Genomic DNA, 46,187 nt, shown 5'->3' with positions numbered 1-46,187 from the left:
CGCCCTGTCCTGCCAGACAAGGCACCCCCCTTTCCCCCACCCCCCGACAGTCCGGAAGGCGGCGACATGACCGACCCCGTAGCCAAGCTTCCGAGCGAGCTCGACCAGCTCCCGGATCGTGACGCCGAGGAGACCGCCGAGTGGGCGGCCTCCCTCGATGCCGTCGCTCAGCACGCGGGCCCGCACCGCGCCGCGTATCTGATGCGCCGCACCCTCCAGCACGCCGAAGCCGCCGGAGTCCCCGTGCCCCGGCTGCTGGAGACGGACTACGTCAACACCATCCCCACCCCCGCCGAGCCCGCCTTCGACGGCGACGAGGCGATGGAGTCCCGGATCACCGCCTGGAACCGCTGGAACGCCGCCGCCATGGTGACGCGCGGCTCCAAGCTCGGCGTCGGCGGCCACATCGCCACCTTCGCCTCCGCGGCCTGGCTGTACGAGACCGGCTTCAACCACTTCTTCCGCGGGAAGGAGGGCGACGGCAGCGGCGACCAGCTCTACATCCAGGGCCACGCCTCCCCCGGCATCTACGCCCGCGCCTTCCTCGACGGCCGCCTCACCGAGGCCCACCTCGACAACTTCCGCCAGGAGGCGGGCGGCGCCGGACTGCCCTCGTACCCGCATCCGCGCCGGCTGCCCTGGCTGTGGGAGTTCCCCACGGTCTCCATGGGCCTCGGCCCGCTCTCGGCGATCTACCAGGCGCGGTTCAACCGCTATCTGCACAACCGCGGGATCAAGGACACCGCCAACTCGCACGTCTGGGCCTTCCTCGGCGACGGCGAGATGGACGAGCCCGAGTCGACGGCAGCCCTCGCCCTCGCGGCCCGTGAGCGCCTCGACAATCTGACCTTCGTCATCAACTGCAACCTCCAGCGCCTCGACGGCCCGGTCCGCGCGAACTTCAAGATCGTGCAGGAGCTGGAGGCCCAGTTCCGCGGCGCTGGCTGGAACGTGGTGAAGTCCCTGTGGGGCTCCGCCTGGGACGAGCTGTTCCAGCTCGACACCACGGGCGCGCTGATCCGCCGGCTGCGCGAGGTCCCGGACGCCCAGTTCCAGACGTACGCCACCCGTGACATCGGCTACATCCGCGAGCACTTCTTCGGTGCCGAGCCCGCCCTCGCCGAGCTGGCGAAGCTGCTGACCGACGCGAAGATCGCCGAGTGCTTCTACACCTCCCGCGGCGGCCACGAGGCCCGTAAGGTCTACGCGGCCTACCGGGCGGCGCTCGCCCACAAGGGCACGCCGACCGTGGTCCTGGCGCAGACGGTCAAGGGCTACACCCTCGGCAAGGGCTTCGAGTCGAAGAACGCCAACCACCAGATGAAGAAGCTGTCGGTCGACGAGTTCAAGGGCATGCGCGACCTGCTCGGGCTCCCGATCCCCGACAGCGCCTTCGACGGCGGAGTGGTGCCCTACGGCCACCCCGGCGCCGACTCCCCCGAAGTCCGCTACCTCCAGGAGCGCCGCGCGGCCCTCGGCGGCCCCGCCCCGGCCCGCCGGGTGCACGCGGTCGCGCTGCCCGACCCCGAGACCAACACCGCGCGTGCCTTCCAGGCCCTGGAGAAGGGCTCCGGCAAGCAGGAGATGGCCACCACCATGGCCTTCGTCCGGCTGGTCAAGGATCTGATGCGGGACAAGGAGACCGGCAAGCGCTGTGGCCCGATCGTCCCCGACGAGGCCCGTACCTTCGGTATGGAGTCCCTCTTCCCCTCGGCCGGGATCTACTCCCCGCTGGGCCAGACCTATGACCCGGTCGACCGCGACCAGCTCATGTACTACAAGGAAGCCAAGGACGGCCAGATCCTCAACGAGGGGATCACCGAGGCCGGAGCCATGGCGGACTTCATCGCCGCGTCCACGTCGTACGCGACGCACGGCGAGACGATGATCCCCTTCTACATCTTCTACTCGATGTTCGGCTGGCAGCGCACCGGCGACCAGATGTGGCAGCTCGCCGACCAGCTCGGCAAGGGCTTCATCGTCGGCGCGACCGCGGGCCGCACCACGCTGACGGGCGAGGGCCTCCAGCACGCGGACGGCCACTCGCATCTGATCGCGTCCACCAACCCGGCGTCGCTCAACTACGACCCGGCGTTCGCGTACGAGATCGCGGTGATCGTCAAGGACGGTCTGCGCCGGATGTACGGGCCCGACGCCGAGGACGTCTTCTACTACCTCACCGTCTACAACGAGCCCAAGCCCCAGCCCGCGATGCCCGAGGGCGTCGAGGAGGGCATCGTCAAGGGTCTGTACCGCTTCAAGGAGGGCGTGCCCGCCTCCGCCGCAGCCCCGCGGATCCAGCTGCTCGCCTCCGGCACGGCGATCCACTGGGCGCTCGCCGCCCAGGAGCTGCTGGCCGCCGAGTGGGGTGTCACGGCCGATGTCTGGTCCGCCACCTCCTGGGGAGAGCTCCGCCGGGACGCGCTGGAGTCCGACGCCGCGCTGCTGCGCGGGGAGGAGCGCATCCCGTACGTCCGCAAGGCGCTGGAGGGCGCTCCGGGCCCGGTGCTCGCGGTCAGCGACTGGATGCGCCAGGTGCCGGACCAGATCAGCCAGTGGGTCGAGCAGGACTGGTCCTCGCTGGGCACGGACGGCTTCGGTCTCTCGGACACCCGGGAGGCGGCCCGCCGCCACTTCGGCGTGGACGCGCAGTCGATCACGGTCGCGGCGCTGGCGCAGCTGGCGCGGCGCGGTGAGGTACCGGCCTCCTCGGTGAAGGAGGCGCGGGAGCGCTACGGCCTCTGAGGTCTTAATCCGAGGTCTTAAAGGTCCTCAGGGGTCTCAAGGGATCGCCCCGGTGATCGCCCCGGTCCGCCGTGTCACGGCGGACCGGGGCGATCGCCGTTTCACCGGCCGCTTGACCCTGACCCCGTGTGAACCCGTGAAGTAGGGAACGTCATGTTCACCATCGGAGAATTCGCCAGGCACGGCCGGGTATCGGCACGGATGCTGCGTCACTACGACGCCATCGGGCTGCTGCGCCCCGTCAGCACCGACCCGTTCAGCGGCTACCGCCATTACGAGGCGTCCCAGCTCTCCCGGCTCAACCGGATCATCGCCCTCAAGGATCTCGGCTTCACCCTGGAACAGGTGCGGCTGATCCTGGAGGGGACGGTGAGCACGGAGGAGCTGCGCGGGATGCTCAGGCTGCGGCAGGCCGAGCTGGAGGAGGCGATGGCCTCGGCCGCGGCCCGGCTGCGCCAGGTCGAGGCGAGACTCCGTTCGATCGAGAGCGAGGGGCGGATGCCCAGCGACGACGTCATTGTGAAGAACATTCCCGCGGTTCGGGTGGCCGAGCTGACGGGAGTGGCGGCGAGTTACGGACCCGAGGACATCGGGCCGGTGATCGGTCCGCTGTACGAGGAGCTGTTCCGGCGGCTGACGGCGGCCGGGGTCGAGCCGTCGGGGCCCGGTGTGGCGTACTACGAGGACGCGCCGGACGGCGAGGGCGCGATCCTGGTCCACGCGGGGGTGACGGTCGCGGTGGAGCTGACCCCCGGATCGGCCTTCGACTTCGCGGTCGTGGATCTGCCGCCCGCCGAGCGGGCGGCGACCATCGTCCACCGGGGCGCGATGGACGATGTGCTCGCCACGGAACAGGTGCTGGCCCGCTGGTTCGAGGCGAGCGGGCGCCGGCGGACGGGGTACGCGCGGGAGGTGACGCTGGAGTGCCCGCCGGAGCGCGACCGGTGGGTGACCGAGCTCCAGCAGCCGCTGGACTGAGCCGGTCCGGTTCCCGGCCCGGGGGCCTGCCCCCGGGCCGGGCTTTCCGGAGCCGGTTCCGCTCCCCGGAGCCGGTTCCGCTTCCCGGAGCGGCCGAGGCGATGATGGAGCCATGCGCGCTGCCCGGCTGATCAAGATGGTGCTGCTTCTCCAGGCCCGGCCCTCCATGACCGGGGCCGAGCTCGCCCGTGAGCTGGAGGTCTCGGAGCGGACCGTGACCCGGGACGCGCTCGCCCTCTCCGAGGCGGGGGTCCCGGTCTACGCGGACCGGGGCCGTGCCGGGGGCTACCGGCTGATCGGCGGCTACCGCACCCGGCTGACCGGACTGGGCCGCAGCGAGGCCGAGGCGCTCTTTCTCTCCGGGCTGCCGGGCGCGCTGCGGGAGATGGGCCTGGAGGACGCCGCGTCGGCGGCCCGGCTGAAGGTGTCGGCGGCGCTGCTGCCCTCGCTCAGCGACGCCCCGCACACCGCGGCCCAGCGCTTCCATCTGGACGCCCCGGGCTGGTACCAGGAGCCCGGGACCCCGCCGCTGCTGCCGGTGGTGGCGGAGGCGGTGTGGCGGGACCGCCGTATCCGGGCGGTCTACCGCGACGGCGCCGGGGCGGAGGTGGAGCGGGAGCTCGATCCGTACGGTCTCGTGCTGAAGGCGGGCGTCTGGTACCTCTGCGCCCGGACGGCGGGTTCCTTCCGGGTGTACCGGCTCGACCGTTTCGTCTCGGTTCGCCCCGGGCCGGACGGGGAGGTCTTCGACCGGGACGGGGAGTTCGATCTGCCGGGCTTCTGGGCGGAGCGGGCGGCGCAGTTCGCGCGGTCGATCCTGCGGGCCGAGGCGGTGATCCGGGTGACGGCGGAGGGGGCGCGCAGACTGCCGTACGCCACCGACCGGGAGGCGGCCCGGGCGGCGCTGGCCGCGGCGGACGCGCCGGACGCGGACGGCCGGGTGAGGCTGACGCTGCCGGTCGAGTCCGTCGAGGTGGCCTTCGACCAGCTGTTCGCGCTGGGGCCCGAGGTGGAGGTGCTGGAGCCCGTGGAGCTGCGGACGCTGTTCGCGCGGACGGCGGAGCGCACCGCCCGGCTCTACCGCTGAGCCGACCGGGAGACGGCCCGCCGAGAGGGGATACGGCCCGCGCCCCCTCGCCGCCGTGAGGGGGTGCGGGCCGGGCACATGGACGCCGGCCGACGACTACTGCCAGCTCATGTCGTACAGCCCGGCCCCGGCCGGGGCTCCGGCGGCGGCGGACACGGCGGCATGGGGAGCGCCGGCCTGGGAAGAGGCGATCACCGGGGCCGTGAGGGCGAGGGTGAGGGCGGCGACCGCGGCGGCCTTGCTGATCCGGCTGGTGCTCATGTCCGCTGATGTCCTTTCGGGCGTGCCTGACGGCGCGTCGGCGAGGGTGATCCCGGTCCGTCCCGCCCCGCGGTGGCGTGGTCCCGTCCCGGTGAGACCCAGCTAAGCCGCGGCTCAGCGGAGGGAGAAGAACATTCCACCGGCCCGAATCGGCCTTGGACGGATGCGGCCAGCGCCGCCGCCCCGGCACCTGGGGCAGCGGCGTCAGGACACGGGCCCCTGCCCCGGCGGCGGCCGGAGTTCCGGCAGCAGCAGCGGCACCCTGGCCTCCAGCAGCCGGGCGGACGGGAGCCGTCCGGTGGAGAGCAGCCGGTGGCTCACCCGCTCCACGTGCTCCTCGGCCCACGCCAGCGAGTCCGCGCGCAGATAGAAGCCCAGGGTGAACCGGTGGGACGACCGGGTGTGCACGGAGAGATGCTCGACCCGGTCATCGGACGCCAGCAGCGCCCGCGCCAATTCCCTGATCCCGGGGGGCACTTCCGCGGCGAGGGTCTCGAAGCGGGCGTGTACGAGATACATGCCCCCAGGGTCCGGCCCCGCGCCCCGCCGCCGGGCGATGGGGACGGGCCGCTTACGGCCCCGGCCGGAAACGGCCGCACCGCCGCCCGCACCGCTTACCTGCGGAAGCCGGTCCGTATGAGGGCTCCTGGAACACTCTGCGATGATCGGCGGTGATCGTGTGTGCCGACACCCTGGGGGACCCATGCTCACCGGCCTCGGTCTGAGCGTCGCCGCCGAAGCCGTCTACCGCGCCATGCTGCTGCACCCGGACGCGGGAGTGACGGGGATCGCGGAGGCGGTCGACGCCCCGGAGGCGGAGGTGCGGGACGCGCTGGACGAACTCAGCGAGCTGGCCCTGGTCCGGGCGCCGGCCGATGCATCGGGACGGCTGCGGGTGGTCTCACCGGACATCGGGATGGAGATCCTGATGGCCCGCAGACAGTCGGAGCTCGCCGCCGAGCAGCAGCGCCTGGAGGCGTCGCGGGCCTCGGCGGCCCGGCTGATATCGGAGTACGCGGAGCTGCGCCCCGCCACCCCGCATCCGGGTGTGGAGCAGCTCATCGGTCTGGACGCGGTCCGCGACCGGCTGGTGGCACTCACCCGGGACCTGCGGGAGGAGCTGCTCGCCTTCTCCCCCGACGCGGCGCTGACACCGACCGCGATCGCCTCCTCCCGGCCGCTCAACGAGCAGCTCCTCGGGCGGGGGGTGCGGATGCGGACGGTCTATCTGGACAGCGTGCGCAACAGCCGGCCGTCCATCGCGCACGCCAACTGGCTGGCGAGCCTGGGCGGTCAGGTGCGTACCGCCGCCTCGCTGCCGACCCGGATGCTGATCGTGGACCGGTCGACCGCGGTGATCCCGGTCAGCAGCGACAACACGGCGGCCGGCGCGGTCGTCCTGACCGGTCAGGGCATGCTGACCGCCCTGTGCGCGCTGTTCGAGGGGGTCTGGGCGTCCGCGCAGCCCCTGGGAGAGGCGGCGGCGCGCGGACCGCACGGGCTCACGGCCCAGCAGTCGCTGGCGATCCGGCTGCTGGCGGAGGGACACACGGACGACGCGGTCGCCAAGCGGCTCGGCGTGTCCCCGAGGACGGCCCGCCGGATCGCGAATGAGCTGATGGAGCGGCTGGGGGCGCGGAGCCGTTTCGAGGCGGGCGTACGGGCGGCGCAGCGCGGCTGGCTCCCGGCGGAGCCCTGAGCGGGCCCTCGCCGGCCGGGCGGGGGCCCGGGGAGGCCCGGGGAGAGGCCGCCGGGCGAGAAGGCCCTGGGCCGCCGGACGACGGACGGCTCACGGCTCACGGCTCACGGCTCACGGCTCACGGCTCACGGCTCACGGCTGAACGACGGACCGCCGACGACGAACCGCCGACGACAGACGGCCGACGACAGACCGCTGACGCCGCTCCTCAGCGGTAGTCCGCGAGCGACGGAGCGACCGCGCCCGGAGTGCCCTCCGCCACGGCCCGCTCCGCCAGCATGTACCCCCAGACGTCCGGCCTGCTGCCGTCCGCGTCCGTGACGCCGTACTCCCTGGCGAGCTGCCCGCTGTCGAGCGACTGCCCGTTCCAGCGGCACCGCTCCGGATCGGCGGCGAGCGCGGCGAGGCCACGCCCGAGATAGGCGGGGGACTCGGAGAGCGCCCAGTGGGGCTGGGCCCCGATCCCGTCGCGCCAGTTCTCCTCGGTGAGGCCGAAGTGGTCGAGCATCTCCTCGGAGCGGAGGAATCCGGGGGTGACCGCCACCGCCGTGCCCTCCGCTTCCCTGAGCTCCTCGCCCAGGAGGTAGGCCATCCGGATCGGTGTGTTCTTCGCGATGTCGTAGTAGAAATTCTCGCGGAAGCCCTGGTTGGTGCGGGCGGTCCCGTCGGTGACCTCGACGACCAGTCCGCCGGGCCTCCGTACCAGCAGAGGCAGCGCGATGCTGCTGGTGATGATGTGGCTCCTGACGCCGAGGTCGATCATCCGCAGCCCCCGGTCCAGCTCGACGTCCCACATCCGGGTGTCGAAGTCGAGCAGCGGATTCCCGCCCCAGACGTCGTTGACCAGGATGTCGAGGCGGCCGTGGTCGCGGTCGACGCGGGCGATCAGCTCCCGGACCTGTTCGGCCTCCAGATGGTCGGTGGGGACGGCGATGCCCCGGCCGCCCGCCGCGTCGACCAGTTCGGCCGTCTCCTCGATGGTCTCCGTCGGCCGGCCCATCTCGCTGACCCGTTCGCGGGTGGTGCGTCCGGTCGCGTAGACGGTCGCGCCCGCCGCTCCGAGGTGTACGGCGATGGCGCGTCCCGCGCCCCTGGTGGCCCCCGCGACCAGCGCCACCTTCCCCGTGAGCGCCGTCCGTGAGGTATCGGTTGTCGTCATGTGAACGACCGTCGCACGGATACCCGACACCTTCTGTCCGCCTTTCACGGCCGTTGCGGGGCATCGGTTCTTCGACGGCTCCACGTGCGCCGCCACCCGGGAGCCACGATGCTGGACCCGTGATGGACGAGACGGAGTTCTGGGAGATCGTGGACAGCACCCGCGAGGCCGCCGAGGGAGATCCCGAGGATCACGCGGATCTGCTGGTCGAGCGGCTGATGCGGCTCGACCCCGACTCCGTGCTGGACTTCGCCCGGCACTTCGAGGCCCGCTACAACCGGGCGTACACCTGGGATCTGTGGGGCGCCGCGGCCGTACTGCTGAACGGGGCGAGCGATGACGTCTTCGACTACTTCCGCTGCTGGCTGATCGGCCAGGGCCGGGAGATCTTCGAGGGGGCGGTGCATGAACCCGACGCGCTCGCCGAGCTGCTCGAAGACTTCGACGACGATGTCGACGGGGACGGCGAGGAGCTGGGGTACGCGGCGGATGAGGCGTATGAGCAGCTCACGGGAGTGGTGGCGCCGGATCTGGGGATTCCTCCCCAGCCGGCGGAGCCCGTGGGCGCCCCCTTCGACTTCGACGACGACGCGGCGCTGGCCGACCGCTTCCCCCGGCTCTGGGAGCGCTTCGGACCCGGCTGACCGCGTGCGTACCGGGGCTATCGGGGCTATCGGGGCTATTCCAGGGCACGGCCCATCAGCACATCGTCCACGTACGCGCCGTCGAGCAGGAACTCGCCCGGCAGCACTCCCTCGACCGTGAAGCCCTCGGACGCGTACAGCGCACGCGCGGGCGCGTTGTGCCCCAGTACGCGCAGGGTGATACGGACCGCGCCCTGTCCGCGCGCCTCGTCGCAGGCGGCCCGCAGCAGCGCCCGGCCGATCCCTCGCCCGCGCGCCGCGTCGGAGACCGCGAGGCCCTGGATCTGGCGTACATGACGATTGGACGGCAGCGGGGTGGGCGGGACGAGGCGGACATAGCCGAGGACCGTGCCGTCGCCGTCCTCGGCGACGAGATGGTCCTCGGGCCGGTGCCGGTCGTCGAAGAAGGGGCTGTACGGCGGCTCCGGCCGCGGGGACACGGCGTGCAGGGGCGACCAGGTGTCGCGGTCGAGCCGGGCGAGGGCGGCGTCGTCGGCGGGCCGGGCGAGGCGTATGTGCGACTCGTGCATGCGACAACTGTGTCATGGGGTGGCAGGGGGGCAGGATGGATTCATGCGGATCGCGATCGCCGGCTCCTCCGGACTCATCGGCACGGCCCTGGCGCGCTCGCTGCGCGCGGACGGGCACGAGGTGGTGCGGCTGGTGCGGCGGCCCGCGCGGGCGGGCGACGAGGTGAGCTGGGATCCCCGCCGGCGGTTCGTGGACACGGCGGGGCTGGCGGGCTGTGACGGCGTGGTGAATCTCGCGGGTGCGGGGGTCGGGGACCATCGCTGGACCGCGGCGTACCGCAGAGAGATCCGGGACAGCCGGGTGCTGGGCACGGCGGCGCTGGCGGAGGCCGTCACCGCGCTGGACACCCCGCCCCGGGTGCTGCTGTGCGGAAGCGCGGTCGGCTATTACGGGGACACCGGGGACCGCGCGGTGGACGAGGACGCGCCGCCCGGCGAGGGCTTTCTGCCCGGGGTGTGCGTGGAGTGGGAGGCGGCGGCCGAACCGGCGCGGGAGGCGGGCATCAGAACGGCCTGGGCCCGCACGGGGCTGGTGGTCTCCCGGCAGGGCGGCGCGTGGAGCAGGATGTTCCCGCTGTTCCGGGCCGGTCTGGGCGGGCGGCTGGGCGACGGCCGCCAGTACTGGAGCTTCATCTCCCTGCATGACGAGATCGCGGCGCTGCGGCACATCCTGGACACGGAGTCGCTGTCGGGCCCGGTGAATCTGACGGCCCCTGATCCGGTGACCAATCGCGAGGTCACGGCGGCCATGGGCCGGGTGCTGCGCCGGCCGACGCTGTTCGCGGTCCCGGAGACCGCGCTGCGGGCAGTGCTGGGGGAGATGGCGGGGGATGTGCTGGCCAGTCAGCGGGTGCTGCCGGTGAGGCTGCTGGAATCCGGGTTCTCCTTCGCCTTCCCGGGGATCGACGAGGCGATCACGGCGGCGCTGCGGTCCTGAGCCCCGCGCCCTGAGCTCCGCGCCCTGAGCCGGGGCGGTCCTGGGCGGGGAGCGCCCCGGGGCATGCGCCCCCGCGCAACGGTGCCCCACCGCATGCGCGCGTCGCCGCGCGGCCCGCCTCCTTACGCTCGATGCGAACTCGGGCATTCCGGGAGCCTGTTGGGGGCGAACCTCCCACAGCGCAGCGCCGACCTGGGGAGGGGCACACGTGCTCATCAGCACCGCTCACACTGCGGATCACGCGGACGTCATCATCGTCGGGGCCGGTATCGCCGGGCTGTCGGCGGCCCACCTGCTGACCAGAGCGGGGGTCAGCGTCAGCGTCCTGGAAGCCGCGTCCCGGCCCGGCGGCCGGATGGCCACCGAGGAGATCGACGGTTTCCGGCTCGACCACGCGGGCCAGCTGCTCAGCACCGCGTACTCCGAACTGCGGCGCACGGCCGCGCTCGTGGACGTCACCCTGCGCACCTTCGCGCCGGGCGTTCTCGTGCACGGCGAAGGCCGGCTGCAACGGACCGGGGAGGCCGTCCGCCGGGTGGGCGAACCGGGGAGCACAAGGGGCGCACTGACTGTCGCACGCGCCCTGGCGAGCGCCTCCCGTCCCCTGGACGAGGCCAGGCTCGGCGCGTCCCTCGCCCGGCTCGCGGGGACCTCGGTGGAGCGGCTGACGGCCCGCCCCGAGCGGTCCGCGGCACAGGCGCTGACGGCCAGGGGGCTGCCGTCCAGAACGGTCGACGGAGTGCTGCGCCCGCTGCTGTCGGCGCTGCTCTGCGATCCGGAGCTGACGACGTCGAGCCGGTGCGCCGATCTGGCGCTGCGCGGTTTCGCCCGGGGGCGGCTGTGCGTACCGGAGGGCGGGCTGTCGGTGCTGCCGGAGCGGCTGGCGGCGGCGCTGCCGGAGGGCACGGTGCTCACGGGGGTGAAGGTGAAGGACACCTCGATCAACCGCGTCAGCACGGAGGAGTACGGCGAGCTGTCCTGCCGGGCGCTGGTCCTGGCGACGGGGGCGCGGGAGGCGGCGGAGCTGCTGCCGGGGCTGCGGGTGCCGCCGTTCCACCCGGTGACGGTGCTGCACCATACGACGGACCGGGCGCCGGGCACGGGCGCGTCGCTGGTGCTGGACGGCGACGGCGCCGGGCCGGTCGCCCATACCGCGGTGATGAGCGAGGTGGATCCCCTGCGGGCGCCGCAGGGCCGGGCGCTGATCTCCTCGACGGTGCTGGGGGCTCCCGCGCCGGGGCTGGAGGGGGAGGTACGGGCGCAGCTGGCGCGGCTGTACGGCGTGCCGACGGACGACTGGGAGCTGCTGGCGGTCCACCACGACCCGTACGCGGTCCCGGCGATGCGACCGCCGCACGATCTGCACCGTCCGGTGCGGGTGCTGTCGGGTCTGTACGTATGCGGCGACCACCGGTCGACGAGCACGGTCCAGGGCGCCCTGCTCTCCGCCCGCCGTACGGCGACGGCCATCCTCCGCGACTTCGCGTCCCGCCCCCGCGAACTCCGCCCCCTCCCCTCAGCGGCCTGACCCCACCGCGCAATCAGCCTCTTGGGGGTCCCCCTCCGGGGGGGGGAAGCGTGGGGGAGGACGAATCCAGCCCCTTGGGGGTCCCCCCGGAGGAGTCTGGGGGAGATTGAGGAGCGGGGGTTCGGGGGCTGGCCCCCGACGACGGCCCGGTCCTCGCGGAGACCGGGTCACCCCGGGTCACCCCGGGTCACCGGACCACCCGAGGCACAGGCACCTGAACCCGCCCCCGCCCCCAAAGCCTCCTCACCCCAGCGCCGACACCCTGTCCCGATACCCCCGCACCGCCGCCGCGTCCCGGTACGGCTCCAGCCGCCGCTCGAAGTCCCGTACGTACTCCAGCGCCCGCGCCGACCTCATCTCCGACGCCTGCAACGCCGCCTCCGCCCCCAGCGCGCACGCCTGGTCCAGCTCCCCCAGCCCCAGCCGCGCCGACGCCAGCACCACCCGGCAGAAGAGCCTGCTCCGCGCCAGCCCCGTCGGCCGCAGCTGCAACGACCGCTCGGCGTACTGCACCGCCTGCCGGTACTGCTGAAGGTCCCGGTAGCAGTGCCCGAACTCGTCCGCCATCTGCGCCTCGTCGAAGAACCGCGCCCAGTACGGCACCTCGTCCCCCGCCCGCGCCGCCCCGAGCGCCCGTTCCGCCCGTACCAGCGAGCCGGTGCAGGCCCGTGCCTCGCCGAGCACTCCGTGCCCCCGGGCCTCGACCGCGTGCAGCAGCGCCTGCACCACCGGCGGGGCCGACGGCCCCACCCCCTGCTGCGCGACCCGGGTGAGCTGGACCGCCTCCCGGCCGTGCCCCAGATAGACGGCCTGGCGTGCCATGGTGACCAGGACGTAGGAGCCGTACGCCCGGTCCCCGGCCGCCTGCGCGAGCCGCAGCGCCTGGACGAAGTAGCGCTGGGCGAGCCCGTGCGCGGCGATGTCGTAGGAGGTCCAGCCGACGAGCCGGGTCAGATCGGCGACGGCGGCGAAGAGTCTTCGCCCGAGCACCTCCCCGTACGTACCGCGGAGCATCGGCTCGGCCTCGTGCTCCAGATAGCGCACCAGGGCCTGGCGGGCGTGCCCGCCGCCGTAGGCGTGGTCGAGGGTGCGGAACAGCTCGCCGACCGATCTCAGCGCCGCGATGTCACCGCCGGTGACCCGCTGTCCCGGCCCCCGGTCGGTGCCCCGGTCGACGGCACGCTGCCGGGGCACGCCGCCCGTGCCCTGCGGGGGCACCCGGCCGGCGCCGGGGTCGGCGCGGCCCACCCGTTCGTCGGCCCGCCCGATCAGCCAGTCCCGGCTGGGCACCACCAGACCGGCCGGGGTGAAAGCGATCTTGCGGAGCTCCGCATGGCTGCCGGAGTCCTTGCGCCAGAGGCCGCTGACGATGTCGATGGCCTCCTCCGGGCTGGCGGCGAACTCCAGACCCGCGTAGACGGGCGCACAGGCGTCCAGACCGAGGTCCTGGGCGGACAGTCGCCGTCCCAGCCGTCTGGTGAACACCTCGGCGATCAGCGCGGGCGTCGTCCCGCGCGGCTGCTGGCCGCGGAGCCAGCGGGTCACGGACGTTTTGTCGTAGCGCAGGTCAAGACCGTGTTCGAGACCGAGCTGATCGACTCGGCGGGCGAGGCCCGCGTTGGAGAATCCGGCTTCCTGGATGAGCGCGGCAAGCTGGCGGTTGGGGATGCGCTGCGAGGGTCGTTCCGTCATCAGCTGTGCGGTCTCCTGCCTTCCGGGCCAGTCGCAGCCCTCATGGAACGGCGCGAATTTAGCGGCCTTTGCCCCGCATACCACTACGTCTGCCGCACATTCATCCGATCGTGTGAGCATCCGCGCAGGTACTGACGGTCTCCGGGGTACGCGACGCCGGACCGCCCTCCCCGGTCACGGCGCCCGGGGCCGCCGTACAGTGGCTGGGGCGCGATCAGCGCTCGGCGAGGGTTTCTAGGGAGGCAGTGCCGTGAGTGAGCTGCGGTTCGTCCGGCTGGGCTTCGGCGGGGAAGCGGTCGAGTACCAGGAGGCGTGGCAGAAGCAGCGCGAGGTCCACGCCGCCCGGTTCGCGGACGAGATCCCGGACACCTGTCTGCTGCTGGAGCACCCCCCGGTGTACACGGCCGGACGGCGGACGGAGGAGCGGGAGCGCCCGCTGGACGGCACTCCGGTCATCGATGTGGACCGGGGCGGCAAAATCACCTGGCACGGCCCCGGCCAGCTGGTGGGCTACCCGATCATGAAGCTGCCGCGCCCGGTGGATGTGATCGCGCATGTGCGCAGGCTGGAGGACGCGCTGATCCGCACCTGCGCGGAGTTCGGCCTGGAGACCAGCCGGATCGAGGGCCGCAGCGGGGTCTGGGTGCTGGGCGACCCGGTCGAGAGCCGCCCGGCGCTCGGCGGGCTCTCGCTGGACTTCGACCCGAGACTCCAGGACGACGAGTTCGATCCCCGTCTCAACGGTCCGGAGTACGCCCCGTCCAACGCCGGCCAGCGCCGCGAGGACCGCAAGCTGGCCGCCATCGGCATCCGTATCGCCAAGGGCGTCTCCATGCACGGCTTCTCGCTGAATGTGAATCCGGACAACACCTGGTTCGACCGGATCGTGCCCTGCGGCATCCGGGACGCGGGCGTCGCGTCGCTGGCGAACGAGCTGGGCCGGGACATCACGGTCGCGGAGGTGCTCCCCGTGGTGGAGAGGCATCTGCGGGCCGTCCTGGAGCAGGCGGAGCTGCGCCCGAGGCCCGTCGGGGCCCCCGCCTAGCGGGTGAGCGCGCCTCCGGGGGGAATGCGCCCCGGTGAGCGCGGGTTGGCCGGACGTAGGGCCGCACAATTGACGGGCGTACCCTGGTGTGCGCCGCTGAATCGAATGCCGCGATAGCAGAAAGGGGCGCCGACGTGTCCGCTGTCGCACCCGACGGACGCAAGATGCTGCGCCTGGAGGTCCGGAACAGCCAGACCCCCATCGAGCGTAAGCCCGAGTGGATCAAGACCCGGGCGAAGATGGGCCCCGAGTACACGCAGATGCAGAAACTCGTGAAGAGCGAGGGTCTGCACACGGTGTGCCAGGAGGCCGGCTGTCCGAATATCTACGAATGCTGGGAGGACCGCGAAGCGACCTTCCTCATCGGCGGCGACCAGTGCACCCGGCGCTGTGACTTCTGCCAGATCGACACGGGCAAGCCGCAGGCGCTCGACCTCGACGAGCCCCGCCGGGTCGGCGAGTCGGTCGTCACCATGGATCTGAACTACGCCACCATCACCGGCGTCGCCCGCGACGACCTGGCGGACGGCGGCGCGTGGCTGTACGCGGAGACCGTACGGCAGATCCACGCGATGACGGCCGGCCGGGAGGGCGGCCACACCAAGGTCGAGCTGCTGATACCGGACTTCAACGCGGTGCCCGAGCAGCTGGCCGAGGTCTTCTCGTCCCGGCCGGAGGTGCTCGCGCACAATGTCGAGACCGTGCCGCGGATCTTCAAGCGGATCCGTCCCGGCTTCCGTTACGAGCGCTCCCTGGAGGTCATCACGCGCGCCCGGGAGGCGGGCCTGGTGACCAAGTCCAATCTGATCCTGGGCATGGGCGAGGAGCGGGCGGAGGTCAGCGAGGCGCTGCGCCAGCTGCACGAGGCGGGCTGCGAGCTGATCACGATCACGCAGTACCTCCGCCCCTCGGTGCGCCACCACCCGGTGGAGCGCTGGGTGAAGCCGCATGAGTTCGTGGAGCTGAAGGAGGAGGCCGAGCAGATCGGCTACTCGGGCGTGATGTCGGGCCCGCTGGTCCGCTCGTCGTACCGGGCCGGCCGGCTCTACGGACAGGCGATGGACCGCCGGATGTCCCAGCCGGTGGCGCAGCCCGCGAGCTGAGCGGACTGTATGAAGCCGAGCGGACTGTGTGAATTCGAGCACAAGAGACTACCGCTCGGTAATAGCGTGCCGGACGCGGCCCGTACCCTCCCCGCAGGTCGGGGACGGCGTACGGGCCGCGTCATGTTTTTACGGGTCCCCGTCAAGGATTCATCGGCGTTTGACCGGTCGGTCACGCCCTGGTAACACCAACGGGTAACCCTGTATTCACGCATCGCACGCACGCCCGTCCGATGGCTCCCGCACCGGTCAGGACGGGGCAGCACCCATCCGTAACCCGTTCATCACCGACCCCTAGGGGGCCTGAGCCATGCCGGCCGCGTCGATCCGCCCGCTGCGTCCCACCCGTCCCGCATCCGACACCCGTCCCGGAAGCCTGGTGCGCGCCGCCGCCGTCCCGTCCGTCACCGGCGCGCTGCGCGCGATGGAGTCCCTGCTGCTCGGCGCGGGGCAGCGCACGGCCCGCCGCAACGCCTGGACGGCGGTCCTGGAGGACCGCCGCCGGGCGAAGGACCGGGTGGAGACCCAGCATGTACTGGAGGCCGTGTCGGGTCGCACGTCACAGGCCACGTAAACTTCGGATTATGGCGAGGAAGGCAAAATCTGACGGCGCTGACGCCGCTGCGAACCCGGGGCGACTGAAGCAGATCGCTCTGACCTACAAGATGACCCGGAAGGCCGACCCGAAGGTCGGTCTGATCCTCGCGGCTGTGGGAATCGTCACCTTCGGTGTCTTCCTGGGGATCGGCTTCTGGATCGACTACCCCATCTATCTCGGGATTCTGGGCTTCCTGCTGGCCTTCCTCGCGATGGTGATCATCTTCGGACGCCGCGCCGAGCAGGCGGCCTTCGGGCAGATGGAAGGCCAGCCGGGAGCGGCTGCCGCGGTCCTCCAGAACGTCGGCCGCGGCTGGTCCACGACTCCGGCGGTGGCGATGAACCGCAGCCAGGACGTGGTGCACCGGGCGGTCGGCAGGGCGGGCATCGTGCTGGTGGCCGAGGGCAACCCGAACCGGCTGAGGACGCTGCTGGCGGCCGAGAAGAAGAAGATGGCGCGCATCGTCGTCGATGTGCCGGTGCACGACATCATCGTGGGCACGGGCGAGGGCCAGGTGCCGCTGAAGAAGGTCCGTACGACGATGCTGAAGCTGCCGCGGGTCCTCTCGGGCGCCCAGGTCTCGGTCGCGAACGACCGGCTGCGCGCGATGGGCGACCTGATGAGCAACATGCCACTGCCGAAGGGCCCGATGCCGAAGGGCATGCGCATGCCGCGCGGCGGCCCGAAGGGGCGCTAGAACCGCCTGGAACCACAGATCGACAGAAGGGCCTCCCGATGCCGGGAGGCCCTTTTCTCCGTCTTTCTCCGTCCGTTCTCTCCGTACAGGTACTGATCAGATCCGCACCTGTACGGACCGGGAGAGGGTGTCGTGCAGTCCGCGCCCGTCGCGGTCCCAGATGAGGGCCGGGATCGCCAGACAGAGCAGCAGACTCCGCACGGCGGCCCGGACGAAGGCCAGCCGGCCTCCGTTGACGGAGATGACGCGGAGCCCGAAGATCCGCTTGCCCGGGGTGAAGCCGACGGTGCCCACGGTGAGCGTGCTCAGCACCAGGAGGACGCCGAGGGCCCAGTTCCCGGCGGTCTGCCCCGCACCGCCCGAGAGCAGCCCGTAGGCGATCAGGAAGCAGAGCCCCCAGTCGATGAAGAGGGCGCCGAAGCGCCGTCCGAGAGGGGCGATGGAGCCCGGTCCTGCCTCCGGCAGACCGAGCCGCTCGCCCCGGTACCCGAAGTCGACGCCCATGTCCTCGGCCGCCGCGCGGGGCCCGGAGAGCCACGATCCGATTGCTTGCCTGTTGTCCACCCGTCCACGGTACTGTGTCCGGTTTCCCCGCCTTCCGACCGCCCCCTCCCGGGCCCGTGGGGCCGGTGTCCCCGCCCCTCCCGGGCCCGGGGTCACAGCTCCCCCGGCCGCCGCTCCGGTTAACTTGGGCGAAACAAATGGGTCATGCTGGAGAAATCCCGTCTGCCTAAGGTCGGGTCCTGCGTGTGCCACCGCACTGGCCGCACGACCGAGCTGCAAGCCCCGCCCCCTTCGGGACGGGAGTAGGAGGAGTTGGATGTTCCAGAACGCCGACGAAGCGAAGAAGTTCATCGCCGACGAGGACGTCAAGTTCGTCGATGTCCGGTTCTGCGACCTGCCGGGCGTGATGCAGCACTTCACGATCCCGGCGGCGGCGTTCGACCCCGACGAGGAGCTGGCCTTCGACGGCTCGTCGATCCGCGGCTTCCAGGCGATCCACGAGTCCGACATGGCGCTGCGCGCGGACCTGTCGACGGCGCGTGTCGATCCCTTCCGCCGGGACAAGACCGTCAACATCAACTTCTTCATCCACGACCCGATCACGGGCGAGCAGTACAGCCGTGACCCGCGCAACATCGCCAAGAAGGCGGAGACGTACCTCGCCTCGACGGGGATCGCGGACACCGCGTACTTCGGCCCGGAGGCGGAGTTCTACGTCTTCGACTCGGTGCGCTTCAACACCTCCGCGAACGAGGGCTTCTACCACATCGACTCCGAGGCCGGCGCCTGGAACACCGGTGCGGTCGAGGACAACCGCGGCTACAAGGTCCGCTACAAGGGCGGCTACTTCCCGGCCCCGCCGGTGGACCACTTCGCGGACCTGCGCGCGGAGATCTCCCTGGAGCTGGACAAGTCGGGCCTCCAGGTCGAGCGCCAGCACCACGAGGTGGGCACGGCCGGCCAGGCCGAGATCAACTACAAGTTCAACACCCTGCTGGCCGCGGCCGACGATCTGATGCTCTTCAAGTACATCGTGAAGAACGTCGCCTGGCGCAACGGCAAGACCGCCACCTTCATGCCGAAGCCGATCTTCGGCGACAACGGCTCGGGCATGCACGTCCACCAGTCCCTCTGGCAGGGCGGCGTCCCGCTCTTCTACGACGAGCAGGGTTACGCGGGCCTGTCGGACATGGCGCGCTACTACATCGGCGGCATCCTGAAGCACGCCCCCTCGCTGCTGGCCTTCACCAACCCGACGGTGAACTCCTACCACCGCCTGGTCCCCGGCTTCGAGGCCCCGGTCAACATGGTCTACTCGCAGCGCAACCGCTCGGCGGCCATGCGCATCCCGATCACGGGCTCCAACCCGAAGGCCAAGCGCGTCGAATTCCGCGCCCCTGACCCGTCCTCCAACCCCTACCTGGCCTTCTCGGCCCTGCTCCTCGCGGGCCTCGACGGCGTCAAGAACAAGATCGAGCCCGCCGAGCCGATCGACAAGGACCTCTACGAGCTGGCCCCCGAGGAGCACGCGAGCGTCCCCCAGGTCCCGACCTCCCTCCCCGCGGTCCTGGACGCCCTGGAGCAGGACAACGAGTACCTCCAGGCGGGCGGCGTGTTCACGGCGGACCTGATCGAGACCTGGATCGACTACAAGCGCACCAACGAGATCGCCCCGATCCAGCTCCGTCCGCACCCGCACGAGTTCGAGCTGTACTTCGACATCTAGGACGACCGCCGGGGGCTGCCCGGGGAACCCGCTCTGACCCGCGAGAATGCGCACCGGTCCGGTCTGCCCCCAGCCCCTTGCGCAGAGCCGGCGCATGTCGATGAGCCACGCCGAGGGCCGCTACTCCATCTCCGGAGCAGCGGCCCTCGGTGCTTGGCCAGGCGGTCAGCGGACGGGCCGGACGCTGACCGGGCGCGACCGCGTGGACGGTGAGCGACAGGCCGCCGCTTCGCGCCCTGAAGCGCCGCGATCCGCCGCGATCCGCCGGGAGCCGGCCCCTCCTCCGCTGGCGGAATTCCATCGCTCCGGCGCGTGGGGGAGAGAGGACCACCGCCTCCCAAGCCCTAGGGTGTTCGGCATGTCTGAGCCCGAGTTGCTGCGCATCGTCTCCCGTTCCTCCCCCATGGCCCTCGCCCAGGTCGAGCGCGTACGGGCCGAGCTCGCCCGTCATCGGCCCGGGATCCGGACCGAGGTGGTGCCCGTCACCACCTCCGGGGATCGGTGGATGGGGGATCTCGCCAAGCTGGGCGGAAAGGGGGCGTTCACCAAGGAGGTGGATGCCGCGCTGGTCGCCGGGGAGGCCGATCTCGCCGTGCACTGTGTGAAGGATGTGCCCGCCGACCGGCCGCTGCCCGCCGGGACCGTCTTCGCCGCCTTTCTCGAACGGGACGACATCCGGGACGCGTTGGTCCACCCCGGCGGTCTGACGCTCGACCAGCTGCCCGCCGGGACCCGGGTCGGGACCTCGTCGGTGCGCAGGATCGCCCAGCTCGCCGCCTCGCATCCGCAGCTGGAGTGCGTGCCGATGCGCGGGAACGCCAACCGGCGGCTGGAGAAGCTCGCGGACGGGGAGGCGGACGCCCTGCTGCTCGCCGTCTCCGGTCTTGAGCGCATCGGGCGGGCCGATGTGATCAGCGAGGTGCTCCCGACCGAGGTCATGTGCCCGCCGATCGGCGCCGGGATCCTCGCCTTGCAGTGCCGCGAGGGCGATGCCGCGACCATCGAAGCCGTGAGCGGTCTCGGCGACCCGGCGGCCCACCGTGAGACGACGGCGGAGCGGATGTTCCTCCATGTCCTCCAAGGGCACTGCAACTCCCCCATCGCGGGATACGCACAGACCGAGCGCGGCGGCGAACTCTCGCTGCGGGCCAAGGTCTTCACCCCCGACGGCAAGCGGGTGCTGAACGCCCATGAGTGGGCCGGGCCGCTCGATCCCGCGACGCTCGGCACCTCGGTCGCGGTGGCGCTGCTGCGCCAGGGGGCCAGGGAGCTGATCGACGGCATCGCCCACTGACCTCATTGCATTAGTACGAAATATGTTTACAGCTAGTGCAGAGAGCGGCTAGCGTCTGAGGCATGCCTGCGAAGCCGCCTTCACCCACCACCCTCACCGGCCGTCATGTGCGTCTCGAACCGCTCTCCATGGCCCATCTCCCCGATCTCTTCGACGCGGGCGGCGGAGACGAGGAGGTCTGGCGCTGGCAGGGCGGACCGGCCCCGCAGACCCAGGACGAGCTGGCCGAGAAGCTCGGCGGAGTGCTCGCGGACGGCGAGCGGGGCACCTACCTCCCCTTCGCCGTCATCCACCTGGCCAGCGGCCGGGCCATCGGCTGGACCACCTATCTCGACATCGAGCCCCGGAACGAGCGGCTGGAGATCGGCTGGACCTGGTACGGCCGGGAGTACTGGCGTACCGCCGTCAACACCGAGACCAAGCTGCTGCTGCTCACCCATGCCTTCGAGGAGCTGGGGATGGGCCGCGTCCAGCTCAAGACCGACCATCTCAATGTGCGCTCCCAGAACGCCATCGCGCGCCTCGGCGCCACCCGCGAGGGAGTGCTGCGCCGGCACCGGCTGCGCCACGACGGGACCTGGCGCGACTCGGTCTACTACTCGATACTCGCCGACGAGTGGCCCGCGGTGAAGGAGCGTCTCCTTGTCCGGCGCTGACTCCGTGGACGCCGCCCGGCGGATCACCGTACAGAGACTGACGTACTTCCCGGTCAAGGGCTGCGCCGGGACCGATGTCGCCACCTGCGCCGTCGTCCGCACGGGTCTGGAGCACGACCGGACCTTCATGATCGTGAACGCCGTGGACGGCTCCTTCCACAGCCAGCGCACGCTGCCCGCCATGGCCGCCGTCCGGCCTGCGGTCGTCGACGGCGGGGCCGGGCTGCGGCTGACCGCCGATGGTGTGGAGAGCCTGCGCCACGATGTCCGGCCCGAGGGCGGGCGGCGGGCGGTGAGCATGTTCGGGCGGCCTCTGGGCGAGGCGGTGGACCAGGGCGACACCGTGGCCGACTGGTTCTCCGAGGTGCTCAAGGCCCCCGTGCGACTGGTGCGGGCGCCCGGGGACTTCGACCGGGACGGCTGGGGCGAGACCCCCGGCAAGGTCGCCTACGCCGACGCTCACGCCCTGCTGATCGCCTCACAGGCATCGCTCGACGACCTCAACGCGCGGATCTCCGCGCACGGCGGGCGGCCCGTGCCGATGGACCGCTTCCGGCCGAACATCGTCCTCGACGGCTGCGCCGAGCCGCACGCCGAGGACGAGATGCGCCGGCTGGAGATCGGCACCGCGCGGCTCGCCTACGCGACCCGCGCGACCCGGTGCGCGGTCCCGATGGTCGATCAGCTCACCGGCGTACGCGACGGCCCCGAGCCGATCCGTACGCTCGCCCGCTACCGGCGCGAGCCGGAGTTCGACAACAAGGTCAGCTTCGGGATGAAGGCCGCCGTCGTACGGCCCGGCATCCTCTCGGTCGGGGACGCCGTGGAGGCCCTCTTCCGATCCGGCCAACCCGCCTGAGCCACGGCCTGAGCCACGGCCTGAGCCGCTGAAGGCCCGCCGCCCCTCGGCGGCGGGCCCGGCGGGTCAGCGGCCGTAGCGGATCAGCGCGCGCACCATCCGGCAGGTGGTGTCGGACGGCGGATGGATGCCGATCCGGTCCGCCGTCGACCGGATGTGGGTGTTGTCCGCGGTCGCCGGATAGTGGATACCCGAGTCGAGCAGGGCTATCGCCAGACGCATCGCCTTCAGCCGGCGATTGTGCGTCACATACCACTCGCGCGGCCGGCCGGCCGGGAGGGGCTGCTTCCGCAGGGGTGTGTAGGCGACGACCGTTTCGGGCGCGCGCGGGCTTGTGGATCCGGTCGGTTCAGTCGGCTTCGTCATGAGTCTGGCTACGGCCATCGGCAACCTCCTGGCACGGTGGCGGGACCATCCCGAACAGTCTCCATTCTACTGGGGGGCACTGACAATCGGGCCTGGCCAGACGGTGTTTCAAGGGTTTCGCCGACGACTTCCGGGGTCCCTTCCGGAGCGGGCCGGAGGTACCGTGGCGGCATGGAGATCTGGATCAATCCCGCCTGTTCCAAGTGCCGTGGCGCCCTCGAACTGCTCGACGCGGAAGGGGCCGAGTACACCGTCCGCCGCTATCTGGAGGAGGTGCCGAGCGAGGAGGAGATCCGGGAGGTGCTCGACCGGCTGGGACTCGAACCCTGGGAGATCACCCGCACCGGGGAGCCGGTGGCCAAGGAGCTCGGGCTGAACGACTGGGCGCGGGACGAGAGCACGCGCGGGAAGTGGACGGCGGCGCTGGCCCGGCATCCCCGGCTGATCCAGCGGCCGATCATCACGGCTGACGACGGGTCGGCTGTCGTGGCCCGTACGGAAGAGGCGGTACGGGACGCACTCAGCCGTTCCTGAGGGGGCGCTTCGCCGTACCGGAGAGGGCACTTCGGTGTTCCTGAGGGGGCGCTTCGCCATACCCGAGGGGCCGGTGGCCCTGAGCCGTAGCCCCTGGGCCACGGCTCACGGACCCCGCCCGACCCGGACCGCCGCCGTACGCAGGGCCCGGGTCCCCGGGGCCATGCCCCGGAGCGACCCCTCATCGCTCGTCCGTGCCCGCCACCTTCCCCGTCGCCAGGGCGATCCGGTTCCAGGTGTTGATCGTGAAGACGAGCGCCAGCAGCTGGGCCAGCTCCCGTTCGTCGAAGTGGGCCGCGGCCTCCGCGTACACCGCGTCCGGGACCCCGCCGTCCGCGATCAGCGTGACCGACTCCGTCAGCGCGAGCGCCGCCTGCTCCTTCGCCGTGAAGAAGTGCCGCGCCTCCCGCCAGACGCCCGTCATATGCAGACGCTCCTCGCTCTCCCCCGCCTTACGGGCGTCGCCGGTGTGCATATGCAGGCAGTACGCACAGTGGTTGAGCTGCGAGGAGCGGATCTGCACCAGCTCCACCAGCGCCGGGTCCAGCCCTTCACGGGCCGCCGCGTCCAGTCCGATCACCGCGCGGAACGCCTTCGGCGCCACCTTGGCGAAGTTGAGGCGAGCGGGCTCCGTCTTGATCTCTGCTGTCGTCATGGGTACGAATCTACTGTTGCGTACGACCGATCGTAGGGTGCATTTCAGTGGCGGAATCATGGGTCAATTCGGCGGAGATCCTGGGCGCGGACCTCCATCTGGACCTCTCGGGTCCGGGCGGTCGCCGGGCCGTTCTGATGCGGGCGCTGCGCGAGGCGGTACGCGGCGGACGGCTCGCCCCCGGCGCCCGGCTGCCGCCCTACCGTTCGCTCGCCGCCGACCTCGGCATCGCCCGTAACACCGTCGCCGACGCCTACGCCGAGCTGGTCGCCGAGGGCTGGCTCACCGCCCGCCAGGGCTCGGGCACCCGGGTCGCCCCCCGCGCCGATCCCACCGGGCCGCCGCGCAGACGCGCCGCCCCGGCCCGCGCGGACGCACCGGTGTACGACCTCGTCCAGGGCAGACCCGACCCCTCCGCCTTTCCGCGCGCCGCCTGGCTCGCCGCCGCGCGACGGGCGCTGACCGCCGCCCCGCACGATGTCTTCGGGCCCGGTGACCCGCGCGGGCGGATCGAGCTGCGCGAGGCGCTCGCCGGGTATCTGGCGCGGGTGCGCGGGGTGCGCACCGACCCCGGGCGGATCGTGCTCTGCTCGGGCGCGGCGCACGGGCTGCGGCTGCTCGCGGGGACCGTGGGCGGGCGGTGGGGCGTGGAGGAGTACGGGCTCCCGTTCCATCGCGGGCTGCTGACCGGTGCGGGCGTCACCACCGTGCCGCTGCCGGTCGACGAGCGCGGGGCCGAGGTGAGCGGGCTCGCCCGGGAGCGCGCCGTACTGCTCACTCCCGCGCATCAGTTCCCCACCGGAGGCCCCCTCGGCTCCCGGCGGCGCGCGGCCGTCGTGGACTGGGCGCGGGCGACGGGCGGGCTGGTGGTGGAGGACGACTACGACGGAGAGTTCCGCTACGACAGACAGCCGGTGGGCGCGGTCCAGTCGCTCGATCCCGAACGGGTGGTGCTGCTGGGGTCGGTGAGCAAGAGCCTCTCCCCCACTCTGCGGATCGGCTGGATGGTGCTGCCCGAGGCGCTCGTCGACGACATCGTGGCGGCGAAGGGGGAGCGGGAGCAGTGGTCGAGCGCCACGGAGCAGCTCACCCTCGCGGACTTCATCGTGTCCGGGGAGTACGACCGTCATGTGCGGCGGATGCGCCAGCGCCATCGCCGCCGCCGTGACCGGCTGGTGGCGGCCCTCGCCGAAGGGGCGCCGCAGGTGCGGGTGACCGGGATCGCGGCCGGGCTCCACGCCGTGGTGGAGCTGCCGCCCGGGACCGAGCGGGCCGTGGTCAAGGCGGCCGTCTGGCAGGGGCTGGCGGTGGAGGGGCTCGCCGGCTACCGCCATCCGGACAGCGCGGGCGCGGCCGGGCGGGACGGGCTGGTCGTCGGGTACTCGACCCCGCCGGAGCACCGTTACGGCGACGCGCTCGACGCCCTGTGCCGCGCGCTGCCGCCCGCCGTGGACAAAGCCGCCGCGGAAGAGGAGAGGGAGGAGGCTGTCACGGAAAAGGAGAGGGAGGACGAATCCGGGGGGGGGCGATGAGACGAACGCGCCGGCTCGGCGTATATGACGGCACGGGGAAGGGTCCGTATCGAGCGCTTCGGCCGAGCCCCCGGTCGAGCGGCGGGGACGACCCGTCGTCCGCTCCCCCGTGGGACCGGCCGCTCAGGTCCCCCGCGCCCTTCCCCGAGCCGCGGCCCGCCTGTCCCTCCGGCGGGCCGCGGCGACCTCCCGCCGCCGATCCGCGCGGGCTCAGCGCAGCACCGACTCCGCCTCCGCCAGGATCTCCGTCATCCGCAGCCCGAACCGCGCGTCGCAGGGGTGCGGCACACCCGACCGGATCGACACCCGCAGCTCGTCCACGGCCGCGCGGTAGGCGATGACCGGGTCGTTCCAGCGCGGCAGCACCGCCCTCCCCCGCTCGCCGATGAGCTCCAGGCTCGCCCCGGCGGCCTCGGGCGGGGCGCTCAGCCCGACCGTCGCCGTACTGGACGCCCCCGAGGCGTGGCCCAGCGCCATATGCACGGTGTCCCCGAGGCCGCTCACCGCGCTCACCTCGGTGACGTCGCCGAGCAGCGGAATGAGTACGGAGAGCACATGCGGCCCCACGTCCCACAGCCCGCCTTTCTCCACCCGCCAGGGCGATGGCGCGTCCGGGGTGTCCGCGTCGGGTCCGAGCAGCGCGCCGAGCCAGCGCGCATGGGCCGTGAACCAGCCGCCCGCCGCGACCTGTTCGCCGATCCACGCCGCGGTGTCCGGGGCGAACCGCAGGGTGCAGAAGACCACCGATGCGACCCCGGCGCGCTCGATCGCCTCGGCCGTATCCCGGGCGAGCGCCACGCTGGTGGCGACCGGTTTGTCCAGCAGCACATGGCGGCCCGCGGCGGCGGCCCGGATCACCAGCGGGGCCTGGACGTCCGGCGGCAGGGCGAACGCGGCGGCCTCGCAGACCGCGAGCAGCTCGTCGACACCCTTCTCGCCGGAGTACGCGGTGGTCTCATGGGCCCCGGCGAGCGCCGCCGCCGCCTCGGGGCGTCTGGCCCATACCCCGACCAAGTCCGCCCCGCCGTGGGCGTGGAGCGCCGGGGCGTGGGTCTGCCCGGCCCAGGGGCCGGCGCCGAACAGTCCGAAACGTAGATTCCGTACGGGATGACTCATGGCGCTCAGTGTGCCCGCGAGCGACCGCCCGCCGAAGGGGATTCCGGGGAGCCCCACCCCAAAAGGGACCCCGCCCCGAAGGACCCCTCCACGAGGAAGCCGGCGACCAGTGAGGAATCTCCTGTCACACACGCCACTCAGGTCACTCGTAACACGGGGTTCACAATAGGGCAACGGCGGGGAAATCGGATATTGCCAAGCTGCGCGCAGAACCGCTGCACCCGCAAAGGATGAGGCCCCGTGACTTTCAAGGCTGAGTACATCTGGATCGACGGCACCGAGCCGACCGCCAAGCTGCGCTCGAAGACCAGGATCCTCGCCGACGGCGCCGAGCTGCCCCTCTGGGGCTTCGACGGGTCCAGCACCAACCAGGCCAAGGGCCATTCCTCCGACTGCGTGCTCAAGCCGGTCTACTCCTGCCCCGACCCGATCCGCGGCGGCGAGGGCGATGTACTGGTGCTCTGCGAGGTCCTCAACACGGATCTGACGCCGCACGAGTCGAACACCCGGGCCGAGCTCGCCGAGGTGGCCGAGCGGTTCGCCGCCCAGGAGCCGGTCTTCGGCATCGAGCAGGAGTACACCTTCTTCGAGGGCGACCGTCCGCTGGGCTTCCCGGTCGGCGGCTTCCCGGCGCCCCAGGGCGGCTACTACTGCGGTGTCGGCGTGGACGAGATCCACGGCCGCGACGTGGTGGAGGCGCACCTGGAGAACTGTCTCCGGGCGGGTCTCGGGATCTCCGGCATCAACGCCGAGGTCATGCCCGGCCAGTGGGAGTTCCAGGTCGGCCCGCTGCCTGCGCTCACGGTCGCGGACCAGCTGTGGATCGCGCGCTGGCTGCTCTACCGCACCGCGGAGGACTTCGGCGTCGCGGCGACGCTGGACCCCAAGCCGGTGAAGGGCGACTGGAACGGCGCGGGCGCGCACACCAACTTCTCCACCAAGGCGATGCGCGAGGGGCCCGAGGGGTACGCGGCCATCATCACCGCCTGTGAGTCGCTGGGCGAGGGTTCGAAGCCGTTGGACCACGTCAAGAACTACGGTGCGGGCATCGACGACCGGCTCACCGGTCTGCACGAGACCGCCCCGTGGAACGAGTACAGCTACGGCGTCTCCGACCGGGGAGCCTCGGTCCGTATCCCGTGGCAGGTCGAGAAGGACGGCAAGGGCTATATCGAGGACCGCCGCCCCAACGCCAACGTCGACCCCTATGTGGTGACCCGGCTGATGGTGGACACCTGCTGCGCCGCGCTGGAGAAGGCCGGCCAGGTCTGATCCCCCCTGCCGTCCCCTCGCCGGGGGCGTCCGCCACAGCGGCGGGCGCCCCCGGCGTCGTCGTCAGGGGCGCCGGGGAATTCGGGAGTGAACCAGCGGTACCGGACGGGGAGATGGGGGCTGTCCGTGTCCGTGAGGAAGCCGGGTGTGACGAGATCGGCGTCTCGATCCGTGAGAGGGACCCTCCTTCGGGCCGGGTTCTTCTGATTCAATGAGGCCATGGCCAGCTTCGAACACACCGCGACAGGTCGCTGCGACCTTGAGCCGTTCTGGCCGTCCCGGCAGGACCATGACTTCGACCGGGAGTGTTGCCGCGCGGTGAACGCGCAGGCCCTCTAACGCCGCTCCTCCGGCCTTCGGCCCAGCGCGCACGACGTACGTCCGTCCCACCCGACTCGACGACTCCTCCGCGCGAAAGAGAGCTGACCTCTCATGGCGAACTCCCTTCCCTTCTCCGCCGTCTCCACCGTCTCCGCCGTCTCCGCCGTTCCGGGCGGCTCCGCCGCCGCACGCCCCGCCGCGGGGGTGAGCACCGCCCGCCGCCTCCGGGCCGTCGAACGTGACGAGGTCGTACCGCCGGTGCGGCTGGCTCAGGTGGCGGAGCTGCTGCCGCCGGGGGCCACCTGGCTGCCCGCGCCCCAGCACACCGTGCCCAGCCTGCCCGGCCGGCCCCCGATGGTCGGCTATCTCGTCCTGGTGCCGGCCGATCAGCACCCACCGGCCGCCGTCGGCGGGACGGGTCCGGTGCGGATCGACCAGGCCGAGCGGATCGCGGTGGTGAACGGGCGAGCCCTCGATCTGACCTATCTCGAATTCGAGCTGCTGACGCATCTGGTGACGCATCCGCACCGGGTGCACACCCGCGACCAGCTGGTGACGACGGTGTGGGGCTATGGCCATGTGGGCGACGGACGGACCGTGGACGTCCATGTCGCCCGGCTCCGCCGCAAGCTGGGCGCCGAGCACCGCCACACGATCCAGACCGTGCGGCGGGTCGGCTACAAGTACACGCCGTGAGGCACCGCTGACGACGGGCGGGCCCGGGCCCGCCCGTCGTCCCGGCGCGCGTACGGAGTCCCGCCCGCCGGACGGACGGGACTTCGACGATACGACCTACGTACGCGTACGCGTACGGAGTCTCGCCACCGCTCCCAGCGCCAGATCGAGCGCCAGGAACGCCAGCAGGCTGATCCCGAGCAGCGGGATGAACCAGCCCACGGCCGCCGTGACCGCGATCAGCGGAAGCAGCGCGCTCACCGGGACCCGGCGCCAGGCTCCCCGGGGTATCGGACGGCCGCCGAACCCCTGTCCCCGGACGGAGCCGCGCAGCCACCACATCCGGTAGCCCCAGACGATCAGCAGGATGAGCGCGAGGGCGAGCGCGGCCAGCGCGAGCTGGTTGGGCAGGCCCAGGAACACGCCCGTGTGCGCGTCGATGCCGTAGCGGGTGAGCTTGGCGAGCACCGGGTAATCGGCGAACCGGAGCTCATCGATCACCGCGCCGTCGCCCGGGTCGACGGCGACCGAGTCGAGCTGGACCGGGAAGACGGTGTCCCGCTCCTTGATGACATAGCCGGTGCCCTCGGCGGGCAGGCTGATCGCCAGCTCGCCGGAGTCGATCCCGGCGCCGCGGGCGGACTCAAGCGCCTGGTCGAGCCCGATGTCGGCGCCCTGGTGCGCGGAGCCCGAGCCGCCGCCGTGGTGGCCCTCGTGCTCGCCGCCCCCGCCGGAGCCCGCGTCGATCGCCGCGGAGACCGCCGGGGTCGCGCCGCCGAGCTGGTCCTGGATCGCGCCGATGTTCTCACCGGCGTAACGGGACCAGGTCAGTCCGGTCGCGGAGAGCAGCACCAGACCGGTCACGGCCCACAGGCCGACGGAGCCGTGCAGGCCGAGGACCTTGCGCCGGCCCTTGGCGCCGCGTTCGGGCCGGAACAGCTCGCGCTTGGCGGTGCGTCTGCGGCCGAGCCAGAGCAGCAGACCGCCGAGTGCGACGGCCCAGAGCCAGGACGCGGCCAGTTCGCTGTAGTGGCGGCCGAACTCGCCCAGCCGCAGATCCCGGTGGAGCTCGTCCACCCAGGTGCGCAGCGGAAGGGCGCCGGAGCTGCCGTAGGAGGTCAGTTCGCCGCGTATCCCGGCGGTGTACGGGTCGACGAAGACGGCGAGGGACTTGCCCTCCTCGATGCCCGGCGCGCTCATCAGCACCCGGGTGGTGGCGTCGTCCTCGGCCGCGGGCCAGACGGCGGTCACCGTGCCGTCCGGCCGGGCTTCCCGGGCGGCTTCGACCTGGGCGGAGAGGGGCAGGGCCCCCTCGCCCGCCGGGACGGTCAGCTCCTGCCGGTAGACGATCTTCTCGGCCTGGAAGGAGAGGGCGTACAGCAGTCCGCTGACAGCGGCGATCAGCAGCAGCGGGCCGACCAGCAGGCCGGCGTAGAAGTGGATGCGGAGGGCGAGGGGCCGCAGGGCGCTCCAGCCCGAGGAGGAGCCCGACGGGGCCTCCCGCTCGGTCTCGGTGCTGCCCTCGACGGGGGCTTCGATGGCCATGATGGTCCTGTGGAGTCGAGGTCGACAAGGGGAAACCGGCCCCAGGTCAGACAGTGGCTCCGGGGGCCGTGGCGCGGGGTGCGGGGAGCACCGGCGGACCACGGCGGATCAGGGTGTGGCCGAGCAGCAGGGTCTGGCGGCGCGGACGGGCCGCCCGCCGCCGGTGTCCGGCGGGCTTCGGGGCCCCGGGCAGCGGCGCCGCGGTGAGCGGCGGGCGCAGCGGGGTGAAGGCGAGGGCGCCGACGGCGCGGACGAGCTTGAGGAAGGCTGTCTCGCCGTGGGAGAGCCAGACGGCGCAGAAGGCGGCGGCGAGGAGATGGGCGGCGACCATGGCGACGGGCGACGGGCCGAGGAGGGGCGCGTCGGCGGCCAGCGCGTGGGCGGCGGGTGGGGCGGCGCCGTGGAGAGGTACGGGGGCGGATGCGGAGACGGGGGCGGGGCCGTGGAGTTGGGCCTGGGCGAAGTGGAGATGGAGCCCGCCCTGCGCGGCGAGCAGTCCGAGCCCGATGGTGAGCGCGCCACGGCGGCGGGAGCCCGCCAGCCAGGCGAGGGCCGTGATGGGCGGGAAGGCGGGGAGCAGAAGATCCAGGGGGATGTCATGACCAGATGTGAAGGAATGCCCCATAGCAGCTAGCGATATGCATATCGCCGCGAAAAGCGCGGCACGCAGAGCGCGGAGCGGCGACCGGGCATCAGTCATGGTGCGCACATGCTGCCATCCCGCACGGCCGGGGCGGGAGGGGGGCGTGTGTGGGGAATCTCCCAGGGGCCGGCGGGAGCGGGATGCCGGGCAGGGCCCAGCGGGAGCGGGATGCCGGGCAGGGCCCGGCGGGTGCAGGGGCGCGGGGGCGCAGGGGTACAGGGGCCCAGCGGGTGCAGCGTGTGCAGGGGCCCAGCGGGTGCAGGGGCGCGGGGGCAGCGTCGTGAGCATCGGCACGGTGCTGGTGGATCACGCGCTCGCCGGATTCCCCGCCTCCGCCCCGGCGGCCGGCAAGGCAGGCGCCCACGCGCTCACCACCAGCCGGGCCGCCGAACTCACGGCCGACGGGATCAGGTTCAATCCGGTGGCGTCCGGAACAATCAGGACCCCACTGCACGCCGACTCGGGGTACAGAGCACGGGCAGACCTCCGGCCGGGGCCGGTGGTCCGTGCTTCCTCCCGCAGCGGAAACGCTGGTCAGCGCTTGGCGCGACGGGGCAGAGTCGCCTCATGAGACTTCTGATTCTGGGCGGCACCGAGTTCGCCGGGCGGGCCGTCGCCGAAGCGGCCGTCGGGCGGGGATGGGATGTCACCGTCTTCAACCGGGGGCGGCACAAGGCCCCGGAGGGCGTCACCGCGCTGCTCGGCGACCGCACCCGACCCGGTGGGCTCGACGCGCTCCGGGACGGCCGCTGGGACGCGGTGGTCGACACCTGGGCAGCCGCGCCCCGGGTCGTACGGGACTCGGCACGGCTGCTGGCCGACCGCGCCGACCGCTATGTCTATGTGTCGAGCTGCTCGGTGTACGCGTGGCCGCCCGCCGTCGGGTTCGACGAGACCGCCCCGGTGGTCGACGCCTCCCCCGACGCCGGTGACGTCCCGTACGCCGAGGCCAAGCGCGGCGGGGAGCTCGCCGTCCTCGACGCGTTCGGCGCGGACCGGTCGCTGCTGGTCCGCGCCGGGCTGCTGCTCGGGCCCTGGGAGAACATCGACCGTCTGCCCTGGTGGCTGCGGCGGATCGAGCGGGGCGGCCCGGTGCTCGCGCCAGGACCCCGGGACAACCCCCTTCAGTACATCGACATCCGCGATCTCGCCGAGTGGACCCTCTCGGCGGCCGAGGCCGGACTCGACGGCCCGTACAACCTGGTGAGCGAGCCGGGCCACACCACGATGGAGGAGCTGCTGACGGCCTGTGTGCGGGTCACCGGCTCCACCGCCGAGCTGCGCTGGACGCCGCCCGGGGAGATCCTGTCCGCCGGGATAGAGCCCTGGACGCAGCTGCCGGTCTGGGTGCCCCGGACCGAGGCCGCCGAGCTGCACAACTCGGTCTACGGGGTCAGCGTGGCCAAGGCCCTCGGCGCGGGGCTGCGCTGCCGCCCGGTGGCCGAGACCGTCGCCGACACCTGGAGCTGGCTCCGCTCGATCGGCGGCGTCCCGCCCGAGCGCCCCGGCCGGGTGTCGCGCGTGGGTCTGGCCCCGGAGCTGGAGGCGAAGGTCCTCGGGCTCTGAGGCAGCCGGACCGCCGGAAAGCCGTACGCGGAACCACGCGCCGGAGCCCGGTCCGCCGCACAGCCCTGCGGCCCTGCGGCCCTGCGGCGGACCGGGCGAGCCGGACCGCACCGGGGCCCCGCGCCATCCCTGGCGCGGGGCCCCGGTCCCGTATCACCGCACCCTCACCGGCGCTCCCCGGCCCGCCGGGTCACCGTGCTCCGGACCGGAGGACGCCGCGCCGGCGGACGCCGGGCCTGACGACGCCGCGCAGGAAGGCTCCGCCTCGCCGTGCGACACCTCCGGCAGCCGTCGCAGCAGCCTCGGCGTACGCCAGTTGCGCTCGCCCAGCAGCGCCATCACCGACGGCAGCAGCACCATCCGCACCACCGTCGCGTCCAGCAGCACCGCCACCGCCAGGCCCACGCCCATCTGCTTCATGTCCTGCATGGAGAGGGTGCCGAAGACCGCGAACACCGCCACCATGATCGCCGCCGCGCCCGTCACCGCGCCCGCGGTGGCCCGGACGCCCTCGCTGATCGCGGCCCGCGTCCCCACCCCCCGGTCGTACGCCTCGCGGATCCGGGAGACCACGAAGACGTGGTAGTCCATCGAGAGTCCGAAGAGCACCACCAGGACGAACAGCGGTATCCAGCTCTGGACCGCGCCCACCGCCTCCGTGCCGAGCAGCCCGGCGCCCCAGCCGTGCTGGAAGACGGCGGTCATCACGCCGTAGGCGGCGCCCACCGAGAGCAGATTGAGCACGATCGAGGTCACGGCGACGACATACGACCGGAAGCAGAACAGCATCAGCAGAAAGGTCACACCGGCGATGAAGGCGAAGACCGGTGCGATCCCGCGCCGCAGCTGCTCGCTGAAGTCGACGGACTCGGCGAGCGTCCCGGTGACATACGCCCGCGCCCCCGTGCCCTCGAACGCGGCGGGCACGGTCTCCTCCCGCAGCTTCGCCAGCGCGTCCCGGGAGCGGTCGTCGGCGCCGTTCCCGGCGAGCGGGACCTCGATCTCGGCGATGGACTCGGCCCGGTGGACGGTGACCCGGTCGAAGCGGGCCAGCGCCTCCCGTACCGGCCCGGCGGTGATGTCATCGGCCGCGACGACCACCAGCGCGGGCTCGGGACCGACCGGGAACGCCTCCGCGATCCTCTGGTGGGCGATGGCGAGCCCGGAGTCCGAGCCGAACTGCTTCTCCCAGCCGAGCTGTTCGGTCTTCATGCCCACGGCGGGCGCGGCCAGCGCCAGCAGGACCGCCGCCCCGACCGCCGCGAACAGCTTCGGCCGGGCCAGCACGGGCCGCAGCACCGAAGCCGCGACCGCCCCGCTCTGCTGTGCGCCGCGCTTGCCCCGGCGGCTGAGGAAGGGGACGCGTCCCGCGCCGGTGCGGTCGCCGAGCCAGGCGAGCAGCGCCGGCAGCACGGTCACCGAGCCGAGCATCGCGATGAAGACGACGAGGATGGTGGCGAGGGCGAAGCCCTCGAAGAGCATCAGCCCGGAGAGGAACATCCCGGCCATGGCGACCATCACCGTGACCCCGGAGACCAGCACGGCCCGCCCGCTGGTCGCGGCGGCGATCCGCAGCGCGGTCTCCGCGTCCCGCCCGGCGGCCCGCTCATCGCGCTCACGGCGCAGATAGAACAGGCAGTAGTCGACGCCCACGGCCAGCCCCATCAGGAACATCACCGAGTACGTGGTCGAGAACAGCGGGAGCTGATGGCTGGCGATCGAGAGCAGTCCGAAGGCCGCGAGGCAGGCGGTGAGCGCGAGCGCGACCGGCAGCAGGGCGGCGACGACCGCGCCGAAGGCGACCAGCAGAATGCCCAGCGCCAGCGGCACGGCGGTGAACTCGGCCTTCACGAAGTCGTCGGCGAGCAGGTCGTCGAGCCACTTCTCCGCGCTGGCGTCGCCGAACTGGTGCACCTCGACGCCGTCGTGGCCCGCGCCCGCCGACCGTACGGCGTCGAGCACCGGCCCGACCCGGTCGGCGGCCGTCTCCGGGTCGCCCTCGATCTCGAAGCGGATCAGCGCCTCACGGCCGCTCTCCGAGACGAGCGGCGGACGCACCTTCGCGGCCTCGCCGGTCCTCCCGATCGCCTCGGTGAGCTCCGCCGCGGCCGTCTTCCAGCCCCCGGCGCGCTCGGCGGCGACCAGGACGAGCTCACCGGCGGGCCGGTCGAGACCGGCGTCGTCGAGGATCTTCTGCGCCTTCGCGGACGCGCCCGCGCCCTGTTCGGACGCGGACATCTCGACCCTGCCCACCGCACCGCCGATGCCCGCGGTCAGCACGACGAACATCAGCCAGCCGATCACCGCCGTCTTCCGGTGGTGTGCGCTCCACACACCGATACGCGCCGCGAGATTGCGCCTCATGATTGTCTAGCCCCCAGGGTCAGGCCGGTGAACACCGGACAGGTCGAGTACGACGGTAGAAACCGGCGCGCTCGTCCCCCAGCCGTCGAGCCCCCCTCTCCCGGAGCCATAAGGCGAGGTCAAGGGGGTGGTGCTGGATACACCCCCGGTCCGGTGGCAGGGCCCAGTGCCGCCGCGCGGCGCTCGGGACAGACTGGGGTCAGAGCCCGTACCGGCAGAGTCGGGGCGGGCGGGGAAGAGACACCGACGAGGGGGAGCCCGATGGGCGCGATGAGAGTACGTACAGCCTTGGCAGCCGCCGTCCAAGGGCTGGCGCTGGCGCTGCTGGCGCTGATCGGATCGGTCACCCTCTTCGTGCTGACGGTGGTCTCCATCGTCCTGATCCCGATCGGCGTCGGCGTCTTCACCACCCCGGCCGTGCTGGGGCTGGTCCGGGCGCACGCAGGCCGCCGCCGGCTGCTGGCCGCCCGGTGGGCCGCGCTGCGGATACCCGCCGCGTACCGGCCCTTCCCGGTCGATCCGCGCGGCGGGATCACCGGCCGGGTCGAGCGCTGCTCGCTGCTGCTGAAGGACCCCGCCGTCCGGCGTGATGTCCAGTGGCTGCTGGTGGACATGACCGCGGGGGCCGTCGTCGCGGTGCTCGCGCCGGGGCTGATCCTCCACGGCGTCTTCGGTCTGCTGGTCGCCGCCGGTCTCTGGATCCCGCTCGCCGACGCGGAGAACGGCCCCTACTGGTACGCGTTCGTCCCGGTCGAGGGGTGGGGTACGGGCACTCTCGCCGGGCTGCTCGGCCTCGCGCTGATCGCCGTCGCGCTCTGGGCGAACACCGCGCTCGTACGCACCCACTTCGCCCTCGTGGGCGCGGTGCTGCGGCCGGGCCGCGAGGGCGAGCTGGAGGAGCGGATCGGCCGGCTCACCGAGACCCGGCATGACGCGCTGGACACCTCGGCGGCCGAGCTGCGCCGGATCGAGCGCGATCTGCACGACGGCGCGCAGGCCCGGCTGGTGGCCATGGGCATGAATCTGGGGGCGATCGAGGCGCTGGTGGAGAAGGACCCGGCGCGGGCGAAGGAGCTCATCGCCAAGGCCCGGGAGTCCTCCGCCGAGGCGCTGACCGAGCTGCGCGATCTGGTCCGGGGCATCCATCCGCCGGTGCTGGCCGAGCGGGGGCTCGGGGACGCGGTCCGGGCGCTGGCGCTGCGGCTGCCGGTCCGGACCGAGGTCGATGTGGAGCTGGCGGGCCGGACCGGGGCGCCGGTGGAGTCGGCGGCGTACTTCGCGGTCAGCGAGGCGCTCACCAACGCGGTCAAGCACGCGGGGGCCGAGCGGATCTGGGTGGACATCACCCATGCCGAGGGCTCGCTGAGGATCGCCGTCACCGACGACGGCCGGGGCGGCGCGACCGTCGGCGGCTCCTCCGCGTCCGACTCCGCGTCCGGCGACGGCTCCGCATCCGACTCCGGCTCCGGCTCCGGAACGGGTCTGAGCGGAATCGAACGGAGACTGGGTACATTCGACGGCGTCCTGGCCGTCAGCTCGCCCGCGGGCGGCCCCACCATGGTCACCATGGAGATCCCTTGCGAGTTGTTCTAGCCGAAGACCTCTTTCTGCTGCGCGACGGTCTGGTGCGGCTGCTGGAGGCGTACGACTTCGAGATCCTGGCCGCCGTGGAGAGCGGGCCCGAGCTCACCGAGGCCCTGGCCGAGCTGAAGCCGGACGTCGCCGTCGTCGACGTCCGGCTGCCGCCGTCGCACACGGACGAGGGCCTTCAGTGCGCGCTGGCGGCGCGGCGGGCGCGGCCGGGGCTGCCGGTGCTGGTCCTCTCCCAGCATGTGGAGCAGCTGTACGCGCGGGAGCTGCTGGCCGACGGCAATGGCGGGGTCGGCTATCTGCTCAAGGACCGGGTCTTCGACGCGGACCAGTTCATCGACGCGGTGCGGCGGGTGGCGGGCGGGGGCACGGCGATGGATCCGCAGGTGATCTCCCAGCTGCTCTCGCGCCGTTCCCAGGACAGGCCCATGGGGAAGCTGACGCCGCGGGAACGGGAGGTCATGGAGCTGGTGGCCCAGGGGCGTTCCAACGCGGCGATAGCCGAGCGGCTGGTGGTGACCGAGCGGGCGGTGGCGAAGCACACCTCGAATATCTTCGGCAAGCTCGATCTGCCGGTGTCGGACGACGACAACCGCCGGGTGCTGGCGGTACTGGCCTATCTGGACCGGGGCTGACGCCCGCGCGGGCGTCAGCCCCGGTCCATGGATTCCATGACAATCCGATGAACGGCATGGCGGAGTGCGTCAACACCGGTCAGCGGCACCGGTGATGCGATCCGGGCCGGCCGCCCTGGATCGACGAGCGCCGCCGTCGTGGTCGCCGCCACGCCGATCGGCGTCATCGGCCGCCGGAACAGACGACGGCCGCCGTCAACATCACAACTCCCGATATCAGATGGGCAGTAGATCGCGCTACGGCGTGCGCCGTCATCCGCGTGCGGCCATCGTGCCTCCACGATCCCGTTCCACGCGGCCGGACGCCCGGTAACCTGCGCCACGCACGCACCGGTTGTGACGTGGGTAACACGGAGGCGCTGATGGTCGAGCTGTCGAGACGCGAGGTCCTGGGCACCGCGGGAGCGATCGGCGTGAGCTCGGCGCTCACGGTCCCGGTCACGGTCCCGGCCCCGGAGGCCGCCGCCGCGGCGCACCGCGGCGGCGGGGTCGCGGCCCCGTTCAGCACCGCCCCCGCGCGGGCCGCGCTGCGACGGCTGCTGCCCCGGCACGCGGAGCAGTTCCTGCTGAAGCCGCTGAGCGGCGGCGCCGAGCGGTTCGAGGTCACCGGCACCACCGGCCGGATCGAGGTCGCGGGCACCTCCCCCGCCGTGCTCCTCACCGGGGCGCACTGGTATCTCAAATACCGCTGCCGGGCCCATGTCTCCTGGTCCGGCAGCCAGCTGAGACTGCCGGGGAAGCTGCCAGCGCCGCGCGCCGCGCTGGCCCGCTCGGCGACGGTGCCGCACCGGTTCGTGTGCAACGACACCCATGACGGCTACACCGGCCCGTACGCCGACTGGCCACGCTGGGAGCGGCTGCTGGACGTCCTCGCCCTGCACGGCTGCAACGAGGTGCTGGTCACCCCGGGCCAGGAGGCGGTCTACCACCGGCTGCTCATGGACTTCGGCTACTCGGACGCGGAGTCCCGCGCCTGGCTGCCCGCGCCCTCGCACCAGCCCTGGTGGCTGCTCCAGAACATGAGCGGATACGGCGGCCCGCTCTCCCCCGAGCTGCTGGCCAAGCGCACGGAGCTGGGGCGGCGGATCGTGCGGCGGATGCGCGAGCTGGGGATGCGGCCGGTGCTGCCGGGGTACTTCGGCACGGTCCCGGAGGGGTTCGCCGACCGGAACCCCGGGGCCCGTACCATCCCCCAGGGCAGCTGGAACGGGCTGCCCCGCCCCGACTGGCTGGACCCCCGCTCCACCGTCTTCCCCGAGGTCGCCGCCGCCTTCTACCGGCATCAGCGGACGCTCTTCGGCGCGGCCGACTCCTTCAAGATGGATCTGCTGCACGAGGGCGGCGAGGCCGGAGACGTCCCCGTCGCCGCCGCCGCCCGCGCGGTCGAGACCGCCCTGCGCACGGCCCGGCCCGGCGCGACCTGGGTGATCCTGGGCTGGCAGGCCAATCCGAGCCCGGCGCTGCTCGACGCCCTCGACACCAGCCGGGTGCTGATCGTGGACGGGCTCTCCGATCTGGACACGGTCACCGACCGGGAGCGGGAGTGGCGGGGCACGCCCTACGCCTTCGGCACCATCCCCAACTTCGGCGGGCGCACCACGATCGGCGCGAACACCGACCGCTGGACGGCGCGGTTCACGGCCTGGCGCGACAAGCCGGGCAGCGCGCTGGCGGGCACCGCGTACATGCCGGAGGCGGCGGAGCGCGATCCGGCGGCGCTGGAGCTCTTCAGCGAGCTGGCCTGGCGGGAGGAGCGCATCGACCGGGACGCCTGGTTCCGGGAGTACGCGCGGATCCGCTACGGCGGCCCCGACCCGGCGGCCGAGGACGCCTTCGCCGCGCTGGCCGCGACCGCGTACCGGCTGACCAGCCCGGACGGCCGCCCGTACGACTCGCTCTTTCTGCGCAGGCCGAGTCTGACCTCGGCCATCGCGACGGCCTACGATCCGGCCGTCTTCGACCGGGCGTTCGCCTCGCTGCTGACGGCGGACCGGCGGCTGCGCGACTCGGACGCCTACCGCCACGATCTCACCGACCTCGCCCGGCAGGCGCTGGCGAACCGCTCGCGCACCCTTCAGCCGGCGCTGCAGACCGCGTACGCGGAGAAGGACGCCGAGACCTTCCGCGCCGTCGCCGCGCTCTGGCTGAAGCTGATGCGGCTGGCGGACACGGTGGCCGGATGCCATCGGGCGTTCCAGGTCGGACCGTGGCTGGCGGACGCCAGACGGCTGGCGACCAGCCCAGCGGAGGCCGACGGACTGGAGCGGACCGCCCGGACCCTGATCACCACCTGGGGCGACCGCACGGTGGCCGGGCACTTGAGCAACTACGCCAACCGGGACTGGCAGGGCCTGATCGCCGATGTGCATCTGCCCCAGTGGGAGCGGTATCTGACGGAGCTGACGGCGGCGCTGGAGGAGGAGCGGGCCCCGGGGTCCTTCGACTGGTATCCGGACGAGGAGGCGTGGACCCTGGACCGGCGGGCGTATCCGCTGCGGCCCACCGGCGATGTGCGCAAGGTCGCCCAGCGGGTGTACGAGACCCTCGCCGCCGCGCCCTATCAGGGGCAGACGGCCATCACCTCGGACCCGCCCGCCTTCCGGCCCGGCGGCTCCGGGACGGTCACGGCGGCCTTCCGCAACCTCGGCGGGCTGCGGGGGACCGGCCGGATCGATCTCACCCTGAGCAGCGCCCTGCTGGCCCCCGGGCCCGAGGGCACGGTCCGGCTCGGCCCGGTGCCCGCCGGCGGCGGCGGCTCGGTCTCCTGGCGGGTGCGGGCCCCCGCCGAGCCCCTCACCGAGCCGCTGCGCGCGCTGCCGTACGCACTGGAGGTCCGGTACGGGCCGCACGGCGAGGACCGGGTGGCGCCCACCCAGCGGGGCGCGCTGTACGCCGCCGCGCCGCTGGAGCCCGGATGGCACGTCTTCACCACCAACGCGGCGGTCTTCGGGCAGTTCGGCGAACGGTTCGCGATCAACGGCGCGGGCCGGGACCTCTGGCGTGGCATCGCGCACTTCGGCGCCGCCTACCGCAGGGCCGCGCTGACCCCGGGCGGCCGGGCCGAGCTCCGGGTGGACAGCCAGGACGCCACCTCCCCCTGGGCACGGGCGGGGATCATCGTCCGCAACGATCTGACGGCCCCCGGCGACGCGGGCTTCATGAATCTGGCGGTGACCCCCGGCCAGGGCGTGGTCCTGTCGTACGACTCCAACGGCGACGGCACGCTGGACGCCTATCAGCGGGTGAAGGGGGTGCGCGCCCCGGTGCTGCTGCGGCTGCTCCGGGGCGCGGGGGCGTCGTTCACCGGCCTGTTCTCGGCGGACGGGGGCCTGAGCTGGCGGACGGTGGGGACGGTGACGGTCCCGGGGGCCGCGGCGGTCGCGGACGTGGGCCTGTTCATGTCGGCGATGAACGGGGGCAGCGGAGCGCGGGGCACCGTCTGCTTCCGGGACTGGAGTCTGACCCTCTCCTGACGGCGGCACCGGTCGACGGGGCCGTTCCCACGGGGCGGACGGCTGGTACTCGCCCTGTAGAACAGGTGCGCGGACAGCAGTCGGTAGGCTGTTCGCATGACGACCGGGGTACGCCGCAGGATGGGCGTCGAGGAGCGCAGAAAGCAGCTGATCGGTGTGGCGCTGGAGCTGTTCAGCGCCCGCTCCCCCGACGAGGTGTCGATAGACGAGATCGCGGCGGCGGCCGGCATCTCCCGCCCGCTCGTCTACCACTACTTCCCCGGCAAACAGAGCCTGTACGAAGCGGCGCTGCGCCGTGCGGCCGACGATCTGGCCGCCCGGTTCGACGAGCCGCACCGAGGGCCGCTGGGGGCCCGGCTGCTCCGGGTCATGAAGCGCTACTTCGACTTCGTCGACGACCACGGGCCCGGTTTCTCCGCGCTGATGCGCGGCGGCCCGGCCGTCGGCTCGACCACCGCCAAGGCGATGATCGACGAGGTCCGGCAGGCCGCGTACGACCAGATCATGGCGCATCTGGGCATCACGGAGCCCCCGGTGCGGCTGGCGCTGGTGGTGCGTTCCTGGGTGTCGCTGGCCGAGTCGACCGCGCTGATCTGGCTGGACGGCCGGGAGATCCCGCGCGCGGAGCTGGAGCTCCAGCTGGTGCACGACTTCGCTGCGCTCTGCGCGGTGAGCGCGGCGTACGACGACGAGATGGCCGCGCTGGTGGCGGGGATGCTCGCGGGCGAGCCGCTGGAGGGCCCGTTCGGCGATCTGGCCGGGCGGCTGATGGCGATGGCCCCCGAGGTGATGGCCCGGGTGCCCGCGCCGAGACCCCCGGGGTGATGGCCCGGGTGCCCGCGCCGAGAACGAGCTGAGCCGGCCGGAGCGTCGGGAGCGGGAGGAGCGTCGGGAGCGACGGAAGCCCCCGGCCCCGGGATCGCTCCCGGGGCCGGGGGCTCGGCCTGATCCGTCGGACAGGCCCCGGGTCCGTCAGCCGCGTTCGAAGACCGCGACCGTCCGCGCCGGGACGGTGAAGGTCCCCGAGCTCTTCTCGTACGCCGAGGACTTGACCGTACGGTCCGATCCGCCCGCCTGCACCGGGTGCAGCCGGTACCCCTCACCGGCGAGGGCGTCGACCCGCTGCTCCCGGGCCTGTGTGGTCGCGTTGAAGACCACGACCAGCTCCCCCGCCCGCATGGTGATCACTCCGGGGGTCTCGTCCTTCCCGGAGAGCGGGAAGGAGACGGCCGACTGCACCCGCTCCGCCGAGTCGAGGCTGAAGACCTTCTCGCCGCTGCGGATGCTCAGCAGATCCCGGTAGGCGTCCGCCGCCCCGGTGATCTCCGCGCAGCCCGCGGTCAGCGACGGGGCCGCCAGCAGGGGCCTGGCGAAGGACCACTTGGGCTGGTTGTCGGCCGCCGGCGGCAGCCCCCGGCCGAAGCCGTTGCCGTCCCGGCAGTCCCAGTGGACGGCGTTGTACCAGTCCCCGCTGTCGTAGGAGTTGCGGTCCAGCGACTTGGAGCGCAGCAGATCCGTGCCCGCCTGGGAGAGCGCGGGCCCCTGGGAGAGCAGCGCGGTCGCCATGGCCAGCACCTGCATCCGCGCCCGGTCGGCCGCCGGGGTGTCCTTCGGCAGCTTGAAGGCGAGCGCGTCGTACAGCGTCTCGTTGTCGTGGGCGTCCGCGTAGGCGAGCGCGTCGCCCGGGACCTCGGCGTATCCGGCGGGTGAGCCGTTGTAGTCGACCTCGGAGCCCTTGACGGTCCTGCCCCGGGTGTCGGTGAAGGAGTACGCGGCGAGGCTGCCGGTCAGACCGACCTTGACCAGGTCCTGGTAGTGCAGCAGCCGGGCCTTCTGCTGCTCCGGGCTGCCGTTGTCGGCGGCGGGGTTGGGGTCGGTGTAGAGGCCGGAGGCGAAGCCCTGCACCCCCGGGTCGTCGTCGAAGGGGCCGCCGCCGCGCACCGCGTCGCGGGCCCGGTCGGAGAAGGTCGCGACGCCGGTGCCAGCCATGTTCTTCTGGGTGGCCTGCACGAAGCGGGCGTCGTCGGCGATCTCGCCGAAGTTCCAGCCCTCGCCGTAGAGGATGATCTTCTTTCCGTCGACTCCGTCCCGGGCGGGGGTCAGCGCGTCCAGCGCCTCGCGGACGGCGAGGATGTTGGCCTTGGGGTGGTGGCCCATCAGATCGAAGCGGAAGCCGTCGACCTTGTACTCCTTGGCCCAGGTGACCACGGAGTCCACGACCAGCTTGCCCATCATGGCGTTCTCGGGCGCGGTGTTGGCGCAGCAGGTGGAGCTGGCCACGGTGCCGTCGGCGAGCAGCCGCTGGTAGTAGCCGGGCACGATTCTGTCGAGGACGGATTTATCGGACTGTCCGCTTGCGACGGTGTGGTTGTAGACCACGTCCATGACCGTGCGCAGGCCGGTCTTGTTGAGCCCGGCGACCATCTCGCGGAACTCGACGGTGCGCCGGGTCCCCTCCGGGTCGGAGGCGTAGGAGCCCTCGGGCACGGTGTAGTGCAGCGGGTCGTAGCCCCAGTTGTAGGCGTCCTTCGCGGCGGCTTTGGCGACGCATGCCTGCTGCTCGGCCGAGTCCGGTGCGTACACCTTGAGGTCGCAGGCGGGGGTCTGCTGGTCGGAGCGGCGCTCGGGGATGGTGCCGATGTCGAAGGCGGGCAGCAGATGGACGTAGGAGGTTCCGCTGTCGGCCAGTTTCGTCAGATGCCGCATTCCGGCCGAGGCGCGGTCGGTGAAGGCGCGGTACTGGCCGGGGTGGCTGGCGGTGCGGTCCGCGATGGAGAAGTCGCGGATGTGCAGCTCCTGGATCTGGGCGTCGCGCAGCGGCACGGCGGCCGGTTTCCGCAGGGTGCGCCAGCCCTTCGGAGCGAGCTTCGGGTCGGTCAGATCGACGGCGAGGCTGCGCTGGGAGTCGGTGGTCAGGGCGGTGGAGTAGGGGTCGGTGACCTTGTTGACGACGGTCTTGCGCACGCTGGGGGCCCAGACGGCGACGCGGTAGCGGTAGGGCTTGCCGGTCCAGCTCTTCGGCCCCTGCACGGACCAGACCCCGCTGTCGGAGTCGCGGCGCATGGGCACGGTGCGGCCGTCGAGTTCGAGGGCGACGGTGCGCGCGGTGGGGGCCCAGACCGAGAGGGAGACGCCGTCGCCGGTGAAGACCGGTCCGAGGGCGGCCTTGGTCGCCTTCTTCGCGTACAGGTCGTCGAGGACACCGGCGGTCTGCACTCCGGTGGCGGCGAGCAGCGCTCCGTTGGACGCTCGCTGTGTGGCGATCAGCTGTCCGCGCAGGGACTCCCGTGTCCGGTTCTGGTCGCGGGGGTCGACGGTGAACGCCGGGTACTCCTTGAGGTGCGGGAACTTCGCCTTCTGCGCGGCGGTGAGCTCGCCGGGCGTGAGCCGCAGCCAGCGGCCCTCGTCGCTGAGCGCGCCGTCCTCGACGGTGATCCCGCCTTCGGCGGCGTACACCAGCTGCTGGCTGGTGGCGTCGGTGGCCTTCACCTTCCAGACGACGGTCCGGCGGTCGATCCACTGGGCCTCGGCCTTGCCGAGGTCGAGCGTGGGCACGGCGCCGGCCTGCGGGAGCAGATGCTTCGGCTGACCGGCGAGCAGCCAGACCTCGTTGCCGTGGGCGGCGAGGTCGAGGGACTGGTCGCTGGGCAGATCCTTCTCGTCGCCCTTGTGGAGGATGTAGCTCAGCGAGGTGGCGCCCGGGGCGAGGGGGACCTCGAAGGTGGCTCCGTAGGCGTTCTCGCGGATGGGCTTCAGGGGCTTGGACCAGTCGGTGGGATCGGCCGCGCCGGTCCAGGTGTGCAGTCCCCAGCCGTCGTACTCCCCGTCCGGCCGGTGGTAGTGGAGGGTCGCTTTGGTCTTGTCCTGCGGCGGGTAGACCCCGCTGGGCGCGCGGTCCGACTGGCCGTCCTCGCCCTGTTCGATCCAGACCTGGCCGGTGCGGGAGAGGTCGACGGTGCGCCGGGGGCCGTCGTCGGTGCCGTCCTTGGCGACGGTGTACGAGACACTGGACGCGCCTTCGGGGAGCTTGACCCAGGCGAACGCGCCGTAGGCGTCGCGTCCGGCGAAGGGCGCGCTGCCTGTTCCGGTGTTCAGCCGCCAGCCGTCGTAGTCGCCGTCCGCGCGGCGGTAGTGGACGACGGCGTACTCGCGCTCGACGGCCACCGGCTTCCCGGCGGGCGGGGCCGCTCCGGCGGTGGTGGAGCCGCGCGCGCTGTCGGTGCGGCCCGCCGCGTCCACGACGACGGCCTTGTAGCGCAGCGGGGTGCCGGCCTTCACCTTCGGGTCGATGGCGTGGGTGACCTGGTAGGGGGCGTGGTCGGCGGAGCCGAGGGTGCGCCAGGGGCCGTTGCCTGCCTGGGCGGCGAAGACGACCCGGCCGAGCTGTCCGCCGTCCGCTTCGGCGGCGATCTCGACGGTGCCATGGGCTCCGGCGGCCGGGGGCTTGATGGTGACGACAGGCTTGCCCGCGGGCAGCGGCTGCCGCTTGTCCGCCTTGAGGACCAGGGACGACAGCGCCGGGACGGTGACCGTCAGCTTGCGGTCGGCTCCGGTGCGGAGGGGGGCGCTGTCGCCGTAGAGGGCGCGGAAGACGGTGTCCGGGGTGCCGGTGGTGAGTTCGGCCTTCCGCGGCGCGGTGCTGTTGTTGACGGCGACCAGGTATTCGTACCGCTGCTTCGGATCGGTACGGGAGTGGGCGTAGACGGAGCCCTCGGCGTACCGCTGCTGCTGGACGCCGTCGCGCAGGGCCGGGTGGGCCTTGGTCAGCCGGGAGAGCTCGGCGATCGAGCGGTAGAGGGGGTGCCGGGTGTCATAGGCGTCCGAGGCGTGGGTGCGGTCGGTGCCGAGCTGGTCGTCGTCGAGATAGTCGGCGGTCCTGGAGGCGAAGAGGCTCTGGCGGGCGTCCTTGTCGCCGCCCGCTCCGGTGAAGCCCTGCTCGTCCCCGTAGTAGATCACCGGGTTGCCCCGGGAGAGGAACATCAGCTCGTTGGCGAGCCGGGCACGCCGGACGAGTTCGGCGTCGCCGGCCCCGGGGTTGTCCTGCTTGAGGAAGGCCCCGAAGCGGCCCATGTCGTGGTTGCCGAGGAAGCTCACCTGTTCATAGGCGTTGGCCTTGTCGGTGGTGTAGCGGTAGTCCTGGGCGAAGACCTTGGCGAGCCGGTCGGCGGGGGCGCCCTGGGACGCGTAGGCGCGGGCGGCGTCCTGGAAGGGGAAGTCGAGGGTCGAGTCGAGCCGCCCCTGGGTGACATAGGGCGCGGTGACCGCCGGGTCGGCGGAGTAGACCTCGCCGAACATGAAGAAGTCGTCCCGGCCCCGCTTGGCGGCGTAGGCGTCGAGGGCGGTGGCCCACTGGGTCCAGAACTCCATGTCGACGTGTTTCACGGTGTCGATGCGGAATCCGTCGATGTCGAAGTCGCGGACCCACTTCCGGTAGATCCGCTCCATGCCCGTCACGACCTCGGGCCGCTCGGTCCACAGATCGTCCAGACCGGAGAAGTCGCCGTGTTCGGAGCTCTCCCCGGCGAAGGTGGAGTCGCCCCGGTTGTGGTACATCGTGGGGTCGTTGAGCCAGCCGGGGACCTTCTTGGCGTCGCGTGCCCTCGGGGTGTACGGGAACGAGTCCGCGTCCACCTCCGGGACGCCCGCGCGGTCGTCGAAGGGGCGTCCTTCGCGGTCGAGATAGGGGTAGGCGCCCTTGGGCTTGTAGCCGTATTTCTTCTCGGCGTAGTCGACGGTGTCGGCGGTGTGGTTGGTGATGACGTCGAAGAAGACCTTCATGCCCTTGGCATGGGCGTTGTCGATCAGGGTCTCCAGGTCCTCGTTGGTCCCGAAGTGCGGGTCGACCTGGGTGAAGTCGGTGATCCAGTAGCCGTGGTACGCGGCGCTGGCGTCCTTGCCCTCGCCCTGCACGGGCCGGTTCTTGAAGATCGGGGCGAGCCAGATGGAGGTGGTGCCCAGGCCCTTGATGTAGTCGAGCTCCGAGGTCAGGCCCTTGAGGTCGCCGCCCTGGTAGAAGCCCTTGTCGGCGGGGTCGTAGCCGGTCTCCAGCCGGCCGCCGGTCAGACCGCCCCGGTCGTTGCGGGCGTCGCCGTTGGCGAAGCGGTCCGGCAGGACGAAGTAGAACTGCTCCCGGGTGAGGTCGTGGCGGGCGGGCTCGG

39 protein-coding genes are annotated in these 46,187 nt (G+C 72.4%); 25 read left to right on the top strand and 14 right to left on the bottom strand.

The annotated features are described in order from the left end of the window. The first annotated feature begins 66 nt into the window (after positions 1–66). The 3 genes from aceE to FF041_RS17315 all read left to right on the top strand — a co-directional run bounded on the left by aceE (position 67) and on the right by FF041_RS17315 (position 4,810). Positions 67–2,745: a pyruvate dehydrogenase (acetyl-transferring), homodimeric type gene (gene aceE, locus FF041_RS17325; RefSeq protein WP_153523641.1), complete on the top strand. Its 2,679-nt coding sequence runs from the start codon at positions 67–69 to the stop codon at positions 2,743–2,745. 153 nt (positions 2,746–2,898) lie between these two features. After that, positions 2,899–3,723 (top strand): MerR family transcriptional regulator, encoded by an 825-nt coding sequence (locus tag FF041_RS17320; RefSeq protein ID WP_153523640.1) that lies wholly within the window; start codon positions 2,899–2,901, stop codon positions 3,721–3,723. Positions 3,724–3,835: 112 nt separating this feature from the next. After that, on the top strand, positions 3,836–4,810 hold the full coding sequence (locus FF041_RS17315) for a helix-turn-helix transcriptional regulator (protein WP_153523639.1): 975 nt from the start codon (positions 3,836–3,838) through the stop codon (positions 4,808–4,810). A 96-nt stretch (positions 4,811–4,906) separates the two neighbouring features. Here the strand turns inward: FF041_RS17315 and FF041_RS17310 are convergent, their stop codons facing one another. Then, a complete protein-coding gene (locus FF041_RS17310; RefSeq protein WP_153523638.1) occupies positions 4,907–5,071 on the bottom strand; it encodes a hypothetical protein in 165 nt (54 codons plus the stop codon). 204 nt (positions 5,072–5,275) lie between these two features. Then, a complete protein-coding gene (locus FF041_RS17305; protein WP_153523637.1) occupies positions 5,276–5,590 on the bottom strand; it encodes a hypothetical protein in 315 nt (104 codons plus the stop codon). Between the two features lie 184 nt (positions 5,591–5,774). Between FF041_RS17305 and FF041_RS17300 the strand changes: the two genes are divergently transcribed. Next, complete coding sequence (locus FF041_RS17300) at positions 5,775–6,770, top strand: helix-turn-helix transcriptional regulator (protein ID WP_153523636.1); 996 nt, start codon at positions 5,775–5,777, stop codon at positions 6,768–6,770. Between the two features lie 208 nt (positions 6,771–6,978). Here the strand turns inward: FF041_RS17300 and FF041_RS17295 are convergent, their stop codons facing one another. Then, positions 6,979–7,929 (bottom strand): SDR family oxidoreductase, encoded by a 951-nt coding sequence (locus tag FF041_RS17295; protein WP_153483240.1) that lies wholly within the window; start codon positions 7,927–7,929, stop codon positions 6,979–6,981. Between the two features lie 122 nt (positions 7,930–8,051). Here FF041_RS17295 and FF041_RS17290 point away from each other — a divergent pair, with 122 nt between their 5' ends. Beyond that, complete coding sequence (locus FF041_RS17290) at positions 8,052–8,573, top strand: DUF4240 domain-containing protein (protein WP_153483264.1); 522 nt, start codon at positions 8,052–8,054, stop codon at positions 8,571–8,573. A gap of 35 nt (positions 8,574–8,608) precedes the next feature. Here the strand turns inward: FF041_RS17290 and FF041_RS17285 are convergent, their stop codons facing one another. Next, positions 8,609–9,103: a GNAT family N-acetyltransferase gene (locus FF041_RS17285; RefSeq protein ID WP_153523635.1), complete on the bottom strand. Its 495-nt coding sequence runs from the start codon at positions 9,101–9,103 to the stop codon at positions 8,609–8,611. A 43-nt stretch (positions 9,104–9,146) separates the two neighbouring features. Between FF041_RS17285 and FF041_RS17280 the strand changes: the two genes are divergently transcribed. Both FF041_RS17280 and FF041_RS17275 read left to right on the top strand, forming a co-directional pair. Beyond that, positions 9,147–10,040 (top strand): TIGR01777 family oxidoreductase, encoded by an 894-nt coding sequence (locus FF041_RS17280; protein ID WP_153523634.1) that lies wholly within the window; start codon positions 9,147–9,149, stop codon positions 10,038–10,040. 208 nt (positions 10,041–10,248) lie between these two features. Continuing rightward, positions 10,249–11,568: an NAD(P)/FAD-dependent oxidoreductase gene (locus tag FF041_RS17275; protein WP_323391976.1), complete on the top strand. Its 1,320-nt coding sequence runs from the start codon at positions 10,249–10,251 to the stop codon at positions 11,566–11,568. Positions 11,569–11,811: 243 nt separating this feature from the next. Here the strand turns inward: FF041_RS17275 and FF041_RS17270 are convergent, their stop codons facing one another. Next, positions 11,812–13,260: a regulator gene (locus tag FF041_RS17270; RefSeq protein ID WP_153523632.1), complete on the bottom strand. Its 1,449-nt coding sequence runs from the start codon at positions 13,258–13,260 to the stop codon at positions 11,812–11,814. A 250-nt stretch (positions 13,261–13,510) separates the two neighbouring features. On the opposite strand from FF041_RS17270, the gene lipB reads away from it, so the two are divergent. The 4 genes from lipB (at position 13,511) to FF041_RS17250 (ending at position 16,703) form a co-directional block, all read left to right on the top strand. Beyond that, a complete protein-coding gene (gene lipB / locus FF041_RS17265; RefSeq protein WP_323391975.1) occupies positions 13,511–14,305 on the top strand; it encodes a lipoyl(octanoyl) transferase LipB in 795 nt (264 codons plus the stop codon). 134 nt (positions 14,306–14,439) lie between these two features. Then, the gene (locus tag FF041_RS17260; RefSeq protein ID WP_323391974.1) at positions 14,440–15,408 is read left to right on the top strand and encodes a lipoyl synthase; all 969 of its coding nucleotides are present in this window, start codon (positions 14,440–14,442) and stop codon (positions 15,406–15,408) included. Positions 15,409–15,787: 379 nt separating this feature from the next. Beyond that, on the top strand, positions 15,788–15,982 hold the full coding sequence (locus FF041_RS17255; RefSeq protein ID WP_434094570.1) for an SCO2195 family GlnR-regulated protein: 195 nt from the start codon (positions 15,788–15,790) through the stop codon (positions 15,980–15,982). A gap of 10 nt (positions 15,983–15,992) precedes the next feature. Then, complete coding sequence (locus tag FF041_RS17250; RefSeq protein WP_153483233.1) at positions 15,993–16,703, top strand: DUF4191 domain-containing protein; 711 nt, start codon at positions 15,993–15,995, stop codon at positions 16,701–16,703. 96 nt (positions 16,704–16,799) lie between these two features. Here the strand turns inward: FF041_RS17250 and FF041_RS17245 are convergent, their stop codons facing one another. Then, positions 16,800–17,267, bottom strand: a complete 468-nt coding sequence (locus FF041_RS17245) for an RDD family protein (protein ID WP_323371592.1) — start codon at positions 17,265–17,267, stop codon at positions 16,800–16,802. Between the two features lie 256 nt (positions 17,268–17,523). Here FF041_RS17245 and glnA point away from each other — a divergent pair, with 256 nt between their 5' ends. From glnA to FF041_RS17225, 4 genes are all read left to right on the top strand, one after another. Further along, positions 17,524–18,933 (top strand): type I glutamate--ammonia ligase, encoded by a 1,410-nt coding sequence (glnA, locus tag FF041_RS17240; RefSeq protein WP_153483232.1) that lies wholly within the window; start codon positions 17,524–17,526, stop codon positions 18,931–18,933. 358 nt (positions 18,934–19,291) lie between these two features. After that, positions 19,292–20,227: a hydroxymethylbilane synthase gene (hemC, locus tag FF041_RS17235; RefSeq protein ID WP_153523631.1), complete on the top strand. Its 936-nt coding sequence runs from the start codon at positions 19,292–19,294 to the stop codon at positions 20,225–20,227. A gap of 62 nt (positions 20,228–20,289) precedes the next feature. After that, entirely contained in the window at positions 20,290–20,883 is a 594-nt protein-coding gene (locus tag FF041_RS17230; protein ID WP_153523630.1) for a GNAT family N-acetyltransferase, read from the top strand. Then, a complete protein-coding gene (locus tag FF041_RS17225) occupies positions 20,870–21,742 on the top strand; it encodes an MOSC domain-containing protein (RefSeq protein WP_228388288.1) in 873 nt (290 codons plus the stop codon). Before FF041_RS17230 ends, FF041_RS17225 begins: the two co-directional genes overlap by 14 nt. Positions 21,743–21,808: 66 nt before the next feature. Here the strand turns inward: FF041_RS17225 and FF041_RS17220 are convergent, their stop codons facing one another. After that, a complete protein-coding gene (locus FF041_RS17220) occupies positions 21,809–22,126 on the bottom strand; it encodes a hypothetical protein (RefSeq protein ID WP_153483223.1) in 318 nt (105 codons plus the stop codon). Between the two features lie 153 nt (positions 22,127–22,279). On the opposite strand from FF041_RS17220, the gene FF041_RS17215 reads away from it, so the two are divergent. Then, positions 22,280–22,642 carry an arsenate reductase family protein gene (locus FF041_RS17215; RefSeq protein ID WP_153523629.1) on the top strand — a complete coding sequence of 121 codons (363 nt, stop codon included), beginning with the start codon at positions 22,280–22,282 and terminating at the stop codon, positions 22,640–22,642. Positions 22,643–22,823: 181 nt separating this feature from the next. Here FF041_RS17215 and FF041_RS17210 read toward each other — a convergent pair whose 3' ends face one another. After that, positions 22,824–23,297, bottom strand: coding sequence for a carboxymuconolactone decarboxylase family protein (locus tag FF041_RS17210; RefSeq protein ID WP_194292062.1), 474 nt, complete (start codon positions 23,295–23,297; stop codon positions 22,824–22,826). A gap of 47 nt (positions 23,298–23,344) precedes the next feature. Here FF041_RS17210 and pdxR point away from each other — a divergent pair, with 47 nt between their 5' ends. Continuing rightward, on the top strand, positions 23,345–24,829 hold the full coding sequence (gene pdxR, locus FF041_RS17205; RefSeq protein ID WP_323391973.1) for a MocR-like pyridoxine biosynthesis transcription factor PdxR: 1,485 nt from the start codon (positions 23,345–23,347) through the stop codon (positions 24,827–24,829). Between the two features lie 210 nt (positions 24,830–25,039). Here the strand turns inward: pdxR and FF041_RS17200 are convergent, their stop codons facing one another. After that, the gene (locus FF041_RS17200; RefSeq protein WP_153523627.1) at positions 25,040–25,945 is read right to left on the bottom strand and encodes a Gfo/Idh/MocA family protein; all 906 of its coding nucleotides are present in this window, start codon (positions 25,943–25,945) and stop codon (positions 25,040–25,042) included. Positions 25,946–26,185: 240 nt separating this feature from the next. Here FF041_RS17200 and glnII point away from each other — a divergent pair, with 240 nt between their 5' ends. After that, positions 26,186–27,217, top strand: a complete 1,032-nt coding sequence (gene glnII / locus FF041_RS17195; RefSeq protein ID WP_323391972.1) for a glutamine synthetase — start codon at positions 26,186–26,188, stop codon at positions 27,215–27,217. A 432-nt stretch (positions 27,218–27,649) separates the two neighbouring features. Beyond that, positions 27,650–28,234: a winged helix-turn-helix domain-containing protein gene (locus FF041_RS17190; protein ID WP_153523626.1), complete on the top strand. Its 585-nt coding sequence runs from the start codon at positions 27,650–27,652 to the stop codon at positions 28,232–28,234. Positions 28,235–28,330: 96 nt separating this feature from the next. On the opposite strand, the gene FF041_RS17185 is transcribed toward FF041_RS17190, so the two are convergent. Beyond that, positions 28,331–29,758, bottom strand: a complete 1,428-nt coding sequence (locus FF041_RS17185; RefSeq protein ID WP_153523625.1) for a PepSY-associated TM helix domain-containing protein — start codon at positions 29,756–29,758, stop codon at positions 28,331–28,333. Positions 29,759–29,804: 46 nt separating this feature from the next. Then, positions 29,805–30,383: a hypothetical protein gene (locus tag FF041_RS17180; RefSeq protein ID WP_153523624.1), complete on the bottom strand. Its 579-nt coding sequence runs from the start codon at positions 30,381–30,383 to the stop codon at positions 29,805–29,807. 13 nt (positions 30,384–30,396) lie between these two features. Here FF041_RS17180 and FF041_RS17175 point away from each other — a divergent pair, with 13 nt between their 5' ends. Both FF041_RS17175 and FF041_RS17170 read left to right on the top strand, forming a co-directional pair. Beyond that, complete coding sequence (locus FF041_RS17175) at positions 30,397–30,972, top strand: SDR family oxidoreductase (protein ID WP_153523623.1); 576 nt, start codon at positions 30,397–30,399, stop codon at positions 30,970–30,972. Then, positions 30,969–31,967, top strand: coding sequence for an NAD-dependent epimerase/dehydratase family protein (locus FF041_RS17170; RefSeq protein WP_153523622.1), 999 nt, complete (start codon positions 30,969–30,971; stop codon positions 31,965–31,967). The genes FF041_RS17175 and FF041_RS17170 overlap by 4 nt, the downstream gene beginning before the upstream one ends. A gap of 153 nt (positions 31,968–32,120) precedes the next feature. On the opposite strand, the gene FF041_RS17165 is transcribed toward FF041_RS17170, so the two are convergent. Then, positions 32,121–34,331, bottom strand: a complete 2,211-nt coding sequence (locus FF041_RS17165) for an MMPL family transporter (protein WP_153523621.1) — start codon at positions 34,329–34,331, stop codon at positions 32,121–32,123. Positions 34,332–34,601: 270 nt separating this feature from the next. Here FF041_RS17165 and FF041_RS17160 point away from each other — a divergent pair, with 270 nt between their 5' ends. After that, on the top strand, positions 34,602–35,924 hold the full coding sequence (locus FF041_RS17160; RefSeq protein WP_407698167.1) for a sensor histidine kinase: 1,323 nt from the start codon (positions 34,602–34,604) through the stop codon (positions 35,922–35,924). Continuing rightward, entirely contained in the window at positions 35,909–36,556 is a 648-nt protein-coding gene (locus tag FF041_RS17155) for a LuxR C-terminal-related transcriptional regulator (protein ID WP_153523619.1), read from the top strand. Before FF041_RS17160 ends, FF041_RS17155 begins: the two co-directional genes overlap by 16 nt. Before the next feature lie 14 nt (positions 36,557–36,570). On the opposite strand, the gene FF041_RS17150 is transcribed toward FF041_RS17155, so the two are convergent. Continuing rightward, positions 36,571–36,879: a hypothetical protein gene (locus FF041_RS17150; protein ID WP_153523618.1), complete on the bottom strand. Its 309-nt coding sequence runs from the start codon at positions 36,877–36,879 to the stop codon at positions 36,571–36,573. 39 nt (positions 36,880–36,918) lie between these two features. Here FF041_RS17150 and FF041_RS17145 point away from each other — a divergent pair, with 39 nt between their 5' ends. Further along, positions 36,919–40,029, top strand: a complete 3,111-nt coding sequence (locus FF041_RS17145; protein WP_153523643.1) for an alpha-N-acetylglucosaminidase — start codon at positions 36,919–36,921, stop codon at positions 40,027–40,029. Positions 40,030–40,125: 96 nt separating this feature from the next. Continuing rightward, positions 40,126–40,854: a TetR/AcrR family transcriptional regulator gene (locus tag FF041_RS17140; RefSeq protein ID WP_153523617.1), complete on the top strand. Its 729-nt coding sequence runs from the start codon at positions 40,126–40,128 to the stop codon at positions 40,852–40,854. 147 nt (positions 40,855–41,001) lie between these two features. Here FF041_RS17140 and pulA read toward each other — a convergent pair. Further along, on the bottom strand, positions 41,002–46,187 hold a 5,186-nt coding region (gene pulA / locus FF041_RS17135), incomplete at its 5' end, for a pullulanase-type alpha-1,6-glucosidase (protein WP_153523616.1).

The organism is Streptomyces jumonjinensis (genome assembly GCF_009600885.1).
Taxonomy (GTDB): Bacteria; Actinomycetota; Actinomycetes; order Streptomycetales; family Streptomycetaceae; genus Streptomyces; species Streptomyces jumonjinensis.
This window is presented reverse-complemented; position numbering and strand designations above follow the sequence as displayed.

Bases quoted from the DNA above. Each gene is read 5' to 3' on its own strand.
- aceE (WP_153523641.1), top strand. From the start codon at position 67: ATGACCGACCCCGTAGCCAAGCTTCCGAGCGAGCTCGACCAGCTCCCG.
- FF041_RS17320 (WP_153523640.1), top strand. From the start codon at position 2,899: ATGTTCACCATCGGAGAATTCGCCAGGCACGGCCGGGTATCGGCACGG.
- FF041_RS17315 (WP_153523639.1), top strand. From the start codon at position 3,836: ATGCGCGCTGCCCGGCTGATCAAGATGGTGCTGCTTCTCCAGGCCCGG.
- FF041_RS17310 (WP_153523638.1), bottom strand. From the start codon at position 5,071: ATGAGCACCAGCCGGATCAGCAAGGCCGCCGCGGTCGCCGCCCTCACC.
- FF041_RS17305 (WP_153523637.1), bottom strand. From the start codon at position 5,590: ATGTATCTCGTACACGCCCGCTTCGAGACCCTCGCCGCGGAAGTGCCC.
- FF041_RS17300 (WP_153523636.1), top strand. From the start codon at position 5,775: ATGCTCACCGGCCTCGGTCTGAGCGTCGCCGCCGAAGCCGTCTACCGC.
- FF041_RS17295 (WP_153483240.1), bottom strand. From the start codon at position 7,929: ATGACGACAACCGATACCTCACGGACGGCGCTCACGGGGAAGGTGGCG.
- FF041_RS17290 (WP_153483264.1), top strand. From the start codon at position 8,052: ATGGACGAGACGGAGTTCTGGGAGATCGTGGACAGCACCCGCGAGGCC.
- FF041_RS17285 (WP_153523635.1), bottom strand. From the start codon at position 9,103: ATGCACGAGTCGCACATACGCCTCGCCCGGCCCGCCGACGACGCCGCC.
- FF041_RS17280 (WP_153523634.1), top strand. From the start codon at position 9,147: ATGCGGATCGCGATCGCCGGCTCCTCCGGACTCATCGGCACGGCCCTG.
- FF041_RS17270 (WP_153523632.1), bottom strand. From the start codon at position 13,260: ATGACGGAACGACCCTCGCAGCGCATCCCCAACCGCCAGCTTGCCGCG.
- FF041_RS17250 (WP_153483233.1), top strand. From the start codon at position 15,993: ATGGCGAGGAAGGCAAAATCTGACGGCGCTGACGCCGCTGCGAACCCG.
- glnA (WP_153483232.1), top strand. From the start codon at position 17,524: ATGTTCCAGAACGCCGACGAAGCGAAGAAGTTCATCGCCGACGAGGAC.
- hemC (WP_153523631.1), top strand. From the start codon at position 19,292: ATGTCTGAGCCCGAGTTGCTGCGCATCGTCTCCCGTTCCTCCCCCATG.
- FF041_RS17230 (WP_153523630.1), top strand. From the start codon at position 20,290: ATGCCTGCGAAGCCGCCTTCACCCACCACCCTCACCGGCCGTCATGTG.
- FF041_RS17220 (WP_153483223.1), bottom strand. From the start codon at position 22,126: ATGGCCGTAGCCAGACTCATGACGAAGCCGACTGAACCGACCGGATCC.
- FF041_RS17215 (WP_153523629.1), top strand. From the start codon at position 22,280: ATGGAGATCTGGATCAATCCCGCCTGTTCCAAGTGCCGTGGCGCCCTC.
- FF041_RS17210 (WP_194292062.1), bottom strand. From the start codon at position 23,297: ATGACGACAGCAGAGATCAAGACGGAGCCCGCTCGCCTCAACTTCGCC.
- FF041_RS17200 (WP_153523627.1), bottom strand. From the start codon at position 25,945: ATGAGTCATCCCGTACGGAATCTACGTTTCGGACTGTTCGGCGCCGGC.
- FF041_RS17190 (WP_153523626.1), top strand. From the start codon at position 27,650: ATGGCGAACTCCCTTCCCTTCTCCGCCGTCTCCACCGTCTCCGCCGTC.
- FF041_RS17185 (WP_153523625.1), bottom strand. From the start codon at position 29,758: ATGGCCATCGAAGCCCCCGTCGAGGGCAGCACCGAGACCGAGCGGGAG.
- FF041_RS17180 (WP_153523624.1), bottom strand. From the start codon at position 30,383: ATGGGGCATTCCTTCACATCTGGTCATGACATCCCCCTGGATCTTCTG.
- FF041_RS17175 (WP_153523623.1), top strand. From the start codon at position 30,397: ATGCATATCGCCGCGAAAAGCGCGGCACGCAGAGCGCGGAGCGGCGAC.
- FF041_RS17170 (WP_153523622.1), top strand. From the start codon at position 30,969: ATGAGACTTCTGATTCTGGGCGGCACCGAGTTCGCCGGGCGGGCCGTC.
- FF041_RS17165 (WP_153523621.1), bottom strand. From the start codon at position 34,331: ATGAGGCGCAATCTCGCGGCGCGTATCGGTGTGTGGAGCGCACACCAC.
- FF041_RS17160 (WP_407698167.1), top strand. From the start codon at position 34,602: ATGAGAGTACGTACAGCCTTGGCAGCCGCCGTCCAAGGGCTGGCGCTG.
- FF041_RS17145 (WP_153523643.1), top strand. From the start codon at position 36,919: ATGGTCGAGCTGTCGAGACGCGAGGTCCTGGGCACCGCGGGAGCGATC.
- FF041_RS17140 (WP_153523617.1), top strand. From the start codon at position 40,126: ATGACGACCGGGGTACGCCGCAGGATGGGCGTCGAGGAGCGCAGAAAG.